Source organism: Actinoplanes sp. NPDC004185 (genome assembly GCF_053603475.1).
This window is the reverse complement of sequence record NZ_JBSGFR010000021.1, coordinates 1-56922: the sequence shown is the minus strand read 5'-3', so window position 1 is coordinate 56922 and position 56922 is coordinate 1. Positions and strand designations below refer to the sequence as shown.

Annotated in this window: 55 protein-coding genes (1 of these 55 only partly in view); 29 read left to right on the top strand and 26 right to left on the bottom strand. The window is 72.2% G+C overall.

Translation table 11 applies throughout. The features are described 5' to 3' along the window. Positions 1-166, bottom strand: the 5' end (the start) of a protein-coding gene (locus ACWEOZ_RS22215) for an alpha/beta fold hydrolase (RefSeq protein ID WP_451912578.1). It extends 749 nt beyond the left edge of the window; only the first 166 of its 915 coding nucleotides appear in the window; the start codon lies at positions 164-166; its stop codon lies off the left edge, out of view. Positions 167-177: 11 nt separating this feature from the next. Then, the gene (locus tag ACWEOZ_RS22210; RefSeq protein ID WP_451912577.1) at positions 178-630 is read right to left on the bottom strand and encodes a hypothetical protein; all 453 of its coding nucleotides are present in this window, start codon (positions 628-630) and stop codon (positions 178-180) included. Between the two features lie 64 nt (positions 631-694). Between ACWEOZ_RS22210 and ACWEOZ_RS22205 the strand changes: the two genes are divergently transcribed. Together ACWEOZ_RS22205 and ACWEOZ_RS22200 are read left to right on the top strand one after the other, a co-directional pair. Further along, the gene (locus tag ACWEOZ_RS22205; protein WP_451912576.1) at positions 695-868 is read left to right on the top strand and encodes a DUF5522 domain-containing protein; all 174 of its coding nucleotides are present in this window, start codon (positions 695-697) and stop codon (positions 866-868) included. Positions 869-931: 63 nt separating this feature from the next. Continuing rightward, on the top strand, positions 932-1486 hold the full coding sequence (locus ACWEOZ_RS22200; protein WP_451912575.1) for a hypothetical protein: 555 nt from the start codon (positions 932-934) through the stop codon (positions 1484-1486). A gap of 17 nt (positions 1487-1503) precedes the next feature. Here the strand turns inward: ACWEOZ_RS22200 and ACWEOZ_RS22195 are convergent, their stop codons facing one another. Beyond that, the gene (locus ACWEOZ_RS22195) at positions 1504-2253 is read right to left on the bottom strand and encodes a metal-dependent transcriptional regulator (protein ID WP_451912574.1); all 750 of its coding nucleotides are present in this window, start codon (positions 2251-2253) and stop codon (positions 1504-1506) included. A 183-nt stretch (positions 2254-2436) separates the two neighbouring features. On the opposite strand from ACWEOZ_RS22195, the gene ACWEOZ_RS22190 reads away from it, so the two are divergent. Together ACWEOZ_RS22190 and ACWEOZ_RS22185 are read left to right on the top strand one after the other, a co-directional pair. Next, positions 2437-3621, top strand: a complete 1185-nt coding sequence (locus tag ACWEOZ_RS22190) for an acetoin utilization protein AcuC (RefSeq protein WP_451912573.1) — start codon at positions 2437-2439, stop codon at positions 3619-3621. A gap of 12 nt (positions 3622-3633) precedes the next feature. Continuing rightward, a complete protein-coding gene (locus ACWEOZ_RS22185) occupies positions 3634-6180 on the top strand; it encodes a bifunctional acetate--CoA ligase family protein/GNAT family N-acetyltransferase (protein WP_451912572.1) in 2547 nt (848 codons plus the stop codon). A 29-nt stretch (positions 6181-6209) separates the two neighbouring features. Here ACWEOZ_RS22185 and ACWEOZ_RS22180 read toward each other — a convergent pair whose 3' ends face one another. Further along, positions 6210-6587, bottom strand: coding sequence for a YrdB family protein (locus tag ACWEOZ_RS22180; RefSeq protein WP_451912571.1), 378 nt, complete (start codon positions 6585-6587; stop codon positions 6210-6212). 150 nt (positions 6588-6737) lie between these two features. Beyond that, complete coding sequence (gene sigB / locus ACWEOZ_RS22175) at positions 6738-7694, bottom strand: RNA polymerase sigma factor SigB (protein WP_360822226.1); 957 nt, start codon at positions 7692-7694, stop codon at positions 6738-6740. Positions 7695-8004: 310 nt separating this feature from the next. Here sigB and ACWEOZ_RS22170 point away from each other — a divergent pair, with 310 nt between their 5' ends. Further along, on the top strand, positions 8005-8790 hold the full coding sequence (locus ACWEOZ_RS22170) for a sporulation protein (RefSeq protein ID WP_451912570.1): 786 nt from the start codon (positions 8005-8007) through the stop codon (positions 8788-8790). Between the two features lie 11 nt (positions 8791-8801). On the opposite strand, the gene dtd is transcribed toward ACWEOZ_RS22170, so the two are convergent. From dtd to ACWEOZ_RS22145, 5 genes are read right to left on the bottom strand one after another with little or no spacing between them, the layout of a single operon-like run. Next, positions 8802-9224, bottom strand: a complete 423-nt coding sequence (gene dtd, locus ACWEOZ_RS22165; RefSeq protein WP_451912569.1) for a D-aminoacyl-tRNA deacylase — start codon at positions 9222-9224, stop codon at positions 8802-8804. After that, entirely contained in the window at positions 9212-9871 is a 660-nt protein-coding gene (locus ACWEOZ_RS22160) for a phosphotransferase (RefSeq protein WP_451912568.1), read from the bottom strand. Before ACWEOZ_RS22160 ends, dtd begins: the two co-directional genes overlap by 13 nt. A gap of 17 nt (positions 9872-9888) precedes the next feature. Continuing rightward, positions 9889-10224, bottom strand: a complete 336-nt coding sequence (locus ACWEOZ_RS22155; protein WP_451912567.1) for a hypothetical protein — start codon at positions 10222-10224, stop codon at positions 9889-9891. A 40-nt stretch (positions 10225-10264) separates the two neighbouring features. Next, positions 10265-10981, bottom strand: coding sequence for a deoxyribose-phosphate aldolase (gene deoC / locus ACWEOZ_RS22150; protein WP_451912566.1), 717 nt, complete (start codon positions 10979-10981; stop codon positions 10265-10267). After that, on the bottom strand, positions 10981-11709 hold the full coding sequence (locus ACWEOZ_RS22145; protein WP_451912565.1) for a GntR family transcriptional regulator: 729 nt from the start codon (positions 11707-11709) through the stop codon (positions 10981-10983). The genes deoC and ACWEOZ_RS22145 overlap by 1 nt, the downstream gene beginning before the upstream one ends. 72 nt (positions 11710-11781) lie before the next feature. Between ACWEOZ_RS22145 and ACWEOZ_RS22140 the strand changes: the two genes are divergently transcribed. Continuing rightward, positions 11782-12348: an HhH-GPD-type base excision DNA repair protein gene (locus ACWEOZ_RS22140; protein WP_451912564.1), complete on the top strand. Its 567-nt coding sequence runs from the start codon at positions 11782-11784 to the stop codon at positions 12346-12348. Here ACWEOZ_RS22140 and ACWEOZ_RS22135 read toward each other — a convergent pair. Next, on the bottom strand, positions 12314-14695 hold the full coding sequence (locus ACWEOZ_RS22135) for a putative bifunctional diguanylate cyclase/phosphodiesterase (RefSeq protein WP_451912563.1): 2382 nt from the start codon (positions 14693-14695) through the stop codon (positions 12314-12316). The genes ACWEOZ_RS22140 and ACWEOZ_RS22135 overlap by 35 nt on opposite strands. A gap of 139 nt (positions 14696-14834) precedes the next feature. On the opposite strand from ACWEOZ_RS22135, the gene ACWEOZ_RS22130 reads away from it, so the two are divergent. Beyond that, complete coding sequence (locus tag ACWEOZ_RS22130; protein ID WP_451912562.1) at positions 14835-15176, top strand: DUF3099 domain-containing protein; 342 nt, start codon at positions 14835-14837, stop codon at positions 15174-15176. On the opposite strand, the gene ACWEOZ_RS22125 is transcribed toward ACWEOZ_RS22130, so the two are convergent. After that, positions 15173-16054, bottom strand: a complete 882-nt coding sequence (locus ACWEOZ_RS22125; protein ID WP_451912658.1) for a carbohydrate kinase family protein — start codon at positions 16052-16054, stop codon at positions 15173-15175. The genes ACWEOZ_RS22130 and ACWEOZ_RS22125 overlap by 4 nt on opposite strands. A 46-nt stretch (positions 16055-16100) precedes the next feature. Continuing rightward, complete coding sequence (locus ACWEOZ_RS22120) at positions 16101-17048, bottom strand: pseudouridine-5'-phosphate glycosidase (RefSeq protein WP_451912657.1); 948 nt, start codon at positions 17046-17048, stop codon at positions 16101-16103. A 205-nt stretch (positions 17049-17253) separates the two neighbouring features. Between ACWEOZ_RS22120 and ACWEOZ_RS22115 the strand changes: the two genes are divergently transcribed. The 3 genes from ACWEOZ_RS22115 (at position 17254) to ACWEOZ_RS22105 (ending at position 19924) form a co-directional block, all read left to right on the top strand. After that, positions 17254-17472, top strand: a complete 219-nt coding sequence (locus ACWEOZ_RS22115; RefSeq protein ID WP_203765641.1) for a DUF3039 domain-containing protein — start codon at positions 17254-17256, stop codon at positions 17470-17472. A 16-nt stretch (positions 17473-17488) separates the two neighbouring features. Then, the gene (locus tag ACWEOZ_RS22110) at positions 17489-18103 is read left to right on the top strand and encodes a trimeric intracellular cation channel family protein (RefSeq protein ID WP_451912561.1); all 615 of its coding nucleotides are present in this window, start codon (positions 17489-17491) and stop codon (positions 18101-18103) included. Between the two features lie 99 nt (positions 18104-18202). Further along, positions 18203-19924, top strand: a complete 1722-nt coding sequence (locus tag ACWEOZ_RS22105; RefSeq protein ID WP_451912560.1) for a DEAD/DEAH box helicase — start codon at positions 18203-18205, stop codon at positions 19922-19924. 1180 nt (positions 19925-21104) lie between these two features. On the opposite strand, the gene ACWEOZ_RS22100 is transcribed toward ACWEOZ_RS22105, so the two are convergent. Continuing rightward, positions 21105-21344 (bottom strand): DUF7455 domain-containing protein, encoded by a 240-nt coding sequence (locus ACWEOZ_RS22100; protein ID WP_125803548.1) that lies wholly within the window; start codon positions 21342-21344, stop codon positions 21105-21107. A 290-nt stretch (positions 21345-21634) separates the two neighbouring features. After that, positions 21635-23209, bottom strand: a complete 1575-nt coding sequence (locus tag ACWEOZ_RS22095) for an RNA polymerase sigma factor (RefSeq protein WP_451912559.1) — start codon at positions 23207-23209, stop codon at positions 21635-21637. Between the two features lie 282 nt (positions 23210-23491). On the opposite strand from ACWEOZ_RS22095, the gene ACWEOZ_RS22090 reads away from it, so the two are divergent. Beyond that, positions 23492-24307 carry an inositol monophosphatase family protein gene (locus ACWEOZ_RS22090; RefSeq protein WP_451912656.1) on the top strand — a complete coding sequence of 272 codons (816 nt, stop codon included), beginning with the start codon at positions 23492-23494 and terminating at the stop codon, positions 24305-24307. A 4-nt stretch (positions 24308-24311) separates the two neighbouring features. Here the strand turns inward: ACWEOZ_RS22090 and ACWEOZ_RS22085 are convergent, their stop codons facing one another. Further along, positions 24312-24845, bottom strand: coding sequence for a LytR C-terminal domain-containing protein (locus ACWEOZ_RS22085; RefSeq protein WP_451912558.1), 534 nt, complete (start codon positions 24843-24845; stop codon positions 24312-24314). 385 nt (positions 24846-25230) lie between these two features. On the opposite strand from ACWEOZ_RS22085, the gene ACWEOZ_RS22080 reads away from it, so the two are divergent. Next, positions 25231-25527: a DUF4193 domain-containing protein gene (locus ACWEOZ_RS22080; protein ID WP_023561654.1), complete on the top strand. Its 297-nt coding sequence runs from the start codon at positions 25231-25233 to the stop codon at positions 25525-25527. Between the two features lie 156 nt (positions 25528-25683). After that, on the top strand, positions 25684-26541 hold the full coding sequence (locus tag ACWEOZ_RS22075; protein ID WP_451912557.1) for a hypothetical protein: 858 nt from the start codon (positions 25684-25686) through the stop codon (positions 26539-26541). Here ACWEOZ_RS22075 and ACWEOZ_RS22070 read toward each other — a convergent pair. Next, positions 26531-27013, bottom strand: coding sequence for a DUF3093 domain-containing protein (locus tag ACWEOZ_RS22070; protein ID WP_451912556.1), 483 nt, complete (start codon positions 27011-27013; stop codon positions 26531-26533). The genes ACWEOZ_RS22075 and ACWEOZ_RS22070 overlap by 11 nt on opposite strands. A gap of 90 nt (positions 27014-27103) precedes the next feature. Between ACWEOZ_RS22070 and dut the strand changes: the two genes are divergently transcribed. The 4 genes from dut to ACWEOZ_RS22050 all read left to right on the top strand — a co-directional run bounded on the left by dut (position 27104) and on the right by ACWEOZ_RS22050 (position 29704). Then, on the top strand, positions 27104-27595 hold the full coding sequence (dut, locus tag ACWEOZ_RS22065) for a dUTP diphosphatase (RefSeq protein WP_451912555.1): 492 nt from the start codon (positions 27104-27106) through the stop codon (positions 27593-27595). Positions 27596-27640: 45 nt separating this feature from the next. After that, on the top strand, positions 27641-28354 hold the full coding sequence (locus ACWEOZ_RS22060) for a DUF3710 domain-containing protein (protein ID WP_451912655.1): 714 nt from the start codon (positions 27641-27643) through the stop codon (positions 28352-28354). A 145-nt stretch (positions 28355-28499) separates the two neighbouring features. Continuing rightward, positions 28500-28877, top strand: a complete 378-nt coding sequence (locus ACWEOZ_RS22055; RefSeq protein WP_360549604.1) for an OB-fold nucleic acid binding domain-containing protein — start codon at positions 28500-28502, stop codon at positions 28875-28877. Next, on the top strand, positions 28874-29704 hold the full coding sequence (locus tag ACWEOZ_RS22050; RefSeq protein ID WP_451912554.1) for a DUF3159 domain-containing protein: 831 nt from the start codon (positions 28874-28876) through the stop codon (positions 29702-29704). The genes ACWEOZ_RS22055 and ACWEOZ_RS22050 overlap by 4 nt, the downstream gene beginning before the upstream one ends. Here the strand turns inward: ACWEOZ_RS22050 and ACWEOZ_RS22045 are convergent. Beyond that, positions 29701-30381, bottom strand: a complete 681-nt coding sequence (locus ACWEOZ_RS22045; protein ID WP_451912654.1) for a potassium channel family protein — start codon at positions 30379-30381, stop codon at positions 29701-29703. The genes ACWEOZ_RS22050 and ACWEOZ_RS22045 overlap by 4 nt on opposite strands. After that, a complete protein-coding gene (locus ACWEOZ_RS22040; RefSeq protein ID WP_451912553.1) occupies positions 30378-31043 on the bottom strand; it encodes a potassium channel family protein in 666 nt (221 codons plus the stop codon). Before ACWEOZ_RS22040 ends, ACWEOZ_RS22045 begins: the two co-directional genes overlap by 4 nt. Positions 31044-31156: 113 nt before the next feature. Between ACWEOZ_RS22040 and ACWEOZ_RS22035 the strand changes: the two genes are divergently transcribed. Then, positions 31157-33211, top strand: a complete 2055-nt coding sequence (locus ACWEOZ_RS22035; protein WP_451912552.1) for an APC family permease — start codon at positions 31157-31159, stop codon at positions 33209-33211. Beyond that, positions 33208-34557, top strand: a complete 1350-nt coding sequence (locus ACWEOZ_RS22030; RefSeq protein ID WP_451912551.1) for a class I SAM-dependent RNA methyltransferase — start codon at positions 33208-33210, stop codon at positions 34555-34557. The genes ACWEOZ_RS22035 and ACWEOZ_RS22030 overlap by 4 nt, the downstream gene beginning before the upstream one ends. On the opposite strand, the gene ACWEOZ_RS22025 is transcribed toward ACWEOZ_RS22030, so the two are convergent. Then, positions 34554-35924, bottom strand: a complete 1371-nt coding sequence (locus tag ACWEOZ_RS22025; protein WP_451912550.1) for a cation:dicarboxylate symporter family transporter — start codon at positions 35922-35924, stop codon at positions 34554-34556. The genes ACWEOZ_RS22030 and ACWEOZ_RS22025 overlap by 4 nt on opposite strands. Before the next feature lie 126 nt (positions 35925-36050). On the opposite strand from ACWEOZ_RS22025, the gene dxs reads away from it, so the two are divergent. From dxs to ACWEOZ_RS21995, 6 genes are all read left to right on the top strand, one after another. Then, positions 36051-37976, top strand: a complete 1926-nt coding sequence (gene dxs, locus ACWEOZ_RS22020; RefSeq protein WP_451912549.1) for a 1-deoxy-D-xylulose-5-phosphate synthase — start codon at positions 36051-36053, stop codon at positions 37974-37976. Between the two features lie 58 nt (positions 37977-38034). Then, positions 38035-39354 (top strand): outer membrane protein assembly factor BamB family protein, encoded by a 1320-nt coding sequence (locus ACWEOZ_RS22015; protein WP_451912548.1) that lies wholly within the window; start codon positions 38035-38037, stop codon positions 39352-39354. Between the two features lie 2 nt (positions 39355-39356). Beyond that, positions 39357-40682: an outer membrane protein assembly factor BamB family protein gene (locus ACWEOZ_RS22010; RefSeq protein ID WP_451912547.1), complete on the top strand. Its 1326-nt coding sequence runs from the start codon at positions 39357-39359 to the stop codon at positions 40680-40682. A 38-nt stretch (positions 40683-40720) separates the two neighbouring features. Beyond that, complete coding sequence (locus ACWEOZ_RS22005; RefSeq protein ID WP_451912546.1) at positions 40721-42037, top strand: hypothetical protein; 1317 nt, start codon at positions 40721-40723, stop codon at positions 42035-42037. A gap of 94 nt (positions 42038-42131) precedes the next feature. Beyond that, positions 42132-42824 carry a response regulator transcription factor gene (locus ACWEOZ_RS22000; protein ID WP_360549584.1) on the top strand — a complete coding sequence of 231 codons (693 nt, stop codon included), beginning with the start codon at positions 42132-42134 and terminating at the stop codon, positions 42822-42824. After that, entirely contained in the window at positions 42821-44050 is a 1230-nt protein-coding gene (locus tag ACWEOZ_RS21995; RefSeq protein WP_451912545.1) for a sensor histidine kinase, read from the top strand. Before ACWEOZ_RS22000 ends, ACWEOZ_RS21995 begins: the two co-directional genes overlap by 4 nt. A 21-nt stretch (positions 44051-44071) precedes the next feature. On the opposite strand, the gene ACWEOZ_RS21990 is transcribed toward ACWEOZ_RS21995, so the two are convergent. The 5 genes from ACWEOZ_RS21990 to ACWEOZ_RS21970 form a co-directional block, all read right to left on the bottom strand. Next, the gene (locus tag ACWEOZ_RS21990; RefSeq protein ID WP_451912544.1) at positions 44072-44911 is read right to left on the bottom strand and encodes a DUF2637 domain-containing protein; all 840 of its coding nucleotides are present in this window, start codon (positions 44909-44911) and stop codon (positions 44072-44074) included. A gap of 203 nt (positions 44912-45114) precedes the next feature. After that, the gene (locus tag ACWEOZ_RS21985; RefSeq protein WP_451912543.1) at positions 45115-46149 is read right to left on the bottom strand and encodes a hypothetical protein; all 1035 of its coding nucleotides are present in this window, start codon (positions 46147-46149) and stop codon (positions 45115-45117) included. A 151-nt stretch (positions 46150-46300) separates the two neighbouring features. Beyond that, positions 46301-48361, bottom strand: coding sequence for a 3-hydroxyacyl-CoA dehydrogenase NAD-binding domain-containing protein (locus ACWEOZ_RS21980; protein WP_451912653.1), 2061 nt, complete (start codon positions 48359-48361; stop codon positions 46301-46303). Positions 48362-48369: 8 nt separating this feature from the next. Continuing rightward, entirely contained in the window at positions 48370-49566 is a 1197-nt protein-coding gene (locus tag ACWEOZ_RS21975) for a thiolase family protein (RefSeq protein WP_451912542.1), read from the bottom strand. 731 nt (positions 49567-50297) lie between these two features. Beyond that, entirely contained in the window at positions 50298-51638 is a 1341-nt protein-coding gene (locus tag ACWEOZ_RS21970; protein ID WP_451912541.1) for a ribonuclease D, read from the bottom strand. A 179-nt stretch (positions 51639-51817) separates the two neighbouring features. Between ACWEOZ_RS21970 and ACWEOZ_RS21965 the strand changes: the two genes are divergently transcribed. Next, a complete protein-coding gene (locus ACWEOZ_RS21965) occupies positions 51818-52816 on the top strand; it encodes a S1C family serine protease (protein ID WP_451912540.1) in 999 nt (332 codons plus the stop codon). Here ACWEOZ_RS21965 and ACWEOZ_RS21960 read toward each other — a convergent pair. Next, the gene (locus ACWEOZ_RS21960; protein WP_451912539.1) at positions 52813-53385 is read right to left on the bottom strand and encodes a DUF3000 domain-containing protein; all 573 of its coding nucleotides are present in this window, start codon (positions 53383-53385) and stop codon (positions 52813-52815) included. The genes ACWEOZ_RS21965 and ACWEOZ_RS21960 overlap by 4 nt on opposite strands. Before the next feature lie 86 nt (positions 53386-53471). On the opposite strand from ACWEOZ_RS21960, the gene hemE reads away from it, so the two are divergent. From hemE to hemQ, 3 genes are all read left to right on the top strand, one after another. After that, a complete protein-coding gene (hemE, locus tag ACWEOZ_RS21955) occupies positions 53472-54500 on the top strand; it encodes a uroporphyrinogen decarboxylase (protein WP_451912538.1) in 1029 nt (342 codons plus the stop codon). A 229-nt stretch (positions 54501-54729) separates the two neighbouring features. Next, positions 54730-56127: a protoporphyrinogen oxidase gene (gene hemG, locus ACWEOZ_RS21950; RefSeq protein WP_451912537.1), complete on the top strand. Its 1398-nt coding sequence runs from the start codon at positions 54730-54732 to the stop codon at positions 56125-56127. Beyond that, a complete protein-coding gene (hemQ, locus tag ACWEOZ_RS21945; protein WP_451912536.1) occupies positions 56124-56831 on the top strand; it encodes a hydrogen peroxide-dependent heme synthase in 708 nt (235 codons plus the stop codon). The genes hemG and hemQ overlap by 4 nt, the downstream gene beginning before the upstream one ends. The last annotated feature ends 91 nt before the right edge of the window (positions 56832-56922 follow it).

The window sequence follows — 56922 nt, the reverse complement described above, 5'->3', positions numbered from 1 at the left end:
CCAGCGTGATGACCCGGTGCCGGGGCCGCAGGGCCCGGGCGAGCGTGGTCAACATGGCCAGGTTGCCGCCGGCGCCGTGCAGGAGCAGCAACGGCGGCTGCTCCCCACCGAAGTCCCGGACGGCGACCGGCAGCTCACCGGCATCGACCAGTCGATCGTTGATCACAACATCTCTCCTCAAGACTCGCTCTGCAGTCGGGCCCGCACGGCCGCTGAAGGCACTCCACCGTCAGGATGGCGCGGCAACCGTCCCCGCCTCACCAGGTCGTGCACACCCTGGCGGGTGATACCGAGCATGGCTCCGGCCGTGGCGTAGGAGATCGACTCCGCAGCCGGGTGTCCGACCCGCCGGGCGACCACCCCGCCGAGCGGGGTCCGCCACCACTCGACCGGAGGGTCGAAGGCGCTGTCGTCCGGATACAACGTCGCGATGAGCCGCACAGCGGCGCGCACCGCGGTGGCGTCGTCCCCCTCGATCATCTGCGTCGCCCACTGCCCGGCGCGCAGCCGCACCAGCCGGCGCAGCGCCTGGACCGCGTCGTCGCCTTCGAGCAGAACTTCCAGCGGGTCCAGCAGGCGGATGTCGAGCAGCCGGACGATCTGCTCGACCAGCGCGGTCCTCGAGGGCATGCCGGTATGCAATCGCTACTTGACGTCCGCTGTCAAGGAGCGAAGAGCTGGCTAGGCTGGACCGGTGGAGAGGGATCCGCGGATCGAGGCCGCACACGCCGCCGCGGTCGCCGCCGGCCAGGCCGGTTATCTCGACCCGGACACCGGGCTGTTCGTGCTCACCGCGGCCTTCCTGGCCAAGCGCGGCACCTGCTGCACCCGTGGCTGTCGTCACTGTCCGTACGCTGATCGTTCCTGAGTTGGGGCTTTCGTCCCCTGCCTCGCGCACAGTACGGTGTGCCCCGAAGTCGGGAGGACCCTCGTGCGTTCGCGTCTCATCGCCGTCGGCGCGGCAGCCGCGCTGCTGTCCCTGGCCGGCTGCACGGACAAGAAGGACGAGACCGCCGCCCTGCCTCCGGTCCAGGTCGTGCAGCAGCCCGCCGCCTCGGCCGGTGGCGCCTGCATCCTCTGGGACTACGCCTTCATCGAGCAGAAGCTGGGCGTCGCCTTCAGCATCGCCGCCTCGGACCAGATCGACGACACGTCCACCTGCGTGGTGCAGACCGAGACCGCCGCCTGGCCGGACCTCGCGCTCTCCGTGGTGGAGAGCACCAAGGCCGACGCGGAGCTGTTCACCGAGGAGCTCATGCCGGCCAAGGCGACCAAGCTCAAGGGCCTCGGTAAGGCCGGCTACCGGCTGGTGACCAAGGCCACCGGCGGACACGGTCCCACCGTCGAGATCGGCTGGCTCAGCGAGGCCGAGCAGCTGCAGACGTTGCGCTTCACCTTCCCGAAGGACGCGCAGCGCGACGCCGTCGACGACCTCACGCCCAAGCTGCTCGACCTGGCCAAGGCGATGGACACCACCGACGGCTGAGCCCGCCCCGGGACAGCTCAGTGGGCGTCGACGAACACCCGGGACGCCACCTCACGCGGCAGCCGGATCTTGTCACCGGAGCGGTCGATCGTCACACCGTCGCGCTCCTGCGCCACTGTGACGGTCGCGCCCGGGTCGATGCCGGCCGCGTGCAGCTGGCGCAGCACCCCCGCGTTGGTCTGCACGCTCTCGCAGATCCGGCGCACCACGACGCTGCCGGTCAGCCCCGGGAACGCCAGGTTGCGCTCACCCGCATTGATCACGGTCGCGCTGCTCTCCAGCGGCTCCTCGGCCGGCAGGCCGAGCACCTCGAGGCCGGGGATCGGGTTGCCGTACGGCGACCGGGTCGGCTTGTTGAGCAGCTCGTAGACCTTGCGCTCGACGGAGTCGCTCATCACGTGCTCCCACCGGCAGGCCTCCTCGTGGGCCTCCTCGTAGGGCATGCCGATGACGTTGACCAGCAGCAGCTCGGCGAGGCGGTGCTTGCGCATGACCGCCACGGCGGCGACCCGGCCCTCCTCGGTGAGCAACAGGTGCCGGTCGTTCTCGACGGTCAGCAGCCCGTCGCGCTCCATCCGGGCGACGGTCTGGCTGACGGTGGGCCCGCTCTGGTGCAGGCGCTCGGCGATGCGGGCCCGCAGCGGCGGTACGCCCTCCTCCTCCAACTCGAGGATCGTGCGCAGATACATCTCCGTGGTGTCTACGAGGTCTACGTGATGTACCTTCGTGTCGGACTTCTTGGCTGACGTGTTGTGAGTCCGCGCCATCGGTACTGACCTCCCGGAGTAAGCGTGCCTGTCAAGGGTAGTCGAGCGGGGATCTCCTGCCGAATCTCGCAGGCCCGCGGAGCGCCGCCGGCACCCGGCAGGCTGGCTGCCTGACGTCGCAGGCGATGCTTGCAGCGTCGGCGCACCCCCGGTTGTTCCCGCCGGCGTGGCAGCATGAGGCTCATGGCGGAGTCGACGGCGGTGGTCTGGGACGAGGCGCTGCTCGCGTACGACATGGGGCACCACCCGATGAATCCGGTGCGGGTCGAGCTCACCATGGCGCTCGCCCGCGAGCTGGGCGTGCTCGACCGCCCGGGGGTGCGCCTGATCGTGCCCGAGCCGGCCGACGACGCGGCGCTGACCCGGGTGCACCGGCCGGAATACCTGGAGGCGGTGCGGCTCGCCCCGCACGATCCCTTCTTCCGCGGCTGGGGTCTCAACACCCCGGACAATCCGGTCTTCGACGGCATGCACGAGGCGAGCGCGCGGATCTGCGGCGCCACCCTGGCCGCGGCCGAGGCCGTGTGGAGCGGCGCGGCCACCCGGGCGGTCAACGTCTCCGGCGGGCTGCACCACGCCATGGCGGCGCGGGCGGCCGGCTTCTGCGTCTACAACGACCCGGCGGTCGCCATCGCGCGGCTGCTCGACCTGGGTGCGGAGCGCATCGCGTACGTGGATGTCGACGTGCACCACGGCGACGGGGTGCAGGCGGCCTTCTACGACGATCCCCGGGTCCTCACCGTGAGCCTGCACGAGACGCCGCTGGCGCTGTTCCCCTTCACCACCGGCTATCCGGAGGAATCGGGCGGCCCGGGCGCCGAGGGCATGTCGGTGAATCTGGCCCTGCCGCCCGGCACCGGCGACGCGGGCTGGTTGCGTGCGTTCCACGCCGTCGTGCCGTCGGTGCTGCGCGCGTTCGCCCCGCAGATCCTGGTGACCCAGTGCGGTGCCGACGCCCACCGGCTCGACCCCCTGGCCGATCTGCGGCTGTCGGTCGACGGTCAGCGCGCCGCCTACATCGCGCTGCGCGGCCTGGCCGACGAGCTCTGCGACGGCCGCTGGGTGGCGACCGGCGGCGGCGGTTACGCCCTGGTCGAGGTCGTGCCGCGGGCCTGGACCCATCTGCTGGCGGTGGCCACCGGCGAGGCGCTGGATCCGGGCACGGCCACCCCGCCGGGCTGGCGCAAGCTCGCCGCCGACCGCCGTCCCGGTACGGAGGTGCCGGTCACGCTGACCGACGGCACCACCCCGCCGGTCGAGCGCTGGGAGCCGGGCACCACGCCCGACCCGGTCGACAAGGCCATCATGGCGACCCGGCGGGTGGTCTTCCCGCTGCACGGGCTGGACCCGCAGGACATCCGGGACTGAGAGGGGAATGCGGTGACCAGAGAGGCGGACGTGCTGCTCTCCGACGGCAGCGCCGTTCATCTGCGCCCGATCCGCCCCGAGGACGCACCGGCCATCGTGGAGTTCCACTCCCGGATGAGCGACCGCACCCGCTACCTGCGCTACTTCTCTCCCTATCCGCGCATTCCGGAACGCGACCTGGCCCGGTTCGTCAACGTCGACCATCACGACCGCGAGGCCTTCGTCATCGTCAGCGGCCCGCGGATCATGGCGGTCGGCCGCTACGAGCGGCTGGGCCCGGAGTCGCCCGAGGCCGAGGTGGCCTTCGTCGTGGAGGACGCGCACCAGGGCCGGGGGATCGGCTCGGTGCTGCTGGAGCACCTGGCCGACGCGGCCCGGGAGAACGGCATCACCGGCTTCGTCGCCGAGGTCCTCCCGCAGAACGGCGGCATGCTGCGGGTGTTCAGCGACTTCGGCTACCAGGTCCAGCGCAAGTACGCCGACGGCGTCGTGCACCTGGGCTTCCCGATCGCCCCCACGGAGAAGTCCCGCGAGGTGCAGGAGAGCCGCGAGCAGCGCACCGAGTCGCGGTCGATCGCGCGGCTGCTGCACCCGCGCGCCGTCGCGGTGTACGGCGCCAGCGCCAGCGGCCAGGGCATCGGCGCGGCGATCCTCGGTCACATCCGGGACGGCGGTTACACCGGAACGATCGTGCCCGTGCACCGCAGCGCGGAACGGGTGGCCGGGCTGCCCGCGTACAGGTCGGCGGTGGAGGCCCGCGCCGAGGTTGATCTGGCGCTGATCGCCGTACCGCCGGAAGGGGTCGCGGACGCCGTGGCCGACGCGGCCGCAGCCGGCGCGGGTGGTCTGGTGGTCGTTTCGGCCGGCTTCGCCGAGTCCGGGGTGGAGGGTGCGCTCGCGCAGCGCGCGCTGATCGACGCGGCCCACGCGGCGGGCCTGCGCGTGGTCGGCCCGAACTGCCTGGGGATCGCCAACACCGACCCCGCGGTACGCCTCAACGCCACGCTCGCGCCGCGGCTGCCGGCCGCCGGTCGGGTCGGCTTCTTCAGCCAGTCCGGCGCGCTCGGGGTGGCGTTGCTGGCCGAGGCGGAACGGCGTGGGCTCGGCCTGTCCAGCTTCGTGTCGGCCGGCAACCGCGCGGACGTCTCCGGCAACGACCTGCTGCAGTACTGGCAGGACGACCCCGGCACCGACGCTGTGCTGCTCTATCTGGAGACGTTCGGCAACCCGCGCAAGTTCGCCCGGCTGGCCCGCCGGATGAGCCGGGTCAAGCCGGTCGTCGCGGTGGCGTCGGCGACCCGCCCGGCCGGGCTCGCCGGTGATCTGCCCGGCCCGGACACCCGCGCGGTCACCGCCCTGTTCGCCCGCTCCGGCGTGATCCGGGTGGACACCGTCGCCGAGATGTTCGACGTCGGTCTGCTGCTCGCCCACCAGCCGCTGCCGGCCGGGCGCCGGGTCGCCATCGTGGGCAACTCGTCGGCGCTGTCCAGCCTGGCCGTGGCCGCGTGCCGGGCCAACGGCCTGACGGTGGCCGACGGATATCCCTGCGACATCAGCCCCCAGGCGGGCGCCCACGACTTCGCCGACGCGCTGGCCGACGCCGCCGTCGACGACCGGGTGGACGCTCTCGTGGTGGTCTTCGCGCCGCCCCTGCCCGGTCAGCTCCCCGACGAGGACGCCGATTTCACCGCGGCCCTGGGCAGCGTGGCGATGGCGGGGGAGAAGCCGACCGTGGCGACGTTCCTGCTGGGCACGATGCCCGAGCGGGTGCCGGCGTACCCGTCGGTGGAGGAGGCCGTCCGAGCTCTGGGCCGGGTCGCCGGGTACGCCGACTGGCTCCGGCAGCCGCCGGGCGCCCTGCCCGCACTGTCCGGGGTGGACCCGTCAGCCGCCGAGGTCGAGGGCCCGCCCGCCGAGCTGCTCGCCGCGTACGGCATCAAGGTCGAGCCGTCCACCTCCGCCACCTCGATCGGCGAGGCCCTCGCCGCCGCGGACGCGCTGGGTTACCCGGTCGCGCTGAAGGCGGCCGGTGGGGCACTACGGCACCGCATCGACCTGGGCGCGGTCCGGCTGGCCCTGGCCGACGAGGACGACGTCCGCGCCGCCTACCGCGAGCTGTCGGCGGCGTTCGGCCCGCACGTGCTGGTGCAGTCCATGGTCCCGCCCGGGGTGGCGTGCACGATCGAGGTCGTCGAGGACCCGGCGTTCGGCCCGGTGGTCGGCTTCGGGCTCGGCGGGGTGGCCAGTGAGCTGCTGGGCGACCTGGCCTGGCGGGCGGCGCCGCTGACCGACCGGGCCGCCGCCGCGCTGGTCGACGAGCCCCGCGCGGCGCCGCTGCTGCACGGCTACCGCGGTTCGGCTCCGGTCGACCGGCAGGCGCTGATCGATCTGCTGCTGCGGGTCGGCCGGCTGGCCGACGAGCATCCCCGGGTCCGCGCCCTGTCGCTGAACCCGGTGCTGGCCCGCCCGGACGGCATCACGGTGCTGCACGCCTCGGTGGAGCTCGGCGAGGCCGGCACCCGCCCGGACACGGGCCCCCGCCGCCTGCACAGCGCCTGAGCCCCGGCCCGGTCGCTCAGGCCGTCACCTCAGCCCGGGATCCGGGGGCCGGGGTGCTGCTCGGTGGCGCCGCCGGTGGTGACGTGCAGCAGGTGCAGGGCGAAGCGGTTGCCGGCGGCGAGGACGGCCAGCGCCGCGGCGAGGATCGGGTGTCCGGTCAGGGCCAGCGCGACGGTCGCGCCGCCGAAGACCAGCCATTCCGGTACGAGCCGCAGCGGGTCCGGGATCGGCCGGCGCGCCCTCGGTGCCACCCACTGTCCCCAGACGACAGCTGCGACCAGCGGCAACGCGATCGCGACGAGCAGCCGCGCCCAGAGGTTCGCCGACGTCTGCCAGCCCGCGTAGGCCAGCGCCGCCAGCGCGCACAACTCCAGTACGAACCGCAGCAGCAGCTGGAAGCCTCGCACCCGGTCCCACCTCCCCGACGACGATCATTGCGGTGCCCGCGTTGATTGTCGCCGAGGACGCCCGCCGCGTCAGTCGGGAATTCGCCCGACCCCCCGGACACGGCGGAGGCCGGTCGCGCATCGCGACCGGCCTCGTGGTTCGTGCGGGTGTCAGCTGGCGTAGGCCTCCAGGCGCGACGCCCGCTGCGGGTCGCGCAGCTTGGACATCGTCACCTTCTCGATCTGGCGGATCCGCTCGCGGCTCAGCCCGAACTCGCGGCCGACCTCGTCGAGGGTGCGCTGCCGGCCGTCGTCCAGGCCGAAGCGCAGCCGGATCACCGCGGACTCCCGCTCGGACAGCGTGGAGAGCACGATCTCGACCTCGCCGCGCAGTTCGCTGCGGCCGACGCTGTCACCGGGCTCGCCGCGCGGGTCGACCGCGGCGACGAAGTCACCGAGGGCGCTCTCGCCGTCCTCACCGACGGCCTGGTCCAGGCTGACCGGCTCCCGGTCGTACGAGATGAGCTCGATGACCTGGAACTCCGGCACGCCCATGGCCTTGGCGATCTCGGCGACGACCGGCTCGCGGCCCAGCGTCGTGGCGAGGTCGCGGCGGGCCCGGACCATGCGGTTGACCTGCTCGACCATGTGCACCGGGATGCGGATGGTGCGGGCCTGGTCGGCCATGGCGCGGGTGATGGCCTGGCGGATCCACCAGGTGGCGTACGTGGAGAACTTGTAGCCCTTGGTGTAGTCGAACTTCTCGACGGCGCGGATCAGGCCCAGGTTGCCTTCCTGGATCAGGTCCAGGAACGCCATGCCGCGGCCGGTGTAGCGCTTCGCGATGCTCACCACGAGCCGCAGGTTGGCCTCGAGCAGGTGGTTCTTGGCGGCCCGGCCCTCGGTGATGATGATCCGCAGCAGTGGCGCCAGGTCGTCGCCCGCCGCGGGGAGCTTCTCCTCCGCGTAGAGGCCGGCCTCGATCCGCTTGGAGAGCGTCACCTCCTCGACCGCGGTCAGCAGACGGGTGCGGCCGATGCCGTTCAGGTAGGCCCGGACCAGGTCGGCCGAGACGCCGCGCTCGTCGATCGCGTCCAAGTCCGCCAAGGGCTCGACACCGTCAGTCATGATGGTCTCGGCAGCAACCGCCGCCGTGGACTCCGTCGCCTTCATCTGCAGGACCACCTTTCAGTCCCCTCCCCGCGTTCACCGAGTCGTGCATTCCCAGCCGCATTCGTGCCGGTGATCACTAGCTTGGCGGCAGGCGCGTTAAGCGGAGGTGAGGCAAGCGTCCAGGTGGCATGAATCGGGGAGAACCCTGAGGTCGCCAACCCGACAACCTGCCCGGCTTGGTGGGACATGTACGTACAGTGACGCAATTCCGTATGGGGCGGGGGCGCTCCATAATCGGCGGCACGGTTCGTGACTAGGAGGATTCGTGGTCTTCAAGCGCATGATGCAGGCGATGGGTGTCGGAGGCCCGTCAGTGGAAACGGTGCTCGCCAACCCCAACTGCCGTCCCGGTGGCTTCCTCGAGGGGCAGGTGCACGTCATGGGCGGCGACCACGCCGTCGACATCGAGTACGTGGCGGTCGGGCTGATGACCCGGGTCGAGGTGGAGAGCGGCGACAGCGAGTACAACACCGACCAGGAGTTCCACCGGCAGCGGCTGACCGGCTCGTTCAAGCTGGACGCCGGCGCCCGGCACGACATCCCGTTCCGCTTCGACGTGCCGTGGGAGACCCCGATCACCGAGGTGTACGGCCAGCACCTGCACGGCATGACGATGGGCCTGCGTACCGAGCTCGAGGTGGCCCGGGCGGTCGACAAGGGTGACCTGGACGCGGTGGCTGTGCATCCGCTGCCGGCCCAGGAACGCATCCTGGACGCCTTCCTGCGGCTGGGCTTCCGCTTCAGCCGGGCCGACGTGGAACGGGGCCGGGTCTACGGCGTGCAGCAGACGCTGCCGTTCTACCAGGAGATCGAGTTCTACCCGCCGTCGCAGTACGCGGGCGGCATCAACCAGCTCGAGGTCACGTTCATCCCCACCCCGCACAACCTGCAGGTGGTGCTGGAAATCGACAAGCGCGGCGGCCTGTTCACCGAGGGCCACGACGCGTTCGGCCGCTTCGACGTCGACTACCACTCGGTGGACCAGGTCGACTGGACGGCGCAGCTCAACGGCTGGCTGCAGCAGTCCGCCCAGCGCCGCGGCTTCTTCTAGAGATCCCGTTCCTAAAGCTCCAGCCAGACGGTTCTCGGGCCCACGTTCACGCTCTCCACGAGCATGTGGGCCCGGAACCGGCCGGTCTGCACCGGTGCGCCCCGCTCGCGCAGCGCCTCGACGAAGGCGGTGACCAGCGGCTCGGCCACCTCGGCGGGCGCGGCGGCGGACCAGGTGGGCCGGCGGCCCTTGCGGGCGTCGCCGTAGAGGGTGAACTGGCTGACCACCAGCAGCGGGGCTCCGGTGTCGGCGGCGGAGGCGTCACCGTCGAGGATGCGCAGCTCGTGCACCTTGCGGGCCAGGGTGGCGGCGGTCGCGGCGGTGTCGTCGTGGGTGACGCCGACCAGCACCAGCAGCCCGTCCTCGATCTTGCCGACGACCTCGTCGTCCACCGTGACACTGGCCCGGCTGACGGTCTGGATCAACGCACGCATGCCCGTATCCTCTCCGCCGCGGTGTCGATCAGCGCGATCTCGGCCGGCGTGAGCGTGTCGAGCTGCCACCGGCGGAAGCGCACCACCTCGTCGAGCAGCCGGATCGGATCGCCGGGGGCCACCCGCAGGAACGCCGTCAGCAGCTCCCCGGCGACCGCGGACCACTCGTGCCCGCGCTCGACGGCGACCTGGGCCAGGATCAACGCGGTCAGGCCGGTGTCCAGGTCGGGCTCGCCGGGCCGGGCGTTGCGCCAGTCGATCACCACCGGGCCGCGGGCGGTCATCAGCACGTTCAGCGGGTGCAGGTCCAGGTGGACGATGCGGGAGCCGGCCGGGGCGCCGGGCCACGGCGGCACGTCGTGCAGCCGGCGCAGCAGGTCCGCGAGGTGCGCGGCGGCTTTCGCCGGACTCAGTGCGGTGCCGGCCACGGCCTCGGCCATCGTGGGTCCGTCGAGGCGTTCCAGGATCATGTCGCGGCCGGTGGCCTCGTACACGGCCGGGACCGGATAGCCGAGACCGGCGAGGTGACGCATGGCGTCGGCCTCGCCGGTGACGTCGGCGTCCCGCCGGTAGCGGCGCAACACGCGCTGCTCGTCCAGCGCGTACACGTCGGCCTCGCGGCCGGCGGCGAGCAACGGTCCCGTCACCCGCCGAAGATAACCGGTCAGTCGACCGCGTTGCTGGTCGCGTCGCTCGTGGCGCCGCCGGTCGAGGTCATCGCGCCGGTGGTGGCGTCACCCGTCGTGGTCGGCGCGACGCCGGGGCCGGAGCGCGGCTTCGCCTTGAAGCTGTTCGGCCCCGCGGTACCGCCGGTCGTGGTCATGATGCCGCCACCCTCCGGCGGCGGACCGCCGTTGACCAGCTGCTCGGGATCCGTGCCGGCGGCGATGGTGCTCGACAGGCCCGGGTCGTCGTCACCCTTCTCGGGGCGGTACGTGCTCGGCTCCTCGACTGCCTCGGGAGCGTAGTCGCCGTTGCCGATCTCGCTGTTGTCACTCATGGTCAGGGTTTTGCCCGAACGGCACCCCAGCAAACCGGGCTCAGTAGGAACCCGCCGTGGCCGGGCTCGCGGCGACGGCCGGCTCACCGCGGTGGCGGGCGGCCAGGTCGTCCAGGATCGCCTCGGTCGCCGTGGCGCCGAACCGGGTCGCGCCCGCCGCCGCCAGCTCGAGCAGGGTGTCCAGGGTCCGTACGCCGCCGGCCGCCTTGACCGCGACCGCCGGGGACACCGTCGCGCGCATCAGCCGGATGTCGGACAGGGTCGCGCCGCCCGGGGCGAAACCGGTGCTCGTCTTCACGAACTGCGCACCCGCCTGCTCGGTGAGCCGGCAACCGGTCACTTTCTGCTCGTCGCTGAGGTACGCGTTCTCCAGGATGACCTTCACACAGCGACCCTGCGCCGCCGCCACGACCGCGGCGATGTCGTCGTGCACGTAACTCGTCTCGCCGCCCCGCAGCCGGCCGATGGCGAGCACCATGTCGATCTCGTCGGCCCCGGCCGCCACCAGCGCCCGCGTCTCGGCGACCTTGACGGCCGTGGTGGTGCTGCCGTGCGGGAAACCGACCACGGTCCCGACCAGCACACCGGTCCCGGCCAGCAGCCCGGCGGCGAGCTCCACGTCGGCGGGACGGACACAGACCAAAGCGGTACGGCGCGCAGCGGCCACGTCGCAGCCCTGCCGCACGTCGGCGGTGGTGAGCTCGGGGCGCAGCAGCGAATGGTCGATCATCGAGGCGACCTGCTCGACGGAGGACATCACGGCGTTTCTCCTTCTCGGGGTGGCTGCACGTCGAAGGTGACGCGCAGCGAGTAGCGGGAGCCGACGTACCGGCTGACGCTGTATTCCAGGGGTGCGGCGTGCTGGTCGACGATCACGCGGCTCTCCACCAGCAGCGGCTCGGCCTCGCTGACCTGCAGGCGCGGGCCGTCCGGGCCGGCGGGCTGGGCGGTCAGGGTGGAGGAGCCGAGGGTGGGGCGCAGGCCGCGCTCGTGCAGGGCGCGGTGCAGGGAGCCGGTCTCGAGATCGGCGTCGAGCAGCGTTTCCAGGTGGGGCGGGAAGCAGGCGTACTCGATGGCCAGCGGGACGTCGTCGGCCAGGCGTACCCGGACGATCGAGACCAGGGTGGGAGCCGCGGCCGTGAGCTGCAGCGCGGCCGCCTCCTCGGCGGTCGCCGCCCGGACCTCGCCCTCGACCAGCCGGGACGACGGGCTGCGCCCCCAGCTGCGCACCTGGTCGTGAAAGCTCATCAACGTGCCGGCGGCGCGCGGCGCGGGCCGCTGCCGCACGAACGTGCCCCGGCCCTGGATGCGCTCGATGAGCCCGTCGGCCTCGAGCGCGTTGAGGGCGGCCCGCACGGTCATCCGCGCGACGCCGAACTCCTCGGCGAGGGCGGTCTCGGCGGGCACGACGTCACCCGGTCGCGCGGTCGTGAGCCGGGCTCGCAGTGCGCGCTCGATGCGCACGTAGAGCGGAATGCTCGGCATCATGTCCTCCAGGTCATCTAGACAAGCTAGAAATTAGCCGTCGAGCTGGGCGACGTCCATAGGATGTGGGCCATGACGCTTTCGCTGCCCATCGACGCCGAGGCCAACGAGCTGCTGGCGAACGACCCGCTGGCCCTGCTCATCGGCATGGTGCTGGACCAGCAGATCCCGCTGGAGAAGGCGTTCAGCTCGCCGTACGTGCTCAAGCAGCGGCTAGGTCATGCCCCCACCGCCGCCGAGCTCGCCGAGTTCGATCCCGAGCAGCTCGTCACGATCTTCGCCACGCCGCCCGCCCTGCACCGGTTCCCCAAGGCCATGGCCGCCCGCGTGCAGGAGGTCTGCCGGGCCCTGGTCGGCACCTACGACGGGGACGCCGCCAACCTCTGGCGGGACGCCGCCGACGGCAAGGAGCTGGTCAAGCGGATCGCCGCCCTGCCCGGCTTCGGCAAGCAGAAGTCCCAGATCTTCACCGCCCTGCTCGGCAAGCAGTACGGCGTCCAGCCGCCCGGCTGGCGTGCGGCCGCCGGCGCCTACGGCGAGGAGGGCTCGCACCGCTCGGTGGCCGACATCGTCGACGCCGAGTCGCTGGGCCGGGTGCGCGCCTTCAAGAAGGAGATGAAGGCAGCCGCGAAGGGCTGACCAGCAGCTCGAACAGGTCCGCCGGCGGCAGCGGCCGGGCGAAGAGGTAGCCCTGCCCGATGCCGCAGCCCAGCATCTGCAGTTCCGCCGCCTGCTCCGCGTTCTCGATGCCCTCGGCCACCGTCCTGAGGTGCAGCACCTGGCTCAGCCGCAGGATCGCCTCGGTGATGCCCGAGCCCTCCGGGGTGCCGTCGAGCTGGGCCACGAAGCTGCGGTCGATCTTGAGGATGTCGACCGGGAGCCGGGTCAGGTAGTGCAGCGACGAGTAGCCGGTGCCGAAGTCGTCGATCGCCACGTGGATGCCGTGGTCGCGCAGCGCCCGCAGCTTGGCGATGCCGGCACTCTCGTCCACCAGGGCCGACTCGGTGATCTCCAGGCACAGCCGGTCCGGCGCCAGCCCGGTACGCGCCAGCACCCCCAGCACGTCCGCCACCAGCGACTCCTCCTGCAGCTGGCGCGGGGAGAGGTTGACGCTGACGTAGAGCTCGCCCCACTCGACGACCTGGCGGCAGGCCGTCTCCAGCACCCACAGGCCGATATCGGCGATGGTGCCGCTGCGCTCGGCGATCGGGATGAACTGCGTCGGTGACACCACGCCCAGCCGCGGGTGGTGCCAGCGGAGCAGCGCCTCGACCCCGATCGGACGGGCGTCGGCCAGGTCGACCAGCGGCTGGTAGAGCACGTGCAGCTCACCGCGTTCCAGGGCGCCGGCCAGGTCCTCCGCGAGCTGGGCATCGGCCGCGCGGTGGTCGCTCATCGACGGATCGTGCAGCTGGACGCCGTGGTTGCCCAGGTGTTTGGCCTGGTACATGGCGATGTCGGCGCGGCGCAGCAGTTTCTTCGGGGTGTCGCCGGGCCGGCTGGTCGCCACGCCGACGCTGGCCCGTACCGGTAGCAGGTCGTCACCCAGATGGACCGGCGCCGCGGCGGCCATGGCCAGGATCCGCTGGGCCGCCGCGACCGCCTGGTCCGCGCCCGTCACGCCGGTGACCAGCACCACGAACTCGTCGCCGCCGATCCGGGCGGCCAGGTCGTCCGCCCGCACCCCGGCCAGCAACACCTGCGCGAACTCGGTCAGCATGGCGTCGCCGGCGGCGTGCCCGTGCACGTCGTTGACCAGCTTGAAGTCGTCCAGATCGATGAGCAGCAGGGCGATGTCGGTCCGCCGGCCCACCACGTCGGCCAGCCGGGCGTCCAGGCCGGCCCGGTTGGCCAGCCCGGTCAGCGGGTCGTGCAGGGCCATCTGTTCGAGTTCAAGCTCGCGTTCGCGCAGCCGGTTCTCGACCTGCTGCCGCCGTTCGATGTCACCCCGCAGGGCCGCCGTGGCCGCGTCGACCTTGCCCATCGCCCGGTTGCGGGCGCCGGTGAGCAGGGCGACCAGCGTGGTGAGCAGGAACGCGATGGTCATGGCCACGGCGAAGGTGGTCTTCACGATGCCGCGGTCGGTCTCCCGCAGCAGTTGCTCGGTGGGATGCACCTCCAGCTCCCAGGTGCGCATCCCGGCCGAGACGGTGGCGATCCGGTCGAGCGCGGGCGAATAGCCGGCCGCGGGAACGCCGGAGGTGGCGATGGCCCGCTCGACGACGTCGGTCGGATCGTCCAGGTCGGCGGCCACCGCGCCGTGGGCCTGCGTCCGCAGCGTCTCCGCCAGCAGGTCATGCCCGTGCACCCCCATGGTCAGCCAGCCGCGGAAGGTGCCGCCGATGCGGGCTACCGGCACCGCGAACAGGAACGACAGCTGCTGGTCGGCCACCGGGACGGCCTGGTCCTTGAGCAGCACGTACGCCTGGCTGACGGCGAAACCGCCGACCGTGTAGGCGTCCTTCAGCGCCTTGGCGGCCTCGGGCGAGGCGGCCACGTCGATGCCGGGCCGCACCGGCACATCGTCGAAGGAGCGGGCGAACACCGCGAACGCGTGCTCACCCTCGGTCGCGGCCGGCCGCAGGGTCAGGCCGGTGGCGCCGCGGCCACGCCAGTAGGTCTGGGTCGCCGCGACGCCGCTGGGCGGGGTGGAGACCACGAAGCCCAGCGAGGTGGCGCCGGGCAGGTGGCGATTACTGATCTTGTTGGTGATCCAGGCGAAGTCGCCGGCGGTCAGATCCGTCTGCGAGCCCAGCGCGATGGCGACGTCGGCGAGGGTGTCGCCGTACCGCTGGATCTGGGTGGTGATCGCGCGGGTGAGGTCGCTGGTGTAGCGGTCCATGAGCTGCGCGGCGTAGCGCTGCTCGGCGGTGCGCGCGTTGCGCGCGGCGAACCAGGAGGTCGTGCAGCCCAGGAGCGCGACCACGACGACGAGGGCGACGCCCGACCAGCGCCGCCGGTTCAGCCCGCAGGGCACCCACCGCACATCTGTCTCATCGGTAGGACCGCGGGCTTTGTGAACGGTTCGGGGCCCTGCATGCCAGGCTGCGGGCGGGAGGACTGCGTCGATTGTGGGCACCTGCCCGGTCGCGGTGCGAGGATGGGTTGTCGATCGGAGATCCAAGGTGAAGAAGCAGCCGGTGTTGATCACCAACGCCGCTCGCAGCCCGAGCGAACAGCTCCGCAGCCGCCAGATCCGTTACGTGACCATGATGGGTGGCCGGGCCGCGTGCCTGATCATCGGCGCCGTCCTGGTCAGCGTCCGCCCACCCCTGCTACCGCTCTGGCTGGTCCTCTGCGCCATCGGCATGGTCTTCCTGCCGTGGGCCGCGGTGCTGATCGCCAACGACCGCCCGCCCAAGAGCCGGGCCAACCCGGCGGCGAGCCCGGCGGTCAACCAGCAGCGGATCCTCGAGCCGGAGGCGGCCGAGGTCATCAAGCAGCGCACCATCGACATCGAGCCCTAGGGCAGCGGGCGCGCGCCGGCCGTCTGCACAGCCGCCGCGCCGAGTGCGGCGCCGGCCGAGAGCGCGGCCGCCGGGTCCGCACCGGCACACCAGGCGGTGAGCAGGCCGGCCGCGAAGGCGTCACCGGCCCCGGTCGGATCGAGCGCCGGTACGCGCACACCCGCAACCGACCGCAACACCCCGTCCCGGGATGCCCAGACGGCACCGTCGCCCCCACGTTTGACCACCACGTCGGCCGCCACCGCGGTCAACGCGGCCGCCTGGGCCTCCGCCGGCCCCGGCCCGCCCAGCACGGCGGCCTCGTCGGCATTGCACAGCAGCAGGTCGACACCGCGCACCAGGTCGAGGAACGCCTGCGCACCGAGCTGCCGCAGCGGCTCGGCCGACGCCGCGTCGACACTCGTGGTCAGGCCACGCTCCCGGGCCACGGCCAGCGCGGCCAGCCCACCCGGCCGCGACCCCGTGTGCAGCAGGGGATAGCCGGACAGATGCAGATGGGTGACGCCCTGCGCGGCCTTGACGGCAGCCGTGACGTCCGCGGGGTCCAGCAGCAGCGCGGCCCCCCGGTCGGTGATCATCGTGCGCTCGCCGGCCGAACTGAGCACCACCACGCTGCCCGTCGGTACCCCCGGATGGGCCCGCACCGCGCACCGCACCCCGGCCGCGACCAGTTCGGCGATCCGTTCCCGGCCGGCATGATCGTCACCGACCGCGGCGATCAGGGTGGCGCCCGCCCCGGCATAGGCCAGCCAGGCGGCCGTGTTGGCCGCCTGGCCGCCCCCGCCGACCAGGATCCGGGCCTCGGTGTCGGAGCCCACGGCGAGCGGCCCGGCGTGCGTGACCAGCACGTCGGTCACCAGATCACCGACGACGAGCACGCTCACCCGGCGACCGTCCGCGGCCGGCCTCGGGCGACGTGGTCCGTCATGCCGGCAGCGCGAAGCCGAGGGATGCCGGGGCCGGGGTGGCCGCGGCCGCGATCTGAGCTGCCAGGGCGGCGTTGCGCAGGATGATCCGCACGTTGACGGCCAGGCTCTTGCCCTCGGTGCTGCTGTGGAAGTGGGCCAGCAGGAACGGCGTCACGGCCTTGCCGGTGACCCCGTCGCGGGCCAGCAGCTCCAGCCCCTCGGCCAGGGTGCGGTCGTGCAGGGCCGGATCGAGCTGCTCGTCGGCCGGCAGCGGGTGGCCCAGCACCAGCGCTCCGGCGCCGACGCCCTGGTCGGCCCGGGCGGCGATGACGTCGGCGACCTGCTGCGGGGAGTCCAGCCGCCAGTCGACGTCGAAACCGCCGTCGGTGACGAAGAAGCCGGGGAAGCGGTGGGTGCCGTACCCGGCGACGGACACCCCCAAGGTCTCCAGGCGCTCCAGGGTGGCCCCGACGTCGAGGATCGACTTGACCCCGGCGCAGACCACGACGATCGGCGTACGGGCCAGCGTGGTCAGGTCGTTGGACTCGTCGAAGGTGCTGTTCGCCTCGCGGTGCACGCCGCCGAGCCCGCCGGTGGCGAAGACGCCGATCCCGGCCGCCGCGGCGATCGCGCTGGTGGCGGCGACCGTGGTGGCCCCGTCCGCGCCGGTGGCGGCGGCCACGGCCAGGTCGCGGACGGAGAGCTTGGCCACTCCGTCGGCGCCGGCCAGGTGCTCGATCTGGTGATCCTCGAGGCCGACGACCAGCTCGCCGCCGATCATCCCGATGGTCGCGGGGACGGCGCCGTTGTCGCGGACGGTCTGCTCGATCTCCCGGGCGACCCGCAGGTTGTCGGGCCGGGGCAGGCCGTGCGAGACGATCGTGCTCTCCAGCGCCACCACCGGGCGGCCGTCGCGGCGCGCCCGGGACACATGGTCGCCGTAACGGATGGCATAGCGGCCCATCTGCCGCGTGGAATCGGTCACGATGGCAACGGTACGGTGCCCTGCGGCTCCGTTGTCGTTGGACCGACCAGGCGTGAGGTGTCAGACTTGTGGGTTGGAGCTTCTTCCGCGGTGACCGGGGGGCACGCGGGCCCGGCAACAGCGCCGATTCACCGGCGCTGTGCCGTTGAGCACACAGTCATGAGACTCATGAAGGGCAGATGCCGTGAGCACGCAGATCCTGGAGCGTCCGGAGACCAAGGACGCCGACACCGGTCCCGAGATGTTCCACTACGTGCGCAAAGAGAAGATCGCCGAGAGTGCCGTGATGGGCACCTTCGTGATCGCTCTCTGCGGGGAGAAGTTCCCGGTGACCAAGTCGCCGAAGCCGGGCTCGCCGGTGTGCCCGCAGTGCAAGGAGATCTACGAGTCGATGAAGCACTGACCCCCGGCCGGTCCTCGTGACGGGCAGCTACAGCCTGCTGGTCGCGGACCTGATCGGCGTGGCCGTCTTCGCGGCCTCCGGCGCCAGCGCCGCCGTCGCGAAGCGGCTCGACCTGTTCGGCGTCGGCTTCGTGGGCTTCGTCGCAGCCCTCGGCGGCGGCATCCTGCGCGATCTCGTGATCGGCGCGGTGCCGCCGCTCGCCTTCTCCGACTGGCGGTACGCCGTCACGGCGGTGACCGCCTCCGTGGCGGTGTTTTACCTGCACCCGCAGCTCAACCGGCTGCGGCGTACGGTGCTGCTCCTCGACGCGGCCGGCCTGGGCCTGTTCACCGTCACCGGCACGCTCAAGGCCCTGGAGGCCGGTGCGCCGGCGGTCGGCGCCTGCCTGATCGGCATGCTCACCGGCATCGGCGGCGGCGTGGCTCGCGACCTGCTCACCGGGGAGATCCCGGCGGTGCTCCAGCGCGACATCTACGCGGTGGTCGCGCTCGGCGGCGCGGCGGCGGTGACGCTGCTGAACCGGCTCGAGCTGGCGGGCCCGATCCCGCTGGCGCTGGCCGCGGCGGCCATGACCGGGGTACGGCTGCTCGCGCTGTACCGGCGCTGGTCGGCGCCCGTCGCTGTGCCGTGACCACGGTGGCGGCCCGCCGCCGCTATGCTGGGTTTCGCCTCTGCGGCCGTTGCGCGGGGGCATTTTGCTGTGTGGTGTGAGTCGAGAGGATCGTCGAGCTTGAGTCCGCCCCTGCCGAATCTGGAGACCTTCCCGCCGCTGCGCGCCTGGCAGCGCAAGGCCCTGGTGGAGTATCTGCGAAGGCGCAGCCCCGACTTCATGGCCGTCGCGACCCCGGGCGCGGGCAAGACCACCTTCGCCCTGCGGATCGCCGCCGAGCTGCTCGCCGACGGCACCGTCGAGGCGGTCACCGTGGTCTGCCCGACCGAGCACCTGAAGACCCAGTGGGCCAACGCGGCGGCCCGCGTCGGCATCCAGCTCGACCCGTCGTTCCGCAACGCCGACGTGCACTCGTCCCGCGACTTCCACGGGGCCGTGCTGACGTACGCGCAGGTCGGCATGGCCCCGGCGGTGCACCGGCGGCGCACGATGACCCGCCCGACGATGGTCATCCTGGACGAGATCCACCACGCCGGCGACTCCCGCACCTGGGGCGACGGCGTCAAGTCGGCCTTCGAGGAGGCCGAACGCCGGCTGATGCTCACCGGTACGCCGTTCCGCTCGGACGACAACCCGATCCCGTTCGTCGTCTACGAACGCGGCGAGAACGGCCTCCAGCGGTCCCGCTCGGACTCGGTCTACGGCTACTCGGACGCGCTGCGCGACGGCGTCGTCCGCCCGGTGCTGTTCATGGCGTACTCCGGCGAGACCCGGTGGCGGACCAACGCCGGCGACGAGCTGGCGGCCCGGCTGGGCGAACCGATGACCAAGGACCTGGTGGCCCAGGCCTGGCGCACCGCCCTGGACCACCGCGGCGACTGGATGCCCCAGGTGCTGCGCGCGGCCGACGCGAGGCTGTCCCGGCTGCGCGAGCACGGCATGACGGACGCGGGCGGCCTGGTCATCGCGAGCGACCAGCAGACCGCCCGGGCGTACGCGAAGCTCCTCGGCGAGATCACCGGCCAGCCGGCGGTGGTCGTCCTCTCCGACGACCAGGGCGCCTCGGCCCGCATCGCCTCGTTCGCGGTCTCCGACGAACGTTGGATGGTCGCGGTCCGCATGGTGTCGGAAGGCGTCGACATCCCCCGCCTGGCCGTCGGCGTGTACGCGACCAGCGCCTCGACTCCCCTGTACTTCGCCCAGGCGATCGGCCGGTTCGTCCGGGCGCGCCGCACGGGCGAGACAGCGACGGTCTTCCTGCCCAGCGTCCCGCACCTGCTGGGCCTGGCCAGCGAGATGGAAGCCGAACGCGACCACATCCTGGGCGCCCCGAAAGACCCCGACGGCCTGGACGACGCCCTGCTGGAACGCGCCCAGCGAGCAGAAGACGCCGAGGGCGACCTGGAGAAGCGCTTCGAAGCCCTGTCCGCGACGGCCGAGCTCGACCAGGTGATCTACGACGGCGCCTCCTTCGGCACCGGGGCCCGTACGGGCACGCCCGAGGAGGAGGAATACCTGGGTCTGCCGGGCCTCCTGACGCCCGACCAGGTGAGCGTGCTGCTGGAACGGCGGCAGAGTGAGCAACTGGCGGCCCAGAAGCGGCAGAAGGCGGCTGAGCCGGTCCCGGCCCAACGGGAGCCGGTGGTGACACTGAGCGCGGGCGAACGCCGGAACAGCCTCCGCCGCCAGCTGAACACTCTGGTGGCCGCCCACCACCACCGCACCAACCTGCCCCACGGCAAGATCCACGCTGAGCTGCGGAGGCTGTGCGGAGGCCCGCCGAGCGCCCAGGCAACAATCGAACAACTAGAAGAACGAATCGCCACGATTCAGACGATGTAGCTTTTCCTTCGCCTCGCGAAGAGCTGGCCGGCCCTCTGAGCGTCGCCTACCGAGACGCAAGCCGGCGCCGGATCCACCCGGCACCGGCACTCCGCAGGCGGTGGCGGATCGCTGGCCGTGGTGCTCCCCGGCCGCACCGAGACATGCGCGAGTGCGAGTGGTGTGGGAGCGGTCCCTGTGTGCTTGCCGCAGGGGGAGGCGCCCGCAGGAGTCGGCCTGGATCCAGGTGGTCGCCATCGTCTCCATGCAATAGCTCAACAACCGCGCAAAATGCTGCAGCAACGACACTGCTCGGCCTGAGGGCCGGGCGCGGGGTCCGGGTGCTGAATGCGGGTGCGGAGCGCCGGGCGCGGGGTCCGGGTGCTTGTGCGGTGCGGTGCGGTGCGGGGCGAGTGCTGAATGCGTGCGCGGGCGCGGCGTGCTGCGCCCGGGTGCTGGACCCGGGTGCTGGTTGCGGGGCACGCGTGCTGAATGCGCACGGGTGCAGGTGCTGGGCGTGGGAGCGCGGCGCGGGGGCGCAGGGACGTGGGGCGCGGGTGCTGGGCGCGGGAGCGTGGGTGCGGGTGCGCTGAATGCGGGGGCGGTTGCGGGCGCTGGCAGTGGGGCGCGGATGCGGGGCGTCGCGGGTCGGAGACGACGATGCCGGGAGTCGGCTGGTCGCGGGACCCTGCCCCTGACGCCCGGGCCAGCTGGTCGCATGGCGTAGTGGCGGACCCGCCACCGGGCGTTGTGGCCGGCTGCTCGTGACGGATGCGGGCAGGCACGACGGCCCAGCCCGTGCCCTGCTGCGAACCAGGGTGACCCTGGCTGTGGCGTGCCGTTGTGGGTGCGGGGAGACCCCGTGGCGCTGTGCGAGCCGGCGGGAAGGCCGAGTTGCCCACCCGGCCAGAACAGACGAACCCAGCGCGGCACCCCTGTGGGGGCGCGGCGCGCGATTGACCTGGCACAGAGATGCGGCGGACCCGCTAAGAGAGCGCGAGGCGCGATCTACCGCTCTGCAGCGCGCAGGCCGCCGAGTAGCACCCCAGCTGGACCACAACAGGGCTTGGGGGCAGGGATGACCCACGCAGACATCAAGCCTGACGGGCTGCGTGGGTCATCCCTGCCCCCAAGCCCCACCACGCAGAAACACAAAAAGAAGGGCGCCCACACCGGGCGCCCTTCAGATCGTCTGTCGGGGTTAGTTGGAGTTAGACATCATGTCTGCGCCACGCCAAGAGAACTCCGGGTCCGCCTTGTACTGGACCGTGATCTTCACCAGGTCCTCGGCGTACCTGTTGGCGTGGTGTCCGCAGAACACCAGCTCGCTGCCACCAGCCAGGGTCAAACGGAGCTTTCCGGCTGCATTGCAGCGGTCGCACCGTTCATCGGCTGCTGGTCCGGCCACCGTTCCCGCCGGCGGCGTGAGAGTCGGGGTCATCGCCTTCCTCCTCTGGTCGTCACCGATGAACATGTTCCTCGGCTACTGCTCACCCATGGTGCAACACCCTTGGCCCTAACAGCCTTCCCACTGTGCCTCGGGGGGACCCAAGTCACATGTGGTCCGGCTAGTGTGCCGTGCTCCAAGGGTGCCACGTCAACGATCACTTCTGCACAACGGTCTGATCACCACCGAATGATGTACGGGTGGTGACCAAACAGGCACGGACTGTTGACTGAACGGGGGTAATCCCGTATTGATCAAGGTGTCCGTGCCTGCCGTGGTCAGACTCAGTCCAGGTAGTCGCGCAGGACCTGGGAGCGGGACGGGTGTCGCAACTTGGACATCGTCTTCGACTCGATCTGCCGGATTCGCTCGCGGGTGACCCCGTAGACCTGCCCGATCTCGTCCAGGGTGCGCGGCTGGCCGTCGGTCAGGCCGAACCGCAGCCGCACCACGCCCGCCTCGCGCTCGGACAGCGTCTGCAGCACCTGCTGCAACTGGTCCTGCAGCAGCGAGAAGGACACCGCGTCGACCGCGACGACCGCCTCGGAGTCCTCGATGAAGTCACCGAGCTGGCTGTCGCCCTCGTCGCCGATGGTCTGGTCGAGCGAGATGGGCTCCCGGGCGTACTGCTGGATCTCCAGCACCTTCTCCGGGGTGATGTCCATTTCCTTGGCCAGTTCCTCCGGGGTGGGCTCGCGGCCCAGGTCCTGGAGCAGCTCACGCTGTATGCGGCCGAGCTTGTTGATGACCTCCACCATGTGCACCGGGATGCGGATGGTGCGGGCCTGGTCGGCCATGGCGCGGGTGATGGCCTGGCGGATCCACCAGGTGGCGTACGTGGAGAACTTGTAGCCCTTGGTGTAGTCGAACTTCTCGACGGCGCGGATCAGGCCCAGGTTGCCTTCCTGGATCAGGTCCAGGAAGGCCATGCCGCGGCCGGTGTAGCGCTTGGCCAGCGAGACCACGAGTCGCAGGTTGGCCTCGAGCAGGTGGTTCTTGGCCCGCTCGCCGTCGCGGCCGATCCAGCGCAGGTCGCGCTCGAAGTTGCGCTCGAGCTTCTCCTCGCCCTCGTCGCAGGCGCGCAGCCGCTCGGCGGCGTACAGGCCCGCCTCGATGCGCTTGGCCAGCTCGACCTCCTGCTCCGCGTTCAGCAGGGGGACCTTGCCGATCTGCTTCAGGTACGCCCGGACGGAGTCGGCGGAGGCGGTCAGCTCGGCGTCGCGGCGCGCCTGCTTGAGCGCCTCGGACTCCTCGTCGTCCCACTCGAAGTCGCCGTCGGTCGCCGTCGCGGCCGCGTCGGTGGCGGCGGCCTGGACCAGGGCGGCCGGCTCCTCCACGACGACGTCCTCGATCTCGGCGGCGAGCTCCTCGGGATCGATCTCCTCGCCCTCGGCCGGGGTCTCACCGGGCTTGGCGGCCTTCGCGGGGGCCGCCTTGGCGCCCGGGACGGCCTTGCGCGGCGCGGCTGCGGCCTTCTTGGCGGGAGCGGCCTTCTTGGCGACGGTGGCGGGTGACGGCGCGGCTGCGTCGTCCTCCGTGCCGGGCTGCTTCTGCTCGGGTGCGGCCTTCTTCGCCGGGGCGCGGGTCGCCTTGGCGGTGGTGGCCTTGGAGGCGGGGGTGGCGGCGCGGGCGGCGGCGACCCGGCGGCGGGTGCTCGCCGAGCCGTCGACGACGACCGTGACTCCCGCGTCCACGAGGGCGCGGAGGATCTTCTTGGCCTGGGCCGGCGTGACTTCGGCCGACTCGACCGTCTGCACGACCTCGGCTGACGTGATCTGCCCGCCCGCACCCTGAGCATGGGCGATCAGGGCCTCGGTGAGAGAGCGAACGTCGGCACCGGTCTGGTGGGCTTCTGTCACGAATGACCTTCCGGAGGGCGATGTAACACGGCCATGAACCCAGCGCAGCGCGCGGCGGAACGAGGCTGGCCGGTGTGGTGTGGGAGCCCTCGGGACGCGGACGGGCCCGCTGGCGGCTGTCCGTGAAGCGTGGGCAGGGGTGAATTGTAGCGCCGTCCGGCTAGATCCTCCCGCCGCAGCACGCCACCGGCACGCCGCGGGGGGTCTCGAGGGGGGTAGCGGGCCCTCGGGAGGCGCTTGCCGGGACAATGACGACGGCTGAAAGGACGGTCACCAGTGGCTGTGGAACCGGGGACATCGACGCCGGACACCTTACTCGAGATCGCCGTACGAATCGCCCGGGAGGCCGCGGCGACCGCCCGGCGGACCCGGGCCGAGGCGATCACCGATGTGCAGACCAAGAGCACCGACACCGATGTGGTGACGGCGGCCGACCGGGCCGTCGAGCGACAGGTGGTCGCCGCGCTGGCCGCTGAGCGGCCCGCTGACGGCGTGCTGGGCGAGGAGTACGGGGATTCCTCGGAAACGGCCGCCGGAGCCGTACGGTGGATCCTGGACCCCATCGACGGCACCGTGAACTACCTCTACGGCCTCCCGCAGTACGCGGTCTCGCTGGCCGCGGAGGTGGACGGCGTCGTGGTCGCCGGCGTGGTGCTCAATCCGGTCACCGGCGACGAGTGGACGGCGACGCTCGGCGGGGGCGCCTGGCGCGGCGGGCGGCGGCTGACCGGCTCGGTACGGACCACCCTGGACCAGACCCTGCTCGCCACCGGCTTCGGCTACGACCGGGCGCGGCGGGCCCATCAGGGTGCGGTCGTGGCCGAGCTGCTGACCCGGGTGCGCGACATCCGGCGTTTCGGTGCCGCCTCGATCGACCTCTGCCTGGCCGCCGAGGGCAACGTCGACGCCTACTTCGAGAAGGGGCTCAACCCGTGGGACCACGCCGCCGGTGGCCTGGTCGCCACCGAGGCGGGCCTGCTGGTGTCCGGACTCGACGGAGCGCCGGCCGGGCCGGACATGGTCGTCGCGGCCCCGCCGGCCATCTTCGGCGCGCTGCACGACGCGCTCGTGGAGCTGGACGCGGCGGGCGGGCCGTAACGGGTCAGGAGTCCTTCTTGGGGGCCACGCAGGCGCCCGGCGGCAGCTCGGGCTCGCCGAGCTCGACCAGCGACTGGTTGACCTCGGTGGTGGTGGCGAGCTGCTGGAAGCCCTTGCCGACGACCACGTCCACCACCGCGCCCTTGCGCTTGGGGTCGTACTGCGGCTCGGCCTGGTTCAGGAAGTACGCCCGCAGCAGCCAGGCCGAGCCGACCGCCTCGGGGCCGTACCGCATGACCGCGACGTCGTCGACCTTCTTCTTGTTCTCCGCCGGCTTCTGGGTCTTGAAGCGGCGGTTCTTGAACTCGTTGGTGACGCTGTCGGCCAGCCCGGGGGTCTTGGTGCCGTTGAAGACCCGCACGGTCACCTGCTCGGGATCGTCGGGCAGCGTCAGGTTGGCCATCACCGAGCCGTCGGGGCAGCCTCCGGCGACCGCGTCGCCCTGCGTGTCGCGGACCAACGCCACGACGACGAAGACCACCGCGGCCACGGCGAGCACGCCGACCACGACGAGCGCTCGGACGCGGGCAAAGCTCATGGAACTGGCTCCCGGGGTCAGCTCGATCGACCACCGTCCGGTGCCGGACGGAGTATGCGGTGAGGTTAGCGTCTGCACGCCAAGCCTGCGGAAAGAGGGAATGCTCCCGGCGCGGCGACGATGATCCACGGGCTGTGACCCCTACCTTGATGTCGCCTCGGTCACATCGGGAACAATTGGCCGCCCGCGCGCGTACAAGCCACGCGCGAGGGCGGTAAGGTGCCGCGTTTGCTGGGGCAGTTTCACGAGGGGGTGGGGGCGCCCCGGCGGACGGGCGATCCCTGTTTCAGATCGGGGAAAAAAGTCCGTCGCACCCGGGAACCGAAACGCCGTCGCTGGCGTTACTAACGCCAAGTGACACATCGATACAGGAGAGTGAAAACCGATGGCCACCGACTACGACGCCCCGCGTCGCGACGAGGTCGACCTCGGCGAGGACAGCCTCGAGGAGCTCAAGGCCCGCCGCGCCGACTCGCAGTCGGGCGCAGTGGACGTCGACGAGGTCGAGGTGGCGGAGAGCTTCGAGCTCCCCGGTGCTGACCTGGCCGACGAGGAACTGACCGTCAAGGTGCTGCCGATGCAGACCGACGAGTTCCGCTGCGCCCGTTGTTTCCTCGTGCATCACCGCAGCCAGCTCGCGGTGGAACGCAACGGGGAACTGATCTGCCGCGAGTGCGCCTGACCGGCGCGCCCGCGAGCAGGGCAATCCCCGGTCGTCGTCCGACGGCCGGGTCACGTACCGACCCCTGACGCACCGGCTGCCGGGTTTGCCCCGGCCGCTCCGCCGGGTATCAGGCTGACCGTATCGAAGCCGACGGCAGACACGGGGAGGTCGACGATGAGCCGCCCAGACGACAACACGGCACAGTCCGCGGAACCGGGGCGTGAGCTCATCAAGGTCGGCCCCGCCGAGCCTGCCGGCCACGAACCGACCGGTCCGGGGGACGCCGGGATCGGCGCGACCGTGGCCGCCCTGACCGCCGACGACCTGGAACCGGCCGGTCGCCGGCGCCTGCTCGGCCGGCTCGTCGGCGATGTCCGCCGGCGCGGTCTCGGCCAGCTCTTCCGGCCGCAGGCCGCTCTGCGCTGGATGGCCGACGTGGTCGCCGACGTGGCGCCGCACGTGCCGGTCCGCGACCGGGCCACCCTCCGCCGCCACTTCGACGGGCTGGACGGCGACGAGCTCGCCGAACGGCTGATCCGTAACGCCGCCCGGGCCACGGCCGGGGTGGGCGCCGCCGGTGGCGGCGTCGCTTCTCTCGAATGGGCTGCCACGCCGACCCTGCTCTCGGCCCCGGTCCTGCTGGCCGCCGAGACGGTCACCGTCGTGGCCATCGAGCTCAAGCTGCTCGGCGAGCTGCACGAGGTGTACGGCCGTCCGGTCACCGGCAACGCCGTCGAGCGCGCCACCGCCCTGATCCAGTCCTGGTCCGGCCAGCGCGGCGTCAACCCGATGGTGCCCGGCGTCGGGGTCGCCACCGTGCTCGGCACCGCGGCCCGCAAGGAGTTGCAGGGCACCCTGCTGCGCCGCTTCGGGCGCAATCTGACCACGCTCGGCCCGCTGCTCACCGGCGCGGCCGTCGCGAGCTACCTCAACCGCCGGGCGACCCGTTCACTCGGCGACAAGCTGGTCAAGGACCTGCGCCGGCAGGGTCCGGCCGTCATCGAGGGCGAACGCCGGGAGCTCAGCTCCTAGCGCGCAGCAGCGCCGTGGCCAGCTCGACCGGGTGCCGGGAGCTCACCACCCAGAACGGCGTCGGGTCGGCCGGATCGTCCAGCAGCACCTGCACCGCGCCGTTGATCCAGGGCCGCTGCACCACGAAGGCCAGCGGGTGCGAGCCCACGCCGAGCACCTCCCGCTTGCCGGCCGCGTCCAGCGGGATCACGTCGGCGATCACGCTCAGCGGCAGCCGGGCGTCGTCGACCTGGAACTCCGTCGCGGTGACGGCGACCCGGATCCGGTCGGCGCGCCACAGCAGGAAGACGGTCAGCGGCAGCAGCACGGCGAACGGCACCCAGGCACGCAGGCCGGTGCTGCCCATCCAGATCTCGGCGGCGAGCAGGGCCGCCACCACCAGCCAGCCCGGCCACGCGAGCCACGGGATGTGCAGGCGCTCGGCGTACGCCGGACGCGGCGCCGCCGTGCGTGCGGAGGCCTCGGATGTCACCCTGGTGAGGGTACGGCGCGCCTCCGTCCGCGGCGACGGCAGGATGGCAGGGTGGGTGCCGCTCGCCCGCCCGCAGGACCGACGCCGATCGTGAGGACCGCTACCGTGACCGAACCCGTGGACATCCAGGTCCGCCGGCTCGACCCCGACCTGCCGCTGCCGGCCTACGCCCACCCGGGCGACGCGGGCGCCGACCTGTACGCCGCCGAGGACGTGGAGCTCGCTCCCGGTGCGCGCCGGCTGGTGCGGACGGGGCTGGCGATCGCGCTCCCGGAGGGCTACGTGGGTCTGGTGCATCCCCGCTCCGGTCTCGCGGTGCGCCTCGGCGTGACGGTGCTCAACGCGCCCGGTACGGTCGACGCCGGTTACCGGGGCGAGATTCTGGTGAACCTGGTCAACCACGACCCGGCCACGACCGCGAAGATCTCCCGGGGCGACCGGATCGCCCAGCTGGTCGTGCAGCGGGTCGAACGGGCAGTGTTCCACGTGGTCGACGAGCTCGCCGACACCTCCCGGGGTGCGGGCGGGCACGGCTCGACCGGCGGGCACGTGGCTCTGCCGACCGGGCCGGGCCGGCGATGAAGCCCGCGCAGCAGCAGCTCTAGGACGAAGAAGGTGGCAACGCAGATGTTCTCCCGCAAGCGCGGCGGTCCGAAGCACGTGCGCCCGGACGACGCTCCCCAGTCGGCGGCGCTCGCCAAGAGCATGGGCGACGCTCCGGCGCCCGATGTCGGCCCGTACGACAGCAGGCAGGCGCCCGAGGGTGTGCAGCGGCTGGACCTGGGCAGCCTGCTCATCCCGGCGGTCGAGGGCGTCGAGGTGCGGGTGCAGGCCAACCCGGACGGCGCCGTCGAGCAGATCGTGCTCGTGCACGGCAACAGCGCGTTGCAGCTCGGCGTCTTCGCCGCGCCGCGCAGCGAAGGCATCTGGGACGAGGTGCGCGCCGAGATCGCCGCGGCGATGAAGTCCGACGGCGCCGCGCCGCAGGAGTTCGACGGGCCGTACGGCGTCGAGCTGGCCGCCCGGGTCAACACGCCCGAGGGGCCGGCCGATGTCCGGTTCGTCGGGGTGGACGGCCCGCGCTGGATGGTCCGCGCCCTGTTCCAGGGGCTGGCCGCCGCCGATCCGGGGCAGGAGGGCGTGCTCGGCGAGTGCCTGCGGGGCCTGGTCGTGGTCCGCGACGACGAGGCACGGCCGGTGCGTGAGGCGCTGCCGCTGCGGTTGCCGCGGGAGATGGCCGAGCACGCGGAGGAGCACGCCGGCGACGGCGAGGACCCGACTCCGCCCGACGTGGCCGTGAACGAGCAGTTCCCCGGCACGAACGGCCGCCACGCGCATTGATCGGAACGGCTCCCGGTGAGGTACGTCACCGGGGCCGCTTCCGGCGTACCGTTGGCTTGCGGCACCTGCCCACACTGTGTGCCGTCCGCCGGTACCCCCGCCGGCGCGTTTCCACGGTTCGCCGAGGAGAGGGTGGCACGAGGTCATGTCGACCGATGAGCGCACCGGGCTGCGCCGGTTCTTCGAACGGCTGACCGCCTCCGAGGCGGAGCTGGACGCGCAGGAGCTGCAGCGCGACAGTGCCAAGTGCGGTGCCATGCCGGCCGGTCAGTGCCATCGGGGTCAGGTCGTCTCGGTGTCCGGGCGGCTGCGCACGGTGGCGTACACTCCCCGCACCAACCTGCCGACGCTCGAGGCCGACCTCTACGACGGCAGCGACGTGGTCACGCTCGTCTTCCTGGGCCGCCGTTCCATCGTCGGCATCGAACCGGGTCGTCAGCTCACCGCCCGCGGCCGGATCGCCCTGCGCGACGACCGCAAGGTCATCTACAACCCGTACTACGAGCTGGAGGCGCCCCGGTGACACCCGGCAGCGAGCCCCGTCACGCCGCGCACGAGTCAGTGGAGGAACGGGTCGCCGAGGAAGTCGTCGAGGAGCTCGTCGGGGAGTTCGCCGACGACCTCGATCCGCCGCCGGTGTTGCCGTCGGCCGGCCGGACGGAGGAGGCCGAGGAGCCCTTCCCGTCGATGAGCGAGCAGATCTCCGAGCAGCTGGGCGGGGTCCGCGGGCTCATCGAGTCCAGCGTGCCGGTGCTCGCGTTCGTGGTGCTCAACGTGCTGCTGGGCGAGGCCGGGCTGGATCTGGCCAAGAAGACCGCGCTGTACTGGGCGATCGCCGGCAGCGTCGGCTCGGCCCTGGCGATCGGGATCTACCGGCTGACCCGCAAGCAGCCGATCCGGCACGCGGTCAACGGGCTGTTCGGCATCGCGATCGGTGCGTTCCTGGCCTGGCGCACCGGTGACGCCAAGAACTTCTACCTGCCGGGCATCCTGCTGACCCTGGGCCAGGTGGTCGTCCTGATCGCCTCGGTGGCGGTCCGCCGGCCGATCATCGGCTACGTCTGGGGCGTGCTGGCCAACGGCGGCAAGCACGACTGGTTCGACAACCCCCGCCTGTTCCGCACCTTCCAGTGGCTGACCCTGGTCTGGGCGGCGTCGCTGTTCGTCCGCGCGGGCGTGCAGGGCTGGCTCTACCTGGCCGACCAGGCGAACGCGATCGGCGTGGTCCGGATCGTGATCAGCTGGCCGATCTACGCCGCGACCTTCGCCTTCACCGCCTGGGCGGTGCACCGGGTGACCTCCGCCCAGGCGGCGGAGGAGGCGGCGCAGGCCGAGGCGGCGGAGGCTTAACCCAGCTCGCGGGTGTTGCCGAGCACCACCGCGCGGACCGCGTCCTCGACCTCCGAGGTGCAGACGAAGATCAGCTCGTCGCCGGCCTCCAGCGGGTCGTCCGGCGTGGGGACCAGCACGCGCTTGCCGCGCAGGATGGCCACCAGGGCGGAATCGCGCGGCATCGGCACCGAGCGCACCGGCTCACCCACGTACGGGGCGGTGGCCGGCAGGGTGATCTCCACCAGGTTGGCCTCGCCCTGCCGGAAGGTCATGATCCGGACCAGGTCGCCGACGGTGACCGCCTCCTCGACCAGCGCCGCCATCAGCCGCGGCTTGCTGACCGCGACGTCGACGCCCCACTGCTCGGTGAACAGCCACTCGTTCTCGGCCCGGTTGACCCGGGCGACCACCCGGTTGACCGCGAACTCGGTCTTGGCCAGCAGCGAGCAGACCAGGTTGGCCTTGTCGTCGCCGGTGGCGGCCACGACCACGTCGCAGTTGGCCACGTCGGCCTCCTCCAGGCTGCTGACCTCGCACGCGTCGGCCAGCACCCACTCGGCCTCGGGCACCCGTTCGGGGCGCAGCTGGCGAGGCTGACGCTCGATGAGCATCACCTGGTGGCCGTTGCCGATGAGTTCCTGGGCGATCGAGCGGCCCACGTTGCCCGCGCCCGCGATGGCGATCCGCATGGTCAGTGACCCCCCAGCCCGGAGCCCGCGGCGCTCGCGAGCACGTCCTCGACGATGTCGTCGGTGACCAGCATGAAGACCTGGTCACCGTCCTGCAGCACGGTGGACGGGGTGGCCAGCGAGCCGATCCCGAACCGCATCAGGTACGCCACCCGGGCGCCGGTGGCCTCCTCCAGCGCGGCGAGCGTCTGCCCCACCCAGTCGCGGTGCAGCGGCGCCTCGACGATCGACACCGAGCTCGTGGGGTCGCGGAACACCTCGACGGTGCCTTCCGGGACCAGGTGGCGCACCATCCGGTCGGCGGCCCAGCGGATGGTCGCCACGGTCGGGATGCCCAGCCGCTCGTAGACCTGGGCCCGCTTGGCGTCGTAGATGCGGGCGACGACCCGCGACACGCCGAACGTCTCGCTGGCCAGCCGGGCCGAGATGATGTTGGAGTTGTCGCCGCTGGACACCGCGGCGAAGGCGTCGGCCCGCTCGATGCCGGCCGAGCGCAGCACCTCGCGGTCGAAGCCGATGCCGGTCACCGTGATGCCGCCGAACTCGGCCCCCAGCCGGCGGAAGGCGTCAGCGTTCTGGTCGATCACCGCGACCGAGTGGCCGCGCGCGTCGAGCTTGTTCGCCAGGGTGGAGCCCAGCCGGCCACAGCCCATGATCACCACGTGCAAGGTTTCGCGCCTTCCCGCTGGATGCGTACTAGGCAGAGCGTGCCATGCGGCGGCGGCGGCCGTTGGCCGGGGCGGACGACGGCGTGGCGTGCACAGCCGTACGCTTGGCGCTTGTGGCAAGTTCGACGTCCCTAGCGAAGCGGCTCCTGCTCGGCCGGCCCTTCCGTTCCGACCGGTTGCAGCACACGTTGCTGCCCAAGCGGATCGCGCTGCCCGTCTTCGCCTCGGACGCGCTGTCCAGCGTCGCCTACGCGCCTGACGAGATCCTGCTGACGCTGTCCATCGCGGGGGCCGGCGCGTTCATGTACTCGCCGTGGATCACGCTCGCGGTCGCGGTCGTGATGGTCACGGTGGTGGCCAGCTACCGGCAGAACGTGCACGCGTACCCGTCCGGTGGCGGTGACTACGAGGTCGCGACGGTGAACCTGGGTCCGCGGTTCGGGGTCGCGGTGGCCAGCGCGCTGCTGGTCGACTACATCCTCACCGTGGCGGTGTCGGTCAGCGCCGGAGTGTCGAACCTGGGCTCGGTGGTGCCGTTCGTGGCCGAGCACAAGCTGGGCATCGCCCTGGCCGCGGTGGCCGTGCTGACCGCGCTCAACCTGCGCGGCCTGCGCGAGTCGGGCACGGCGTTCGCCATCCCCACGTACGCGTTCATCGTGGTCATGCTCGCGATGATCGGCACCGGCCTGGTCCGGGTCTTCGTGCTCGGCCAGGACCTGCGGGCACCCAGCGCCGACATCGTCATCGACGCCGAGACCCACCACCTGACCAGCTTCGCCTTCGTCTTCCTGCTGTTGCGGACCTTCTCCTCCGGGTGCGCCGCGCTGACCGGGGTCGAGGCCATCTCCAACGGTGTGCCCGCCTTCAAGCCGCCGAAGAGCAAGAACGCGGCCACCACGCTGCTGCTGCTGGGCGGGATCGCGATCATCATGCTGTTCGGGATCGTGCTGCTGGCCCGGGCCACGCACCTGCAGTACGTCGAGGATCCGCTGGTGCAGATCGTCGGCGGACCGGAGAACTACGTGCAGAAGACGGTCACCGCCCAACTCGGCGAGACGGTCTTCGGCAGCGGCTCGATCCTGCTCTACGTGGTCGGCGCGGTCACCGCGCTGATCCTCTTCCTGGCCGCGAACACCGCCTTCAACGGCTTCCCGGTGCTCGGCTCGATCCTGGCCCAGGACCGCTACCTGCCCCGCCAGCTGCACACCCGCGGGGACCGGCTGGCGTTCAGCAACGGCATCCTCTTCCTGGCCGTCGCCGCCATGGTGCTCATCGTGGCGTTCGACGCCGAGGTCACCCGGCTGATCCAGCTCTACATCGTGGGCGTCTTCGTGTCCTTCACGCTCTCCCAGGAGGGCATGATCCGGCACTGGAACAGGCTGTTGCGGACCCAGCGCGATCCGGCCGTGCGGCGCCGGATGATCCGTTCCCGGGCCATCAACGCCTTCGGCATGGCGATGACCGGCGCGGTGCTGGTCGTCGTGCTGATCACGAAGTTCCTGCTCGGCGCCTGGATCGCCATCGTCGCCATGCTGGTGATCTACGGGGTCATGCTCGGCATCCGCAAGCACTACGTGCGGGTCGCGCAGGAGCTCGAGCCCAGCGACGAGCGGCCGGTGCTGCCGTCCCGCAACCACGCCGTCGTGCTGGTCAGCAAGGTGCACAAGCCGACCCTGCGGGCGGTGGCGTACGCCCAGGCGACCCGGCCGGACACGCTGACCGCGGTCACGGTCAACGTGGACGACAAGGACACCCGCACGATCCAGGCCGAGTGGGAACGCCGGCAGATCCCGGTGCCGCTGACCGTGGTGGACTCGCCGTACCGGGAGATCACCCGGCCGATCATCGACTTCGTCAAGAGCGTGCGCCGCGGCTCGCCGCGCGACGTGGTCACCGTGTTCATCCCCGAGTACGTGGTCGGCCGCTGGTGGGAGAACCTGCTGCACAACCAGAGCGCGCTGCGGATCAAGACCCGGCTGCTGTTCGAGCCCGGGGTGATGGTGACCAGCGTCCCGTGGCAGCTGCAGTCGAGCCAGGACCGCGACCTCGACCGGCTGGACCGGGACCTGAGCCGCGCGCCGGCCCGCGGTCCGCGTACCCGTCCCAGCAGCGTGCCGGCCGGGGTGGCCGCCACGCCTCCCGCCGACCCCCCGGAAGAGCCGAAGTGAGCGACGAACTGTTCGAGGGCGACCGCGTCGAGGTCACCGTCGGTGCGCCCGCGCACGGCGGGCACTGCGTGGCCCGGATCGGCGGCCCGCACGGCCGGGTGGTCTTCGTCCGGCACGCGCTGCCGGGGGAGCGGGTCACGGTCGAGCTGACCGAGCGGCACAAGGGCTACCTGCGCGGGGACGCCGTGGAGATCCACGAGGCCGCGCCGGAGCGGGTGACGCCGCCGTGCGCGTTCGCCCATCCCGGTGGCTGCGGCGGCTGCGACCTGCAGCACGTGGCGCCCGAAGCGCAGCTGGAGTGGAAGACCGCCGTCGTCACGGAGCTGCTCGGCCGGATGGGCGGCCTGAGCGGGGAACGGATCGCCGAGCTGGACGTCCGGGTCCGGCCGCTGCCGGGCGGCCCGCTGGGCTGGCGGTCGCGGGTCCGGTACGCGGTGGACGCCGCCGGCCGGCCCGGGCTGCTGCAGCACCGATCTCATCAGGTCGTACCCGTCGATCGTTGCCTGATCGCCCACCCGGACCTGCAGAAGCTCGACGTGACCGGCCGGCTGTGGCCGGAGGCGGCCGCCGTCGAGGTGGTCGCGTCGACCGGCGGGGACGTCAGCGTGCTGGCCCGCCCGGCCACCGCCCCGCTGCTCGAGGCCGCCGGGGCCGTCCAGCCCGGCGCCCGCACGCCGGGCGGCAACGGCACGGTGGCCGCGCCGGAGCCCGTGCCGGTCGGCGACTCCCTGCTCGACGAGCACACCGGCGGCGCCCCGGTGCTGATCGAGGGCCCGGCCGAGGTGCGTGAGCTGGCCGCCGGCCGCGAGTGGCGGGTGCCGCCGGAAGGCTTCTGGCAGGTGCATCCCGCGGCCGCGGACACCCTGGTGGGCGCGGTGCTGGAGATGCTCCAGCCGGCCGAGGGCGAGATCTCCTGGGACCTGTACGGCGGGGCCGGCCTGTTCGCCGCCGCACTGGCCGAGCGCACCCGGGCCCGCACCACGGTCGTCGAGTCGGCGGCGGTGGGCGTGGCGGCGGCCCGCACCAATCTGGCCGATCTCACCGGTGTCGAGGTGGTGTCGGCCAAGGTGGACGTGGCCCTCGCCCGGCGCCGGGTCACCGGTCCGGTCGATCTGGTGGTGCTGGACCCGCCCCGGACCGGCGCGGGCGCCAAGGTGGTCCGGTCGATCACGGCGGCCGGCCCGCGCGCGGTGGCCTATGTCGCCTGCGACCCGGCGGCGCTGTCCCGGGATGTGCAGACCTTCGCCGCCGAGGGGTGGCAGCTGGCCGAGCTGCGGGCGTACGACTGCTTCCCGATGACCCAGCACATCGAGTGTGTCGCCCTGCTGGTGCCCGCGGCGTCCTAGGGCCGCTCCGCGGCCGGCTCGGCCGCGCGCTCGTCCTCGCGGGGTTCGTGGGTGTCGTGCGGATCGTCGTCGTAGGTGGTCTCGTCGAACGGCGCCTCGCCGGACAGCACCGCCCGGGCCTGCTCCTGGTCGATCTCCTTGGTCCAGGTGCCGACCAGCACGGTGGCGACCGCGTTGCCGGCGAAGTTGGTCAGTGCGCGGGCCTCGGACATCAGCCGGTCGATGCCGACGATCAGTCCCACGCCGGGCACCAGGTCCGGGCGGTGGCTCTGCAGGCCGCCGGCCAGGGTGGCCAGGCCCGCGCCGGTGACCCCGGCGGCGCCCTTGGAGGCCAGGATCATGAACAGCAGCAGGGAGATCTGCTCGCCGACCGACAGCGGGTTGTCCAGCGCGTCGGCGATGAACAGCGAGGCCATGGTCAGGTAGATCGCGGTGCCGTCCAGGTTGAACGAGTAGCCGGTCGGCACCACGATGCCGACCACCGGGCGGCTCACGCCGAGGTGGCCCATCTTGGCGATCAGCCGGGGCAGCGCCGACTCCGACGACGACGTGGACAGGATCAGCAGGAACTCGCGGGCCAGATAGCGCAGCAGCTTGAAGATCGACATGTGCGCGATCAGCCGGAGCAGCAGACCGAGCACGACGAAGACGAACAGGGCGCAGGTCACGTAGAAGCCGATCATGATGCCGGCCAGGCTCTTGAGCGCGTCGACGCCGGTCGCGCCGACCACGGCCGCCATCGCGCCGAACGCGCCGATCGGGGCCAGCCACATCACCATGGCCAGGATCTTGAAGACCAGCCGCTGGAAGACCGCGACGGCCCGGATCACCGGCTCACCGCGCGCGCCCATCGACTGCACGGCGAAGCCCACCAGCAGCGCGACCAGCAGCGTCTGCAGGATCTCCCGGGTGGCGATGGCGTTGAGCAACGAGGGCGGGATGATGCCCAGCACGAACTCGATGCCGGACTTCGCCTCGCCGCTGATCTGGGCGGCCCCGGTCTCGGCGAGTTCCTGGCTGAGGTTCAGCCCGGCGCCGGGGTGCAGGATGTTGCCCACCACCAGGCCGATGGCCAGCGCCACCGTGGACATGATCAGGAAGTACCCCAGGGCCAGCCCGCCGACCTTGCCGACCTGGGCCGCCTTGCGGATCGAGCCGACCCCCAGCACGATCGTGCAGAAGATCACCGGCGCGATCATCATCTGGATCAGCGCGACGAAGCCGGTGCCCAGTGGGCGCAGATCCTTGCCGAGCTCGGGGAAGAGGAAGCCGACCGCGATGCCCAGGGCCATCGCCACCAGCACGGAGATGTAGAGGATGTGGCTGCGGTCGCGACGCCGCGGAGGGCTGGCTGCATCGACGCTCATGGCTCCTTCCTACCGGAGATCGTGATCTGAGTCACCACGAGCCGCTTGTGCAGGTTTTGTGGAGGACGTCTCTGTGACCGTTTGCGCCGGATGCGCGCGGGCGTTCCGCCGATAGACTGACTTCTCATGAGCGAGCGCAGTGATCAAACGACGGCCGGCATCCTCCCGGGCATCAAGACCCCCGGCGATCTCAAGCGCCTCGATCCCGATCAGCTGACTCTGCTCGCCGCCGAGATCCGCGACTTCCTGGTCGCCAAGGTCTCCCGCACCGGCGGCCACCTCGGCCCCAACCTCGGCGTCGTGGAGACCACGCTCGCCCTGCACCGGGTCTTCGACTCGCCGCGTGACCGGGTGCTGTTCGACACCGGCCACCAGGCGTACGTGCACAAGATGGTGACCGGCCGGCAGGACGGCTTCGACCGCTTGCGCCAGCGCGGCGGCCTCTCCGGCTATCCGAGCCAGGCCGAGAGCGAGCACGACCTGATCGAGAATTCGCACGCCTCCACCGCCCTGTCGTACGCGGACGGCCTCTCCAAGGCCTTCACCCTGCGCGGCGAGGACCGGCACGTGGTGGCCCTGGTCGGCGACGGCGCGCTCACCGGTGGCATGTGCTGGGAGGCGCTCAACAACATCGCCGCGGCCAAGAACCGCGTGGTGATCATCGTCAACGACAACGGCCGCTCGTACGCGCCGACCATCGGCGGGTTCGCCGACCACCTCTCCACGCTGCGCCTCAACCCCGGCTACGAGCGGGTGCTCGACCTGGTCAAGGACGCGCTGGGCTCGACCCCGGTGGTCGGCAAGCCGGTCTACGAGGTGCTGCACGCGGTCAAGAAGGGCATCAAGGACGCGGTCAGCCCGCAGCCGATGTTCGAGGACCTCGGCATCAAGTACCTCGGGCCGGTCGACGGGCACGACGTGCAGGCCATGGAGTCCGCGCTGCGCCGGGCCAAGGGCTTCAACGCCCCGGTCATCGTGCACGCGGTCACCCGCAAGGGCTACGGCTACCGGCCGGCCGAGGACGACGAGGCTGACTGCCTGCACGGCCCGGGCGCGTTCGACCCGGAGACCGGCGTGCTCACCGCGAAGCCCTCGGTGAAGTGGACCAACGTCTTCGCCGACGAGCTGGTCGCGATCGCCGACGAGCGGCCCGACATCGTGGGCATCACCGCCGCGATGGCCGAGCCGACCGGCATCGCCGCCCTGCAGAAGAAGTATCCCGAGCGCACCTACGACGTGGGCATCGCCGAGCAGCACGCGGTCACCTCCGCGGCCGGCCTGGCCATGGGTGGCCTGCACCCGGTGGTCGCCGTCTACGCGACGTTCCTCAACCGCGCTTTCGACCAGGTCCTGCTGGACGTGGCGATGCACGGGCTGCCGGTGACGATCGTGCTGGACCGCGCCGGCGTCACCGGCCCGGACGGCCCGAGCCACTACGGCATCTGGGACATGAGCGTCTTCGGCGCCGTGCCGGGCCTGCGGATCGCCGCCCCGCGTGACGCCGCCACCCTGCGCGAGGAGCTGCGCGAGGCGGTCGCCGTCGACGACGGCCCGACGATCGTGCGCTTCCCGACCGGCTCGGTGGCCGCCGACCTTCCGGCGCTGCGCCGGGTCGGCCCGGTCGACGTGCTGCGCGAGGACGAGCGCAAGGACATCCTGCTGGTCGCGGTGGGCGCGTTCGGCAAGCTGGGCATGGAGGTCGCCGAGCGGGTCGCCGAGCAGGGGTACGGCGTCACGGTCGTCGACCCGCGCTGGGTCCGCCCGGTGCCGATCGAGCTGGCCGGGCTGAGCCGCGGGCACCGCCTCGTGGTGACTCTGGAGGACGGCATCCGGGCCGGCGGCGTGGGCGAGGCTGTCGCCAGCACCCTGCGCGACGCCGGCGTCGACGTGCCGCTGCGTGACCTGGGCGTGCCGGCCGGCTTCCACCCGCACGGCACCCGCGCCGAGATCCTCACCGCGCTGGGTCTCACGGCCCAGGACATCTCCCGCGACGTGACCGAGTGGGTCTCGCAGCTGGAGGACCCGGCCACGGAGCACCAGCCGCAGCGCTGAGCGCCCGGCCGCTGAAGGTCAACGAGCCGTTTCGTTATCTGCCCGTTACCTTTAGGGGATGGCGGCGGAGACATTCGGCGGCAATACGGTCATCATCGATCTCGGTTTGGCCCGGGGCGAGCCGGAGGAGTACGCCCGGCCGGTTCGCTCCACCACGCCGGACTGGTTCGCCCCGGTGCTGCTGGCGGTCATCGTGCTGCTGTCGTCAGCGGCCTCGGCGGCACCGCCACCACCGGCGCTGACGGCCGTGCTGACGCTGCCGTTCGGCCCGGCGGACCCGTACGTACTGACCGACCGGGGGGATCTGCTCGCGCAGACCTACGGGACGCTCAGCTCGTACGACCTGGGGGACGGGCGGCTCAACTGGCAGGCCGGTTCCGCGTCGCCGACGTATCGGCTGCGCACCGGCGCCGATCTGGTGCTGATGCGGCCGTGGTCGGGCAACCAAGGTGACCCGGGCACCACGGCCGTGTCGCTGCGGACCGGCGCTGCCCAGTGGCGGCGCTCCGGCAGCGTCGTCACCGTCCCCGGCTCCAGCGTGCTGCTCGCGGTCTCCGGCGTCCGCAGCTCCGGCTCCGGGCGCCGCGTGCAGGGTCCGGTGGACGCGATCGGGCCTGCTACCGGGACGACCCGTTGGCAGGTGCCGGTGCCCTCGACCGCCGTGCTGATGGGCGTACCGGGGCCGGACGACAGCGGGCCACGGATGCTGCTCATGCACGACAACCGCACCGCCGCCGTGCACGACCTCGACACCGGCCGCCTGCTCACCAGCGCCGACCTGCCGCCCGCCGACTACGGCCCCGACAACCCCAGCGTCGCGGGCGGGCTGCTGGTGCTGCGGCACCCCACACCCACCACCGGGCGGATGGTCACCGCCTTCGACCCCGTCACCCTGCAGCAGCGCTGGAGCCGGCCCGCCGGGTACGCGTTCGGGGTCAGCCCCTGCGGACCGCTCATCTGTCTCACCGGGCCGGACGGGGTCCGCGCCGTCGAGCCCGGCGGTGGCCTTCAGCGCTGGTTCCAGCCGGGCTGGCGCAGCGTCGAGCAGCGGGGCGCGACGGTCATCGCGTACGGGACGCCGGCCGGGGAGACGGACCCGGTCGGCATGATCGATCCGGCGACCGGGCAGGTACGGGTCGACCTGCACGGCTGGCGGCTGGTGTCCGGCCCCGGCGGCGGCGACCACCTGCTCGTGACCAGGCTGGTCGACTCGGGAAGCCGTACCATGGTCGCGGTCGCCGCCCCCGGTGACGCGCGACCGCAGCTGCTGGCCGATCTGCCGGCCGGCACCGGTGACTGCCAGTCCGTGCCCGGCCGGCTCGTCTGCCGGGAGTCGACCGGCGAACTGGTGGTGTGGGCCTACCGGCGGAAGGAGTGAGCGTGGCGCTGATCGAGCTGAGCCCCGAGACCCCGGCTCCGCCCGCTCCGGCCACGCCACCGCCCGCGTACTTCTACCGCCGGGCCGGGCTCGCCCTGGCTGCCCTGCTGCTGCTCGCGCTCGGCGGCGCGGCGCCGCCGGCCGCCACTATCTGGCAGCGGATGGGTGCGGCGGCCGTCCCGGCCACCGGCGACTTCCAGCTCATGGGCGGCATCCTGTACGGGATGGACCTCGAAGCCCGGCCGCGGACGCTCACCGCCTGGCAGGCCCAGCCGCTGCGCAAGCTCTGGACCCGCCAGAGCGGGACCAGCGAAGATCCGCTGCTCGTGGCCGCGGCGACGCCCGACATCGCCGTGGTGCGCGCCGGGGCCGGCGTCACCGTGCTCGACGCCCGCACCGGCGCTGAGCGGTGGACGTCACCGGTCGCCGTGCAGCCGATCAGCGACAAGGTCGCGTACGCGGAGGAGGAGGTCTTCCGCCCCGGCACCGAATACGACCCGTCCTCCGGGGACCCCGGCCAGCTCTACGGCACGAGCAGCGCGGCCCTGCACACCGAGCCGGCCCGGCGTACGGAACTGCGCGGCCTCGACCTCAGCACCGGCGCCCGGCTGTGGTCGCGCAGCTTCCCCGGTTCCGTCTTCACCGCCTGGACGGGTGCGCCGGCGAACGCAGTCGTGGTGCTCTCCTCCGACCAGCTGAGCCTGATCTCCCCGACGACCGGCGCGGTGCTGCGGCAGCGGGCCGTGCCCCGCCTCCATGGCGTACGGGCCGAGCAGGGCGAGGTCGTCGGCAACACGGTGCTGGCGCACTACGGCTCCTTCGGCACGGGTGGGCCGGTGATCGCGTACGCCCTGGACACCCTCGACGAGTTGTGGCGGCAACGGCGGCCCGACCCGGCCGGCAACACCAGCCTCTGCTCCGGGCTGACCTGTATCAGCACCAAGGACGAACTGACGGTGCTGGACCCGCGTACCGGTGCCGAGCGCTGGCGGATCGCCGACACCGACCTGATCGCGCTCGGCCCGGACGCGGTGCTGGAGCTGCGGGGGATGACCACACCGGTGCGGACCGCCGACGCCGCGACCGGCCGCCCCGGCATCGACCTCTCCCGGTGGCGGTACCACTTCCCGGTGCAGGGCGGCGCCGGCTTCCTGCTGAGTCACCTGCAGAAGGACCGCAGCACCGTCTTCGGCCTGCTCCGGCCGGGCGCTACCGCGGTGCAGCCGCTGGGCCGCCTACCCGCCATGACTGTGCTGTGCCAGGCCGGCCCTGGGCTTGTCGCCTGCCACGTGGAGGACCACGTCGAGGTGTGGGCCTTCCGCGCCTGACCCACGCGGAAACCGGTTGCCGGGCGCACAATGGCGGCGTGGGCGACGTCCTGATCGACCTCGGTGAGCAGCACGGCACGCTGCCGAGCGAGACCGTGGCGTCCCGTGGCCGGCCGCACCGCTTCCGGGCCGCTCTGGCCGCGCTCTCCGCCGTCCTGCTGGTCGTCCTGGGCGGCGCGGCGGCCCGGGCGGCGCCCCTCGGACCGGTCATCGTGCCGGCCCGCCTCGGCGACAACATGTTCGTCGAGCAGGACCGTCTCTACGTCGTCAGCGCCGGCCCCGACGCCGACGACCCGGCCATCCAGCACAAGATCGTCAGCACGTACGCGCTGCCGACCGGGAAGCTGCAGTCGCGTACCACGGTCGCCGTCACCGGGGCGATCTTCCAGGTCACCTCGGTGGGGTCGACGGTGCTGGTGTCGTACCAGGTCGACACCGTCGGCGCCGAGGCGACGGTGGCCCTCGCCGCCGGCACCGACCGGGCGCTCTGGCGGGCCCCGGCCCGGCTGCTGAGCGTCTCGGTGCCGGACAACCTGGTGCTGCTGCGGGAGAACAGCCCGCAGTACGGCGACCTGCACTGGTTCGGCCTCGACCTGGTCACCGGACGCACCCGCTGGTCCTTCGAGCAGCCGTCCCAGGGATACACGACCCCGGCCGCCCTCACCGACGGCTTCCCGCGCCGGCTCATCACGGCGACCACGGACGGGCACATCGAGGTCCGCGACACCACGACCGGCACGCTGGTCACCGAGGGCGACGCCGAGGCGCCGTCCGGCTGGTCCCGGCGCGGCATCACCGTGTGGCCCTCCGGTGACCTGATCCTCATCGGGGGGCTCGGCGGGATCACCGCGTACACCCTGGCCGGGCTCGTCCCGCGCTGGCACAGCACCGTCGAGCTGTCCGGGCGCTGGGTGCAGGACTGCCTCGACGCCATCTGCGTCTTCGGCTATCGCGGCGGGGTCCAGGCCCTCGACCCCGGCACCGGCCGGCTGCGCTGGACCGAGAAGCGCTGGACGACAGCCGCCGAAGCCGGGTCGTATCTGCTGGTCAGCGGCAACGAAGGGCTGGAAGGCAGCTATCCGCTGGCGGTGGTCGAGCCGGATACCGGTGCCGTGCACGGCGACTTCGGGGCCTGGCGGGCCGCCGGGCCGCCCCGGGCCGACGGGACCGTGGTGGGGCTGCGGCAGCGCATCGGCGACGACATCGTCTTCTACGCGCTGCTCGACCCGGCGCGGCTCACCGTACGGGTGCTCGGCACCGCCACCACCGTCTCCGGGGACTGCCAGGCCACAACCGACGTGCTCGTCTGCCGCCGCATCGACGCCGCCGTCGCAATCTGGCCCCTGACCGAGTAGTAACTGCCCGGTAGCCTGCACTCACGGCCTCTTTACGGGCCGGCGGCAAGGCTGTGCGGTGGATCCACATTTTTTCGAACGCGGAGGGCCCCGGGTGCGCGTGCTGGTGGTGGAAGACGAGCGGAACCTCTGTGACGCGATCGCCCGGGGGCTGCGCCGCAAGGGGATGGCGGTCGACGTCGCGTACGACGGACTGACCGGGCACGAGATGGCGTACGTGACGCGCTACGACGTCGTCGTGCTGGACCGGGACCTGCCCGGCATGCACGGCGACGAGATCTGCGCCGCCCTGGTCGCCTCCGGGGCGCTGACCCGGGTGCTGATGCTCACGGCCAGCGTCACCGTGGCCGACCGGGTCGAGGGGCTGCAGCTCGGCGCCGACGACTACCTGCCCAAGCCGTTCGCGTTCGAGGAGCTCGTGGCCCGCGTCCAGGCCCTCGGCCGGCGGGCCACCCCGGCCGCGCCGCCGGTGCTGACCGTCGGCGACCTGATCCTCGACCAGGCCCGGCGGGTGGTCACCCGCGGCGGCGCCCCGATCGACCTGACCAACAAGGAGTTCGGCGTCCTCGAGGAGCTGCTCAAGGCGCGCGGCGGGGTGGTCTCCAGCGAGGAGCTGCTCGAACGCGTCTGGGACGCCAACACCGACCCGTTCACCACCACGGTCCGCGTCACCGTGATGACCCTGCGCAAGAAGGTCGGCGACCCGCCGCTGATCGAGACGGTGGTCGGCGCCGGCTACCGCGTGCCCGAACCGGTCGTCGTGCTGCCCGCCGGCGGCGCGGTATGACGGTCTACGCCAGCCGGCGCGAGAAGATGCGGCTGCGGCCCACCTTGCGGCTCCGGCTCACTCTGCTCAACGGCATCCTGCTGGTCGGGGCCGGCGCCATCCTGGTGCTGCTGGCCTGGCTGCTCGTCGGCGACGCCCTGCACCCGTCGGACCAGCTGCAACCCGGCACCCAGGTGGTGCTCGACAACGGCACCCGCCTCGACGCGCTCACCTGGCAGACCCAGCTGGTCGACCGGGCGTCCCAGGAATTGCTGATCAAAGGCCTGATCGCGCTCTTCGCCATCGGCATCATCGGCATCGCGGGCGCGTACGCGGTGGCCGGCCGGGCGCTGCGCCCGCTGCACTTCGTGACGGCGACCGCGCAACGCCTCGGCGAGGAGACGCTGGACCAGCGCATCCGCTACTCCGGCGCGGACGACGAGGTGGCCGAGCTGGCCCGCACCTTCGACGCGATGCTGGACCGGCTGGCCGGGGCGTTCGAATCCCAGAAACGTTTCGTCGCCAACGCGTCCCACGAGCTGCGCACCCCGCTGGCGGTCATGCGCACCGAGATCGACGTGACGCTCAGCGACGACGAGGCCGACGTGGCCGAGTACCGCCGGATGGCCAAGGTCGTCCGCAACGCCTCCGAACGCGCGAACGGCCTGGTCGACGCGCTGCTGGTGCTGGCCCGCAGCGAGGCCCAGTCCGGGCGGCGGCTGGTCCGCAAGGTGCCGGCCGACCTGGCGACCAGCGTCTACAACGCGCTGTCAGCGGTCAAGGCCGAGGCGGAACGGATGAAACTCGACGTGACGACCGATCTGCAGGCGGCGCCGGTGGTCGGCGACCCGAGCCTGCTGGACCGGCTCGCGGGCAATCTGATCGAGAACGCGATCCGCTACAACCATCTGATGGGCAAGCTCTGGCTGCGCACCGAGAACGCGGACGGGCACGCCCGGCTGGTGGTGGGCAACACCGGCTATGAGGTGGAAGCGGGCGATGTGCCGGGGTTGTTCGAGCCGTTCCGCCGGGGTGGGTGGGAGCGGACCGGGTCCCGGGGGTCCGGTCTGGGGCTGTCCATCGTCCGGGCGGTCTGTGACGCTCACGGCGGAACTGTTTCGGCGGTTGCCCAGGCCGGTGGCGGGTTGGAGGTCTCCGTGCGGTTGCCGGCGGCCGACACCACTCCCGTTGTTGCCGCTTCCGCAACCGTCCCCCGGGCCAAGGGGCTTGGCGTCGCGCCCGGGTGAGGTTCCGCTGGGGGATCGGTGTCAGGCCGCGAGGCGCAGGTCGTTCTGGTCGGCTTGGCGGCGGATGGTGCGCCAGCGGGCGGTGGTGATGCCCAGTTGCGCCGCCAGGTCGGCTTCGGTGATGTCTGGCTGAGCGGCCTGGATCTTCGCGGCCGCTTCCAGCGTCTGGGCCGGGGTCCGGCGGGGTCTGGTCGGGGGCTTCGCGTCGTTTGTCGCCTTGGTGGCCTTGGCGGCGGCGGGTTTGGTGGTCGGCGAAGGGACCGGTGCGGTGACCCTGCCCTGGCGGGTCAGGGTGGGAGTGAAGGCGGAGACCTCGGCGCCGCGAGTTTTCGGCAGGCTCTTGCGTGGCAGTGCTGCCGCTACCTCGGCCAGTGCTGCCGTTGTCGTGGGGCCGCGGCGGGCGTTGCCGGCCGAGGGCACAGGGATGAGGCCGGGCAGTCCCAGGCTGTCGTCCGGGGCCGTGTCAGCGCTCAGCGGGAGAGGTGTGGCGCGGGCTTCGTTCTCCAGGGTGGTGATGCGGCCGGCCAGTTCGACGAGGCAGATGCTGGCCACGACGATCAGGCCGTCCACCGACAGGGGCAGAAGGTAGGGGGAGGCGCCGGTTTCGCCGTAGCGGGCTGCCACGCCCGCCATGTGCCAGTAGGAGACCCAGGCCGCGATGCCGGCGATCGTCGCCGTGGCGATCAGGCGGGCGAAGGCCAGGGAGCGGCGGTGGACCGGGACCCGCGAGATCAGCTCGACCGTCAGCAGCAGGGCGAGCGGCGGCCAGGCGGCGATCGCCTGGCTGATCGGGTTGTCCAGGGCGTGCAGAATGTTCGCGACCACGGAGGCCGCGACGCCCAGGACCAGGGTCGCTCGCACGGCCCAGCGGACACGGCGAAGTTGCGGGAGTACCACCGGACGCTCCTTGCCAGCTCGAAACGAAGAACCGGGACCCGTGCGGGACCCGGCCGATCATCCTGTCGCGTCGATGTTTCGGTACGGCATCGATGAGCGCAACCGGATAGACCGCGTCGCGTTCGTGTCAGGAGCGATGCGAACGTGTGACGCGGCCTACCGGCGTGTCAGTTTGACTTCTTCTCGACCTGGCCGCGCAGCTTGATGAACTCCTTCTTGGCGTCGCTCAGCGAGGTGAAGTACCAGAACAGCAGGCCGGAGCTGCCCTCGTCGGCCCAGCCGCACATCGCCAGGGGTGCCCCTCCGGCGTTACCCTTGGCGCACTTCGCCACGCCGCCCAGCGGTCCGGCCGGGATACTGGCCACGCCGGTCAGGTTCAGCTCGGAAACCCCTCGTCCGGTGAAGGCGCTGTCCAGCTCCTTCTTCGGGTTGGGCACCAGTGTCTTGGCCGCCACCACCACGACGATGTCCTGCTTCGCCGGCCGGCCGTAGAGCGCCCCGACGGTCTGGGTGGCGCCGGGCACCAGCGCGAGACTGTTCTCGAGCTGCTCGACGCGGTCCGCGAAGGCCGGGTCGGTCACCTTGGGCCGGCCGCCCAGCGTCTTCGGCTCGACGATGCTGATCTCGGCCGTGGGCGCGACCGGCTCGGTCGGCCGGGCCGGCTCAGTCGTCGGGGTCGTCGGGGCGGCCGAGGAGATGGCGTCGGCGATGCCCTCGGCGGTGTTACGGCCGGCCAGGTAGACGGCGGTGCCGCCACCGACGCAGAGGACCAGCACCAGCGCGATCGACACCAGGGTGATCGGCAGCGCCCGCGACTTCTTCTTCGGCGGCGGGAAGCCCGGCATCGGCCCGGTCTGCGGGTAGCCGGGCTGGGGGTAGCCCGGCTGCGGGTAGCCGGTCTGGGCGTACTCCGGCTGGTTGTAGTCGACCTGGGTGTACTCCGGCTGGGGATACGACGGTGGCCCGTAGGCCGGTTGCGAGGGATATCCCGGCTGCGGCGGCACCGAGGACGGCACGTCGGGGTTCGGCTGGCCCGGATACGGCTGGCCGGGATACCCCGGCTGGCCCGGGTACGGCTGCCCCGATCCCGGCGGACTCGACCAGGGCTGGCCGGGCTGGGGCTGGCCGGGCTGGGGCTGGCCGGGCTGGGGCTGGCCGGGGTAGGGCTGGCCCGAGTAGGGCTGGTTCGGCGGCTGCGACATCAACGCTCCATCGATCGGGCTACAGCACGAGGGAGCCTAGTCGTCCGCCCCGGCCGGTGGTCATCGGCGTACCGGCTGGTTGCCGCGGTACGGAAGACGTCCCCGGGCCCAGGACGGGCACGGGGACGTCGATCCGTTCACAGACAGCGCGTCAGGCGGGCACGCTCGCCACACCCGGCGGCAGGAAACGCTTGCCGGTCACGCGCTCCGAGGTGCCGCTGCGGTCCAGGTACGGCGTCACGCCACCCAGGTGGAACGGCCAGCCGGCGCCCAGCAGCATGCACAGGTCGATGTCCTGCGCCTCGGCCACCACGCCCTCGTCCAGCATCAGCCGGATCTCCTGCGCCAGCGCGTCCAGCGCCTGGCGGCGTACCTCGTCACCGGTCAGCGGGGCGGAACCGCCCTCGACCAGCTTGACCACCTCGGGGTTGATCTCGTCGTCGACCATCAGCGGCAGGCCGGCGTCGACGATCTTGCGGAGGTTGGGACTGTCGCCGAAACGGTCCGGGAACGCCCGGTGCAGCGTCTCGCCCACGTGGAGACCGACCGCCGGGCCGACGAGCTGCAGCAGCGCGATCGGGCGCATCGGCAGGCCCAGCGGGTCCAGCGCCGTGTCGACCACGTCCAGCGGGGTGCCGGCGTCGATCGCGTGGAAGATCGCGCTGGTGAAGCGGGTCAGCAGCCGGTTGACCACGAACGCCGGGGCGTCCTTGACCAGCACCGACGACTTGCGCAGCTCCTTGCCGACCGCGAACGCCGTGGCCAGCGTCGCGTCGTCGGTGCGCTCGCCCTTGATGATCTCCAGCAGCGGCAGCACCGCGACCGGGTTGAAGAAGTGGAAGCCGACGACCCGCTCGGGGTGCTCCAGGTCGGCCGCCATCTCGGTCACCGACAGCGAGGAGGTGTTGGTCGCCAGGATCGCCTCGGGCGTGACGATCTTCTCCAGCTCGGCCCAGATCTGCTTCTTCAGGTCGAGGTTCTCGAAGACGGCCTCGATCACGAAGTCGGCGTCGGCGAAGACGGACTTGTCGACCGAGCCGCTGACCAGGCCGCGCAGCTTGGCCGCGGTGCCCTCGTCCATCCGGCCCTTGCCGACCATCTTGTCGATCTGGCCGCGGACGTAGTCGACGCCCTTGTCCACCCGGGTCTGGTCCAGGTCGGTCATGACCACCGGCACCTGCAGGCGGCGGGCGAACAGCAGGGCCAGCTGCGAGGCCATCAGGCCGGCGCCGACGATGCCCACCTTGGTGACCTTGCGGGCCAGCGACTTGTCCGGCACGCCCACCGGACGCTTCGCGCGGCGCTGCACCAGGTCGAACGCGTACAGGCTGGCGCGGGACTCGTCGCCCATGATCAGGTCGGCGAGCGTCTGGGTCTCCGCGGCGGTGCCGTCGGAGAACGACGCGTCCTTGGCCAGCGCGAGCAGCTCCAGGGCCTTGTTGGCCGACGGGACCGCGCCGTGCAGGCGCTCGTCGAGCTGCTGCTTGGCGAAGAAGAGCACGCCCTCCCACATGTCCTTGTCGACCTCGGGGCGTTCGACCGTGACCTCGCCCTTGACGACGCCGGTGGCCCACTCCAGCGAGCGCTCGAGGAAGTCGGCCGCCTCGAAGAGCTCGTCGGCGATGCCCAGCTCGCGGGCCTGCTTCGGCCGGAGCACCTTCTGGGTCAGCGGGTTCTGCAGGATCACCTGGGCCGCGCCCGGCACGCCGATCAGGTTGGGCAGCAGCTGGCTGCCGCCCCAGCCGGGGATCAGGCCGATCGCGACCTCGGGCAGGCCCAGGGCCGCGGCACCGGTCGACACCGTGCGGTAGTGGCAGTGCAGCGAGACCTCGAGGCCACCGCCGAGCGCCGCGCCGTTGATGAACGCGAACGTCGGGATGCTGCTGTTCTTGAGCCGGGCGAAGACCGAGTGCCCCAGCTCGCCGAGGGCGACAGCCTGCTCCCGCTGGGTGATGAACGGCATGCCGGTGATGTCGGCGCCGACACAGAAGATGTACGGCTTGCCGGTCAGCGCGATGAACGCCGGCTCGGCCTCGGTGGCCTTGGTGATCGCCTCGTCGAGCGAGCGCAGCCCGGCCGGGCCGAAGCTGTTCGGCTTCTTGTAGTCGAGGCCGTTGTCGAGGGTGATCAGCGCGGCGGGCTTGTCCAGCCCGGGCACTCTCACGAGACGCAGCAGCGCCTTGGTCACGACCTCGTTCGGGTATTCAGGCAGAGCCGTGGTCACTTGTCCGCACCTTCCCAGTGGGGGTTCTCCCAGATCACAGTGCCGCCCATGCCGATGCCGATGCACATGGCGTTGATGCCGTACCGCACCTCGGGGTGCTCGGCGAAGTGCCGGGCCAGCTGGGTCATCAGCCGCACGCCGGAGCTGGCCAGCGGGTGGCCGATGGCGATCGCGCCGCCCCACGGGTTGACCCGCGGGTCGTCGTCGGCGATGCCGAAGTGGTCGAGGAACGCCAGGACCTGCACGGCGAAGGCCTCGTTGAGCTCGAACAGGCCGATGTCGTCGATGGTCAGGCCGGCCAGGCGCAGGGCCTTCTCCGTGGACGGGATCGGGCCGTACCCCATGACCTCGGGCTCGACGCCGACGAAGCCGTAGCTGACCAGCCGCATGGCGACCGGCAGGCCCAGCTCGCGGGCGGTGTCCTCGCTGGCCAGCAGGGCCGCGGTGGCGCCGTCGTTGAGGCCGGCCGCGTTGCCCGCGGTGACCTTGCCGTGCGGGCGGAACGGGGTCTTGAGGCCGGCGAGCTTGGCCATCGAGGTCTCCCGCGGCGCCTCGTCGGCGGTGGCCAGGCCCCAGCCCTGCTCGGCGTCGCGCACGGCCACCGGGACCAGGTCGGGCTGGAGCTTGCCGTTCGCGTACGCCTTGGCCGTCTTCTCCTGCGAGGCCAAACCGAACGCGTCGGCCCGCTCCTTGGTGATGCCCGGCAGCCGGTCGTGCAGATTCTCCGCCGTGGCCCCCATGACCAGGGCGGACGGGTCGACCAGCTTCTCGGCCAGGATCCGCGGGTTCGGGTCGACGCCCTCGCCCATCGGGTGCCGGCCCATGTGCTCGACCCCGCCGGCGATGGCGACGTCGTAGGCGCCCATGGCGATGCCGCCGGCGACGTTGGTCACCGCGGTCATGGCGCCGGCGCACATCCGGTCGATGGCGTAGCCGGGCACGGTCTTGGGCAGCCCGGACAGCAGGGCGGCGGTGCGGCCGATGGTCAGGCCCTGGTCGCCGATCTGCGTGGTGGCGGCGATGGCCACCTCGTCCACCCGCTCGGGCGGCAGCTGCGGATTGCGCCGCATCAGCTCGCGGATGCAGCGGATCACCAGATCGTCGGCGCGGGTCTCGGCATACATGCCGCCCGCCTTGCCGAACGGGGTGCGGACGCCGTCGACGAAGACGACCTCACGGCTTACTCGGGGCACAACAAGCCTCCTTGCAGGCGGGGACTTCATGCTACTCGCCGGTAACATTGTTGCCTACCCGGCTCCCGCTTTGAAGCTATGTGAGAAATCGAATTCCCGGGGGCGGGGGGTCGAGGTCGGGGTCGGGGTCGGGTCGAGATCAAGGTCGAGATCAAGGTCGAGATCAACGTCATGTCGTGCCTGGTTGCATGGTGCTGACCGTCGCTCCCGCCGAGACCGGTCGCTGCGCTCCCTGCCATGTGCGGGACCACTCGCCCTCGCCCGCCCAGCGGGCACTCCCGGCTACGCCTCCACCCTCGGCTACGCCTCCACCCTCGGCTACGCCTCCACTCCAGCGCCCGCCGAGCGCCCCGCCTCCCGCCCAGCCTCGCCCATGCCCGCCTACCTCGCGCCCGCCTGACCTCACCCCGCCTCGCCTCGCCTGCCCTCTCCCCGCCTCGCCTCGCGCTCGCCTGCCCTCTCCCGCCTCGCCTCGCGCCTGGCCTCTGGTGGGGAGATCTTGGTAAGAAATGGCCGCTATAGGGGCCAAATCTTTCCAAGATCTGCCGACGGGCCTCCAGGGCGAGAACCGCTGGGCGGATGGGGCACCTGCCGGGAGTGGAGTCCAACGAGGCTTGGTCGTCGAGGAGGTCGGCCGCCCAGCGTCGAGACCCATTCCCGCTGGCCGGCTGGTTACAGGTGAAAAAGAGCCCGCCGCGACCGGCGAGCGGTCACGGCGGGCGAGATGCGGATCAGTCGGCCGGCGGCGGTGGGGCGGCCGGGGGTGGCTCTGGGAGGACCTTGGCGATGCCGTCGGCGATCAGGCCTACCTGCCAGTTCCGGGCGCCGAAGCCGCGCAGCGTGTCTGCCACCGTCTGCGGCGTCACGTCCTCCGGCGGGGACCAGGCCAGCCGGCGGATGAAGTCCGGGCTGATCAGGTTCTCCGGGGGCAGGGTGTGTGCTTCGGCCGTACCGATCACGACCTGCCGGCAGCGCTGCAACCGGGCCGCCGCGACCGGGTCCCGCTCGGCCCAGCGGTGCGGCGGGGGCGGGCCGTCGACCGGCACGTTCACCGGCAGCTCTTCGTCCGGCAGCGCGCGGGCCGCGTCCAGGGCGTCCAGCCACACCCGGGCCAGCCGGCGCACCGACCGGCCACCGAAGCCCGGCAGGGCCAGCAGTGCGCGTTCGTCCTTCGGGTCCAGCTCGGCCGCGGCGATGATCGCCGAGTCGGGCAGCACCCGGCCCGGCGCCGAGTCACGGCGGGCCGCCACGCCGTCGCGGGCGTACCAGAGGGCGCGGACCCGGGACTGGGCGCGGGCGCCGCGGACCCGGTGGATGCCGGAGGTGCGCCGCCACGGGTCCGGCCGGCTGCGCGGCGGCCGGTCGGCGCTGGCCACCAGGGCCGCGAACTCCTCGGCCGCCCACGCCGACTTGCCCTGCCGTTCCAACTCCGCGGCCAGCAGATCGCGCAGGTCGGTGAGCAGCTCGACGTCCAGGGCGGCGTACGTCAGCCAGGACTCCGGCAGCGGCCGGGTCGACCAGTCCGCCGCCGAATGGTGCTTCTCCAGCGAGTAGCCGAGCAGCTGCTCGGTGAGCGCGGCCAGCCCGACCCGCTCGAAACCGGCCAGCCGGGCGGCCAGCTCGGTGTCGAACAGCCGGCGCGGCTTCATCCCCACCTCGGCCAGGCAGGCCAGATCCTGGCTGGCCGCGTGCAGCACCCACTCGGTCTCGGCCAGGGCCTCGTCCAGGGTGCGCAGGTCGTCCAGCGGCATCGGATCGATCAGCACCGTGCCGGCCCCGGCCCGGCGCAACTGCACCAGGTAGGCCTTCTGGGTGTAGCGGTAGCCGGACGCGCGCTCGGCGTCGACCGCCACCGGGCCGGAGCCCGAGGCCATCCGGGCGACCACTTCGGCCAGCTCATCGGCGGTCTCGACCGGCCGGGGCGTGCCGTCGCGGGGTGCGGTGAGGGGAACGGAGGTGCGGGCAGGTTCGCTCTCGGGACCGCCAGACATCGGGTCGGGCGGCACGGCGTGCGGTCCGTCCCCTGCTTGGTCCGGCGCGTCCCGACGGCGCAGGGGTGCTTCGTCGGTCACTCCGTAACCGTACGGGGGTACCGCCCCCGGTGTGCGCAGCCGGGTCCCGGCGCGTCGGGCCTCGATCCACTCCGGCCGCCGGCGGACCTGTTTCAAGAAAGCCCGCGTACGCCCGTCCGCGGACCCCTTTCCGTCCGTACTAGAGACCGGAGCGTCGATACCCGGGAGGCCCGCGCCGCATGACGACCGCCTACGACCCCTTCGGGGTGCCGGGCCCGCGCCGGCCACCGCAGGACCCGCTGCTCAGCCTGCCCGACCACCCGTCGGGCGAATGGGCCACCGCGCACCGGCCCGAGCCCCGGTTCGGTCATCCGCGCCCGGCGAGCCGGTTCGGTGCGCCGTACCTGCCGTCGCCGGACGGCGCGGCCGCGTACCCGGTGGTGGCTGATCCAGCGACCGAGCCGGCCGTGCTCAACGGCCGCGGCCGTAGCCGGCTGATGACGATGGTCCTGGTCCTGGTGCTGCTCCTGGTGGCCGGCTGGCAGGCCTGGCGGCTCGACCGGGTGGACAGCCGGCTCGGCGCCAGCGCGGACCAGCTGGCCGGCGCGCTGCAACGCCAGGACCAGCTCACCGAGCGGGCCGACAAGCTCGAGCAGAAGCTCGCCGCGGTCTTCGACCCCGAGGCGATCTCGTCGTCGGTGTTGCCGAGCGTCTTCCGGGTCCGGGCCGGCAACTTCACCGGTACGGCGTTCTCGGTCGGCGACAAAGCGGCCGAAGGCCAGGCCAACCTGCTGACGAACTTCCACGTGGTCGAATCGGTGTGGAACTCCGGCGCGCGCAAGGTCTTCCTGGAACGCGGCAAGGACGAGGTGACCGCGACCATCGTCAAGGTCAGCAAGGGCAACGACCTGGCCCTGCTGCGCGCCAACCGCAAGATCGCCGGCCTGGAGACCGCGCCGGCCACGGTCAAACCGGGTCAGCAGGTGGTGGTGGTCGGCGCGCCGCTGGGCCTGGAGGACACGGTGACGACCGGGGTGGTGAGCGCGTACCGGCCGGACGACTCGGAAGGCCCGACGATCCAGTTCGACGCCCCGATCAACCCGGGCAACTCCGGCGGGCCGGTGGTGAACAGCGCGGACGAGGTGATCGGGCTGGCCACGGCCAAAGCCCGGGACGCGGAAGGCATCGGCCTGGCCGTCCCGATCAAGACCGCCTGCGACACCTTCAAGATCTGTTAGTTGGCGCCCGCTCGTTGGCGGTTGCCGAGGGCGGTCACGCCTGGTGGGGGCAGGCCGGCGGTGGAGGCGAGCATCGTGCACCAGCCCTGCAGGTGAGCGCCCAGGTCGTCCGAGGTCGGGGTCCAGGAGGCGCGGATCTCCAGGTCGGCCGTCGGGGCCGGGCCGGCCAGCTCGCCGAAGCGGGTCGACGTCGTCTGGGTGATCGTGCCGCCGATCGCCGTGTAGGCCGCCGCGTGCTGCTCCAGGCCGTCGGTGAGCCAGGTCCACGCCACCGCCGGCAGCAGCGGATCGCCGGCCATGTCCGACTCCAGCTCCGCCGTGATCAGCGTGACCAGCCGCAGGTTGCCCTGCCAGGCGTCGTGGCCGGCCGGGTCGTGCAGCAGGATCAGCCGGCCGCTGGCCACCTCGTCACCGTCGCGCAGGACGGTGGCGCTCAGCGCGAAGCCGTACGGGGCCAGCCGCTGCGGCGCCGCGATCTCCTCGAGCAGGATCTCCTCGCGGGGCGCGGCAGCCCGCAGCCCGGTGACGGCGCGGGTGAACGCCTCGGGTGCGGCGGACGTGGGACCCATGCCTCGAAGCCTATGCCGATCACCGCGGTACCGGCCCGCGCGGCGCGCCGCACGACGCCGTTCACTCACGTGGCACGATGTCGCGGGTGACCACGATCCTCGAAGATTCGGCGTTCGTCCGGGCCTGCCGCGGCCTGCCGGTGCCGCACACGCCCGTCTGGTTCATGCGACAAGCGGGCCGCTCGCTGCCCGAATACCGCAAGATCCGCGCGGGGGTCGGGATGCTCGAGTCCTGCCGCCGGCCGGACCTGGTCACCGAGATCACCCTGCAGCCGGTACGCCGGCACGGCGTCGACGCCGCGATCCTGTTCAGCGACATCGTGGTGCCGCTGGCCGCGGCCGGCGTCGACCTGGACATCGTGGCCGGCACCGGCCCGGTGGTGGCCGAGCCGATCCGTACGGCCGCCGACGTGGCCCGGCTGCGCCCGCTGGAGCCGGCGGACGTCGGCTACGTCGACGAGGCTGTGCGCCTGCTGGTGCCCGAGCTCGGCCCGATCCCGCTGATCGGGTTCGCCGGGGCGCCGTTCACCCTGGCCAGCTACCTGATCGAGGGCGGACCGTCCCGGACCTACCTGAAGACCAAGGCGATGATGTACGGCGAGCCGGACCTCTGGCACGCCCTGCTGGCCAAGCTGGCCGACATCACCCTGGCGTTCCTGCGGGTCCAGGCCGGGGCCGGGGTGAGCGCGGTCCAGCTCTTCGACTCGTGGGCGGGCGCGCTGTCCGAGGCCGACTACCGCCGGTACGTGCTGCCGCACTCGGCCAAGGTGCTGGGCGGGCTGGCCGGGGCCGGGGTGCCGCGGATCCATTTCGGGGTGGGCACGGCCGTGCTGCTGCGGGCGATGGGTGAGGCCGGCGCCGACGTGGTCGGGGTGGACTGGCGGACCCCGCTGGACGAGGCGACGACGCTGATCGGGGCGGACAAGGCGGTCCAGGGCAACCTGGACCCGGCGATCCTGTTCGCGCCGTGGGAGGTCGTGGAGCGCGAGGCCCGCCGGGTGCTGGCCGAGGGCAAGGCGGCGCCGGGCCACATCTTCAACCTGGGCCACGGCGTGATGCCGGAAACCGACCCGGAGGTCCTCACCCGCCTGGTTGAGCTGATCCATTCTGTTTGATGGCTGTGTTGCTGGCCTCGCTCCGCTCGGCGGGCACTGCGCCCCACGAGGTCGGTGCCGAGGCCACCGAAAATGACTACGGCAAAGGGCGCCTGGTCATTTTCGGCGTCCTCGACACCGACGGGCGCAGCGCGACTCTGGTCGCGGTCGACCCGGGTGTGGTTGATGTGCCTGTCACATTGATGGACCCGGGTGGCCGGCGGGGTGCAGGGCCTGAGACTGTTGTTTCGTGCGGAAGCGGGTTGCGGTCGTCGGCGGCGGGATCGCCGGGCTGGCTGCTGCCGTGCGGATCAGGGACCGGGCGCCCGCCGACACCGAGATCATCATCTACGAGCAGTCCGGGCGGCTCGGTGGCAAGTTGCGCACCGGGGAGCTGGCCGGCTGCACCGTCGAGCGGGGCGCCGAGTCCTTCCTGGTCGGTGGGCCGGACGGCGGCGAGTCCGCAGCCGTGCGGTTCGTGCGGCGGCTCGGGTTGGGCGACCGCCTCGTGCACCCGTCCGCGATTCCGGCCGCCCTGGCGATCGGTGGCGCGTTGCAGCCGGTGCCCAAGGGGACGCTGGTCGGCGTACCCGGGGATCTGAGCCTGCTCGGCGCGGTCGCGCGGCCGGCCGCCGGCCTGGACCGCGACGAGGGCCGTCCGCTGCTCGATCCCGGCGCCGACGTCGCCGTGGGTGCGCTGGTCCGGGCCCGTTTCGGCGACGAGGTCGCCGACCGGCTGGTCGACCCGATGCTGGGCGGCGTGTACGCCGGTCGCGCCGACCGCCTCTCCCTGGCCACCACCATGCCCGCCCTGGCCCGCACCGCCCGCACGGAGCACACCCTGATCGCCGCCGTGCGTGCCGCCCAGGCCGCCGCCGCCCGCGTGCCCGGCCGCCCGGTCTTCGGCGCGGTCGACGGCGGGATGACGCAGCTGGTCGCGGCCGCGGCGGCCGCCACCGGCGCGCGGATCAGCCTGGGCCTGCCGGTCCGCGAGATCGCCCGCACCCCGCACGGCTGGCGGCTGCTGCTGGGCCCGGTCCCGGCGCCGCAGACCGACGATGTCGACGCCGTCGTGCTCGCCGTGCCGGCCAGGCCCGCCGCCCGCCTGCTCGCCGGGGTGGATTTGTCCGCCGCCGCCGAGATCGAGACGCTCGACTACGCCAGCGTGGCGCTGATCGCCATGGCGTTGCCGCCCGGCACTCCGCTGCCCGACCTGTCCGGTTTCCTCGTGCCGCCGACCGAAGGCACCCTGGTCAAGGCGGCCACGTTCTTCACCCACAAGTGGTCGCACCTGCGGCGCGAGCACGGTCCGGTGATCATCCGGGCCTCGCTGGGCCGGGCCGGTGAGGAGCAGCGGCTGCAACAGCCCGATCCCGTGCTGGCCGCGACCGCCCACGCCGAGCTGGGCCGGCTGCTCGGCGGCGAGCTGCCGCCGCCGGTGGAGACCTGGGTGCAACGCTGGGGTGGCGGCCTGCCGCAGTACGCCCCGGGGCACCTCGACCGGGTCGCCCTGGCCCGGGCGGCGCTCAGCGACCAGCCCGGCCTGGTCCTGGCCGGCGCCGCGTACGACGGGGTGGGCATTCCAGCTTGTGTGGCCAGCGGCGAGAGCGCCGCCGACGACGTCCTGAAACACCTGGAGGAACGATGACCGATCAGCCGCAGACGAATGCCGCGCGGGTCAAGGAGCTGAACGCGACGATCCGTTACACCATGTGGTCGGTCTTCAAGGTCGCGTCGCCGCTGCCGGCCCTGCGCGAGGATCTGGCCGGCGAGGTCGACGCGCTGTTCGAGCAGCTGCTCGGCAAGGACGTGGTGGTACGCGGCACGTACGACGTGGCCGGGCTGCGCGCCGACGCCGACATCATGGTGTGGTGGCACTCGGAGTCGCCGGACGCGCTGCAGGAGGCGTACGGGTTGTTCCGCCGGACGGCGCTGGGCCGCCACCTGGACCCGGTCTGGTCCCAGATGGCGCTGCACCGCCCGGCCGAGTTCAACAAGAGCCACCTGCCGGCGTTCCTGGCCGGCGAGGAGGCCCGCCCGTACATCTGCGTGTACCCGTTCGTCCGGTCCTACGAGTGGTATCTGCTGCCCGACGAGGAGCGGCGTTTCATGCTGGCCGAGCACGGCAAGATGGCCCGCGGCTACCCGGACGTGCGGGCCAACACGGTCGCGTCGTTCGCGCTGGGTGACTACGAGTGGATGCTGGCGTTCGAGGCCGACGAGCTGCACCGCATCGTCGACCTGATGCGTGACCTGCGGGCGTCGACCGCCCGCCGGCACGTCCGCGAGGAGGTGCCGTTCTACACCGGTCGCCGCCGTTCGGTCACCGAGCTCGTGGCTGCCCTGCCCTAGGTCGCGTTTCATAAAGCTTTGAGCCATTGGTTGATGGCGGCGACGGTGAGGGTGGCTTCGTAGCGCACGGCCAGCTTGTCGTATCTGGTGG

Coding starts and splice junctions, on each gene's coding strand:
- dxs (WP_451912549.1), top strand. CDS start 36,051: ATGAGCGAGCGCAGTGATCAAACGACGGCCGGCATCCTCCCGGGCATC.
- ACWEOZ_RS22060 (WP_451912655.1), top strand. CDS start 27,641: ATGTTCTCCCGCAAGCGCGGCGGTCCGAAGCACGTGCGCCCGGACGAC.
- deoC (WP_451912566.1), bottom strand. CDS start 10,981: ATGTCCTCCGTCGAGCAGGTCGCCTCGATGATCGACCATTCGCTGCTG.
- hemQ (WP_451912536.1), top strand. CDS start 56,124: ATGACCGATCAGCCGCAGACGAATGCCGCGCGGGTCAAGGAGCTGAAC.
- ACWEOZ_RS22080 (WP_023561654.1), top strand. CDS start 25,231: ATGGCCACCGACTACGACGCCCCGCGTCGCGACGAGGTCGACCTCGGC.
- ACWEOZ_RS22085 (WP_451912558.1), bottom strand. CDS start 24,845: ATGAGCTTTGCCCGCGTCCGAGCGCTCGTCGTGGTCGGCGTGCTCGCC.
- ACWEOZ_RS22140 (WP_451912564.1), top strand. CDS start 11,782: ATGACGCTTTCGCTGCCCATCGACGCCGAGGCCAACGAGCTGCTGGCG.
- sigB (WP_360822226.1), bottom strand. CDS start 7,694: ATGACTGACGGTGTCGAGCCCTTGGCGGACTTGGACGCGATCGACGAG.
- ACWEOZ_RS21960 (WP_451912539.1), bottom strand. CDS start 53,385: ATGGGTCCCACGTCCGCCGCACCCGAGGCGTTCACCCGCGCCGTCACC.
- ACWEOZ_RS22055 (WP_360549604.1), top strand. CDS start 28,500: ATGTCGACCGATGAGCGCACCGGGCTGCGCCGGTTCTTCGAACGGCTG.
- ACWEOZ_RS22145 (WP_451912565.1), bottom strand. CDS start 11,709: ATGCCGAGCATTCCGCTCTACGTGCGCATCGAGCGCGCACTGCGAGCC.
- ACWEOZ_RS22195 (WP_451912574.1), bottom strand. CDS start 2,253: ATGGCGCGGACTCACAACACGTCAGCCAAGAAGTCCGACACGAAGGTA.
- ACWEOZ_RS22100 (WP_125803548.1), bottom strand. CDS start 21,344: ATGACCCCGACTCTCACGCCGCCGGCGGGAACGGTGGCCGGACCAGCA.
- ACWEOZ_RS22120 (WP_451912657.1), bottom strand. CDS start 17,048: ATGGGCCGCTATGCCATCCGTTACGGCGACCATGTGTCCCGGGCGCGC.
- dtd (WP_451912569.1), bottom strand. CDS start 9,224: ATGCGTGCGTTGATCCAGACCGTCAGCCGGGCCAGTGTCACGGTGGAC.
- ACWEOZ_RS22015 (WP_451912548.1), top strand. CDS start 38,035: ATGGCGGCGGAGACATTCGGCGGCAATACGGTCATCATCGATCTCGGT.
- ACWEOZ_RS21995 (WP_451912545.1), top strand. CDS start 42,821: ATGACGGTCTACGCCAGCCGGCGCGAGAAGATGCGGCTGCGGCCCACC.
- ACWEOZ_RS22190 (WP_451912573.1), top strand. CDS start 2,437: ATGGCGGAGTCGACGGCGGTGGTCTGGGACGAGGCGCTGCTCGCGTAC.
- ACWEOZ_RS22155 (WP_451912567.1), bottom strand. CDS start 10,224: ATGAGTGACAACAGCGAGATCGGCAACGGCGACTACGCTCCCGAGGCA.
- ACWEOZ_RS22025 (WP_451912550.1), bottom strand. CDS start 35,924: ATGAGCGTCGATGCAGCCAGCCCTCCGCGGCGTCGCGACCGCAGCCAC.
- ACWEOZ_RS22075 (WP_451912557.1), top strand. CDS start 25,684: ATGAGCCGCCCAGACGACAACACGGCACAGTCCGCGGAACCGGGGCGT.
- ACWEOZ_RS21965 (WP_451912540.1), top strand. CDS start 51,818: ATGACGACCGCCTACGACCCCTTCGGGGTGCCGGGCCCGCGCCGGCCA.
- ACWEOZ_RS22210 (WP_451912577.1), bottom strand. CDS start 630: ATGCCCTCGAGGACCGCGCTGGTCGAGCAGATCGTCCGGCTGCTCGAC.
- ACWEOZ_RS21985 (WP_451912543.1), bottom strand. CDS start 46,149: ATGTCGCAGCCGCCGAACCAGCCCTACTCGGGCCAGCCCTACCCCGGC.